Origin of the sequence: Streptomyces sp. 378, from assembly GCF_030124145.1 — a bacterium.
In the GTDB taxonomy this organism is placed as follows: domain Bacteria; phylum Actinomycetota; class Actinomycetes; order Streptomycetales; family Streptomycetaceae; genus Streptomyces.
In genome coordinates, this window is record NZ_JASKMS010000014.1 from 113,272 (window position 1) to 170,942 (window position 57,671).

Sequence of the window (57,671 nt, forward strand, 5' to 3'; positions counted from 1 at the left end):
TGCCGGAGCCTGCGTACGCTGCGCTGTCTCACCCGCAGCCGGGGGCCGCACCCGTGGTGGGCGACAGTGCACCGGCGGCGGTCCCGCCGTGCATGGCGACCATGGACGTCGTTCCGGACGGCGACCGGATGTCCGTGACGATGTGGGGCGAACTGGATCTGGGCAGCCGTCGGCTGCTGCCCGAGCTCTACGACATGCTCACCCTGTCGGGCAGCGGCATCGACCTGCGTCTGGACGCGGTCGGGTTCTGCGACTGCTCCGGCCTCAAGGCGCTGCTGGACCTGCGCGCACACGCCGTCGACCAGGGCAAGACGGTCACCGTCCGGTCCTGCGGCGTCGCGGTCGAGCGCCTTCTCGGCCTGACGGGCACGCGGGAGCTGTTCGAGGACACCGACCCGCGTGAAGGCGGGGACACCGCCCTGCGGGAAGGCGAGGAGGCCGACCCGCGGGAAGGCGCCGTGCCCGCCACCGCCCCGCCGCAGGAGGACGACCAGGACCTCCGCGCCGAGGTCACCCAGCTGCGCCGCGCCATGCAGACCCGGCCCACCATCGATCTGGCCCGCGGCATCCTGATGGCCTCCTTCGGCCTGAGCCCCGAGGCGGCCTGGAGCGTGCTGGTCAGGACCTCCCAGAACACCAACACCAGGCTCCACAACCTGGCCCAGGACCTGACGGGGACCGTGCGCGGCACCCCCCTGCCCGAGCAGGTGCAGCGGCAACTGGCCGCCGCGGTCGCCGGCACGGGCCGCCGGGGCGAGGAAGCGGCGGGCACTACGGGCCGGGCCGCCGAGGACGCGGACTGACGACACCCCGCCCCGCGCCCCGACCGCACCCGCACCCGCACCCGCACCCGCACCCGCACCCGCACTGAGGCATCATGGGCAGGCCACGGTCGGCCATCACCGGCTTTCACCAGGCCCGCACTTTATAAAGCCCCTTTCCTAACCCCTTGTCGAAAGTCCCGGCAGCCCATAGCCTTGCGCCGCGCCGGTGCCGACGTCCGACCCGGCCGGCCGGTCTGGGAAGGAATGGGGCACCCGGTGAAGCGCACCTCACGTGACATCCGCACCGCGAACCGCTACGAGGTGCTGCGCCAGATCATCGCCGAGTCACCCACCTCCCGGCAGGAACTGGCAGCGGCCACAGGCCTGAGCCTCGCGACGGTCGCCACCCTCGTCGGCGAACTGCTCGACCTCCGCATGATCATCGAGGTCGGCTTCGAGGACTCGGCGGGCGGGCGCCCCCGCGGCCTGGTCGCGGTCAACACCTCGGGCGGCGCGCTGATCGGCGTCGACATCGCCGAGACGTACGTCCATGTCGAGCTGTTCGACCTGGGCCTGAACGTCCTGGCCCGCGCCGAGGAGGATGTCCCGCCCAGTGAGAGCCTGCCCGAGCAGGTGGTCGGGCACGTGGCCACCGCCGTCGGCTCGGTGGTCACCCAGGCCGGCATCGAGGGCGCCCGGGTGCTCGGGGTCGGCGTGAGCGTGCCCGGGCAGGTGGACCGCGCGACCGGCATCTCGGAGTACGCGCCCAACTGGGACTGGCACGACGTACCGCTCCTCGAACTGCTCACCGAGCACATCGCCTACCCGCTGTACCTGGACAACCCGCTGCGCGCCAGCGCGGTCGCCGAGCTGTGGTTCGGAGCCGCGCGCGGGCGCGGGAACGCCGTGGTGGTCAACCTCGGCACCGGCGTCGGCGCCGGGCTCGTCCTCGGCGGCGGGCTGCACCGCGGCGTCAGCAACAGCGCCGGCGAGTGGGGCCACACCACGATGGTGCTGGACGGACGCCTGTGCCGCTGTGGCGACCACGGCTGTGTGGAGGCGTACGTCGGCGCACGCGGCATCATGCTGAACCTGTGCGAACTGAGCCCCGGCAGCCCGCTGTTGCACCCCGATGACCAGACGGCCACCATCGACGCCCTGGCCCGCGGGGTCGCGGCGGGCGATCCCGTGGCGCGCCAGGTCGTGCACGACACCGCCCGCTATCTGGGCGCCGGTGTCGCGGACCTGGTCAACCTGTTCAACCCCGAGGTCGTCGTGTTGAGCAGCTGGGTGGCGCGCACCCTGGGCGAGCCGCTGCTGCACGAGGTGCGCGAGGCCGTGACCCGGCACGCGCTGCCACGGCCGCTGGCCGCCACCCGGGTCGTTCTCTCCCCGATCCCCACCGACCCGGTGTGCCTCGGCGCGGCGACGTTCGCGCTGGAGGGCGCACTGCAGGCCGTCGGGCAGCGGAACGGCACACGCACCGCCCCCGCGAGGAGACGCACCACCGTCCCACCGCCGTAGGGGTGGAACCAACTCCTCCACTCCCTCCGGGTGTTCGAAATCGCGAACCGGACACAACGCTTCGTGCAGACTTCGTCCAACCCCTTGCCGAAGGCTTAACCGAAGCTCTAGCGTCCCGCACCGCACCTCCCTTTGAGCCATCTGGTGCGAGCCCCCGGGCCGTGACATCAGGCAGTGAGCCGCAGAGCCGCAGCCGCACTCGAGACAAGGACGTCAGCATGTCGGCATCGAGCAACATGAACTGGGACCGCCGCAACGTACTGCGGGCCGCGATGGGCCTGGCCGCCGCGGGCGGACTGGCCGCGTGCGGCAGCAACACCGGACGGGGCGGCGGGTCCGGGTCCGGCAAGAACCTCGTGCAGTACTTCCACGCGTACGGTGAGGCCGGAACCGAGCAGGCCATCAAGAGGTACGCGAAGGCCTACGACAAGGCCAACGTGACCACACAGTGGATCACCAGCGCCGACTTCGAGAGCAAGCTCTTCGCGACACTGCTCACCGACAACGCGCCCGACCTGTTCGAGTTCCATCCGCAGATCCAGATGGTCAAGAGCGGGCAGGTGGCGGATCTGACCGACCTCATCGAGCCGGTCAAGGACGACTTCAATCCGGCGGACATCAAGTCGCACACGGTGGACGGGAAGATATACGGCGTCCGCATGATCGACGACCCGCAGTTCTTCTTCTACCGCAAGTCGATGCTGGAGAAGGCGGGCGTCGACGTGCCGACCACGCTCGACGAGCTGATGGAGGCCGCCGCCAAGCTGACCACCGGCAAGGTCAAGGGCCTGTACATGGGCAACGACCTGCACAGCGTCAACGACACGCTGATCTGGTCGGCCGGCGCCCAGCACCTCGACGAGAAGAACCAGATCGCCTACCACACTGACGGCGTGATCGAGGGCCTGAAGAAGATGCGCAAGCTGTTCACCAGCGGCGACCTTCTGCTCGGCGCACCGACCGAGTCCTGGGACCCCTCCTCGTTCAACCAGGGCCTGTGCGCCATCCAGTTCTGCGGCATGTGGGCGATGCCGGCGATCCAGGACGCGCTCGGCGACGACTGGGGGGTCTTCCCCTTCCCGAAGGTCACGGACTCCGGCAAGCAGTCGGTCTACAACGGCGGCTGGTCGATGTTCGTCAACGCCAAGGGCAAGAACGTCGAGGCGGCCAAGGAGTACGTGAAGTGGCTGTGGATCGACCAGAAGCAGTACCAGGAGGACTGGGCCACCTCCTACGGCTTCCACATTCCGCCGCGTAACTCGATCGCGGAGTCCGCCGACAAGCTCAAGTCGGGCAACGCCGCCGAGGGCGTCAGGCTCTTCAACGAGTTCGGGCACTTCGACAACATCGGCTGGACCCAGGCCATGCGCACCTCGTTCGAGGACGTCTTCGCCAACTGCGTCCGCAAGAACATGGACCCGGAGGCCGCCCTCGACAAGTGCGACGCCGCCGTCAACCGCGAGCTCAAGAAGCTGTTCGGATAGACCGCGGGACGGACCACGACATGTCGACGACCAAGACGCGCGACCTCGCGCGCCCTGCCGCGGTGAAGGCCTCACCGGCCAAGCCGCGGCGGGGTCTGCGGGGCAGCCCCACCTTCAACTTCTGGATCTTCACCGGGCCGTTCCTCATCGGCCTGGGGATCTTCGTCTACGCCCCGATCCTGTGGAGCCTCTGGCTCAGCTTCTTCGAGGCACGCTTCACCGTCACGCCCGACAAGTTCGTCGGCTTCGACAACTACGTGTACATGCTGACGAACGACGACTTCGTCGGCTCACTCGTCACGTTCACCGTCTTCGCCGCGTTCATCGTGCCCACCACCTGGGCGCTCTCCCTGAGCCTGGCCCTGCTGGTGAACCGGCTGCGCTTCATGCGGGCGTTCTTCAGGTCCGTCTTCTTCCTGCCGACCGCGTGCAGCTACGTGGCCGCCTCGCTGATCTGGAAGATGTCCATCTTCAGCGGAGTCCGCTTCGGCCTGATGAACACGGTCCTGAGCTGGTTCGGGATCGAGAACATCGCCTGGCTGGCCGACCCCAACCCGCCCTGGTACTGGCTGGTCATCGTCACCGCGCGGCTGTGGTTGCAGTCCGGCTTCTTCATGATCCTCTTCATCGCGGCGCTGCAGAACATCCCGGACGAGCTGTACGAGGCCGCCGCCATCGACGGCGCCAAGCCGGGCTGGCAGACCTTCCGGTACATCACGCTGCCGCAGCTGCGCGCCACCTCCACCGCGGTGGTCCTGCTGCTGCTCATCGCCGCCTACCAGGCCTTCGACGAGTTCTTCAACCTGCTGTCCAAGACCACCTGGGGTCGTCCGCCCCTCGTCGAGCTGTACTACAAGGCCCTGGGCGAGAGCCAGGACTACGGCGCCGGCAGCGCGGGCGCGGTCATCCTGACCGTGTTGATCTGTGCCGTGACCCTGCTCCAGGGCAAGTTCATGGGCTTCGGAAGGGGGGAGGAGTCCAAGTGACCACCACAGTGCCCGAGGTGCGGAAGTCCGCGCCGCCGTCAGGCAAGCCCCGCCGCGACAGGCGCGGTGGCGGCGTGATGAGCTCCACCGGCCTCTACATAGCCACCGGGATCGCCGCCCTCCTCTTCCTGATCCCCTTCTACCTGATCATCCGCAACGCCCTCTCCACCGATGCCGAGATCACCGGAGAGAACTGGAAGTTCTTCCCCACGGACATCCAGTGGGGCAACGTCAGTGAACTGTTCACCGACGAAACGGTGCCCTTCGCGCAGTCCCTGTGGAACTCCGCGATCGTGGCCACCCTGCACACCGTCGGTGTCCTGCTGGTGTGCTCCCTCGCGGGTTACGGCCTGGCCCGCATCCCGTACAAACACGCCAACAAGGTCTTCTACGCCGTCCTGGGCACCCTGATGGTCCCGACGGCGGTCACCTTCGTTCCGAGCTTCGTCCTGGTGTCGTCGCTCGGCTGGGTGGACACCTACCGGGGTCTCATCATCCCGGGCCTGTTCAGTGGTTTCACCTGCTTCCTGTTCCGGCAGTACTTCCTGGGGTTCCCCAAGGAGCTGGAGGAGGCGGCGCGCGTGGACGGGCTGGGATACTGGGGTGCCTACTGGCGCATCGTGGTGCCCAACTCGCTGAACTTCTTCGCGGCGATGGCGACCATCACCTTCATCAACGGCTGGAACGCCTTCCTGTGGCCCCTGGTCATCGGCCAGGACCCGGGTTCGTGGACCGTCCAGGTCGCGCTCTCCAACTACATGACCAACCAGACCGTCGTCTTCCACCTGATCTTCATGGCCACGGCCTTTTCCATCCTGCCCCTGGTGTTCGTCTTCCTCTTCCTCCAGCGCTGGCTGGTGCAGGGGATCGCACAGACCGGCATCAAGGGCTGAGCTAGGAGACCGATGTCTTTCCGCACGACCCCATCCGTCGACTACGTCGAGGACGTCTCCCCGGGCACCGGGGCCCTGCCGCCCCGCGCCTGGTACGCGTCCTCGGACGCGCGGTCCCTGTCCCTGAACGGCAGCTGGCGCTTCCGGCTGTCCGCGACGATCGACGCCGAGGACGACTCGTTCGCCGAGGAGGGCTACGACGCCGGGAACTGGGCCGAGGTCACGGTCCCCGGGCACTGGGTCCTCCAGGGCGACGGGGCGTTCGGCTCCCCGATCTACACCAACCACCTCTACCCCTTCCCGGTGGACCCGCCGTACGTCCCGACGGAGAACCCGACCGGTGACCATCTGCGCGTCTTCGACCTGCCGTCCGACTGGCCGTCGGACGGCGGGGCGGTGCTGCGCTTCGACGGTGTCGAGTCCTGCGCCCGCGTCTGGCTGAACGGCACGGAGCTCGGCGAGTTCAAGGGCTCCCGGCTGCCGCACGAGTTCGCGGTCGGCGAGCTGCTGAAGCCGGGCGCCAACGTGCTGGCCGTGCGCGTGCACCAGTGGTCGGCCGGGTCGTACCTGGAGGACCAGGACCAGTGGTGGCTGCCGGGCATCTTCCGTGACGTGACGCTGCTGCACCGCCCGTCCGGCGGCGTGGGCGACTTCTTCGTGCACGCCTCCTACGACCACACCACCGGCGAGGGCACCCTGCGCGTCGACTCCGACGTCGACGGCCGGGTGAGCGTGCCGGCCCTGGACATCGATGTCGCCACCGGCGAGCCGGTGACGGTGGCCGTGCAGCCGTGGACCGCCGAGACGCCGAAGCTCTACGACGGTGTGCTGGCCACGGGCGGGGAGCGGGTACCGCTGCGGATCGGTTTCCGCACGGTCGTCCTGGAGGACGGGCTCGTCAAGGTCAACGGCAAGGCCGTCCTGTTCAAGGGCGTCAACCGGCACGAGTGGCACCCCGAGCACGGGCGCGCGCTCGACCTGGAGACCATGCGCGAGGACGTGCTGCTGATGAAGCGGCACAACCTCAACGCCGTGCGCACCTCCCACTACCCGCCGCACCCGGCCTTCCTGGACCTGTGCGACGAGTACGGCCTGTGGGTCATCGACGAGTGCGACCTGGAGACCCACGGCTTCACCGAGCAGGACTGGCGGGACAACCCGGTCGACGACGACCGCTGGACCCCGGCCCTGCTGGACCGCGCGGCGCGCATGGTCGAGCGGGACAAGAACCACCCGTCGGTCGTGTTCTGGTCGCTGGGCAACGAGGCCGGCACCGGCCGCGGGCTCACCGCCATGGCCGAGTGGATCCGTGACCGCGACCCCGAGCGGCTCGTGCACTACGAGGGCGACTGGAACTGCCGCGACACGGACGTGTACTCGCGGATGTACGCCTCCCACGACGAGGTCGAGAAGATCGGGCAGCGGCTCGACGGCGGCACCCACAAGCGCCGTGAGCTCCCCTTCATCCAGTGCGAGTACGGGCACGCCATGGGCAACGGCCCGGGCGGGCTCGCCGACTACCAGGAGCTGTTCGAGAAGTACGAGCGGCTCCAGGGCGGGTTCATCTGGGAGTGGATCGACCACGGCGTCAAGCACCCCGAGCTGGGCTACGCCTACGGCGGTGACTTCGGCGAGGAGCTGCACGACGGCAACTTCGTCTGCGACGGGCTGGTCTTCCCGGACCGGACCCCGTCGCCGGGTCTCGTCGAGTACAAGAAGGTGATCGAGCCCGTCCACATCGAGGGCGACGGCGCGAACGGCACCGTGCGGGTCACCAACAAGCACGACTTCGCCGACCTGTCCGCGCTGGCCTTCGAATGGTCGTGCCAGGTGGACGGCGAGACCGTCGAGTCGGGTTCGCTCGGGGTGCCGGCGCTGGCACCGGGCGAGAGTGCCGAGGTGAAGCTGCCGGAGCCGCCCATGGACGGCCGGGGCGGCGAACGCCAGTGGACGGTGCGGGCGCTGCTCGCGGACGACACGTCCTGGGCCCCGAAGGGCCACGTCGTGGCCTGGGGTCAGTTCGCGGTGGGGGCACGGCCGCTGCCGTCCTTCCCCGCGACCGACCGGCCGGTGCTCGACGAGCACCGGATCACGCTCGGCCCGGCCCGGTTCGACGCCCGCACCGGGGCGCTCCTCTCGGTCGACGGGGTGGAGGTCGCCGCGGCGCCGCGGCTGGACGTGTGGCGGGCGCCGACCGACAACGACGACGGTGCCGAGTGGCAGACCGACACCCGCTACGGGATGCTGTGGCGCACGCTCGGCCTGCACCGCATGCGGCACCGCCTGGTCTCGGTCGAGGCCGGCGACGACGCGCTGACCGTCCGGACCCGGGTGGCGCCCGCCGCCCGCGAGGTGGGCCTGGACACGGTGTACCGCTGGACGTCCGACGGCGAGCGGCTGCGGCTGTCCGTGTCCGTGACGCCGCAGGGCGACTGGACGGTGCCGCTGCCCCGGCTCGGTGTGCGCTTCGGGCTGGCGGAAGCGGACCGGGTGGAGTGGTTCGGCGGCGGTCCCGGCGAGGCGTACCCGGACACCCGGAAGGCGTCCATGGTGGGCCGCTGGCAGTCGACGGTGGACGGGCTGCAGACGCCGTACGTGCGTCCGCAGGAGAACGGCGCCCGTGCCGACGTGCGCTGGGTGGAGCTCGGAGGCCTGCGGATCGAGGGCGACCCGGAGTTCTGGTTCACCGCGCGGCGCTGGACGACCGAGCAACTCGACGCCGCCCGGCACCGCAGCGATCTCACGGCCGGCGACACGGTGTGGGTCAACCTCGACCACGGGCTGCACGGCATCGGTTCGCAGTCCTGCGGCCCGGGTCCGCTGCCGCAGTACTTCCTGAGGGCGCAGCCGGTGGAGTTCTCGTTCGTCCTCTCGACCGTCGGGTAGGCAGCCGATTAATCGATTGACCGACTGATCGACATTCCGACAGGGTCGGGGTGTCCTCCACGGCCGGTCGGCCCTCGCGCCGACCGGCCGTCGCTGTGTTCACCACTTGGGAGTTGGTGGGTCAGTTGAGTGTCGCCATCGAGGTCCGCGGGTTGTCCCGTACCTTCCACACCACCGTCCGCCGCCCCGGCTTCACGGGCGCCGTCCGTTCCCTCGTCAACCCGGAGCGGGTGGCCAAGCACGCCGTCCGCGACATCACCTTCGACGTGGCGGCGGGCGAACTCCTCGCCCTGCTCGGCCCGAACGGCGCCGGCAAGTCCACCACCATCAAGATCCTCACCGGGATCCTCACGCCCACGACTCGACCGGAGTCCCGTACTGGCTCGCGGCGGCCTCACCGCTGCTCGGGCTGCTGGCGTATCTGGCGGCGCGCGGGCTGTGGAAGTGGAGCCTGCGGCATTACAGCGGGATCAACGGCTGACGGTCCGGCCCGGCCCGACCTGTGGATGGGGGTGAACAGGGCGGCCACGGCGAGCAGGACGCAGGTCGCTCCGGCGGCCAGGGCGACCGGTGCCGTGCCCTGTTCCTCCGCGGCCCAGGTGAGCACGGCGGCACCGATCGGCGCCGCCGCGTAGTGAAGGGTCCAGAACGCGGAGGTGACCCGGCCCAGGAGGTGTTCCGGAGTGACCTCCTGGCGGAGCGACAGCGAGCAGGTGCCTCCCATGGCGGCACAGGCGAGGAAGGCGGCACTCAGGGCCGCGACGGCCGGCACGTCACGCGCCCAGCCGAGCCCGGCGAACGCCACACCGCAGCCCGCGACCGAGCCGGTCCACGTCGGCCCGAAGCCGAGGCGGCGACGGATCCCGGCCACGAGCAGGGCACCGGTGATGGTGCCGAGCGCGCCGACGGCCATGACGGTGCCCACGGTGCCGTCGTCGTGCCCGAGGTCGTGCTCGAGGTGGTAGATGACCAGGTCGTGGATGCCGAGGGTGCGGCAGGGCGATCAGTGCGAAGGAGTCACCGAGCACGGAGAGGGTCTGAGCGGCCCAGAAGATGCCGAAGTCGCGTTGCCGCCACAGCGGACGCGTACCGCGTGAACCGTCGTCGGCCGTCTCCGTGGGCCTGCCGTGTCCGTCCTCGCGCCGTGCCGCCCCGTGCGTCATGCCGCCTCCCCCGCCCCGCGTCCCCGGCAGCCTTACGGCTGTGCCCGGCGGCCGGGGCGCTCACACCCGCGTTCCCGTGTCGCGGCAGGAGCCGTGCCGCGTTGTGCAACGGGGAGTACCTGCGGTGGGAGCTGGAGCGGCAGCCGCTGGGGGACCCCCGGTGGGACGCGCATCGGCTTCTGCCGGTCCTGCGGCGCATCCTGGTTGACGGGGACCCGCCCACGCAGCGTGCCCTCTTCGCCGGGATCGGCGAGGCGGCGCGTGGGGTCGGGCACGGCGAGGTCCTCGACTCCTGGGGCGGGGATCTGGGCCTGCTGCGTCCCTTCTGACACGAGGGTGTTCCCCACTGTTCGCGCGGCTCCCCTTGCGCACCACGGGTGTTGCCCTCGAACCTGAGCATCGTTCAGCTCCTCCCCTTCGCCTCTCCGACCGGAGACACCCCCCATGAAGAGACTGATCGGCACCGCCGTGGCCGCCGCCCTGGCCGTCACGAGCCTGACGACCACCGCCGTGACACCCGCCGCCGCCGCGGACTCCGGCTCCTTCAACGTCCTCACCTACAACGTCGCGGGCCTCCCCGAGGGCCTGAGCTCCGGCAGCCCGGAGAAGAACACTCCGCTGATCTCCCCCCGGCTCGGGGCGTACGACCTCGTCAACGTGCAGGAGGACTTCAACTATCACGCCGCCCTGTACGCGGGCGACAACCATGCCCACCGCACCGCGACCAGTGGCGGCGTCCCCTTCGGAGACGGCCTCAACACCCTCTCGGACATGCCCTTCGAGGACTTCCAGCGGGTGAAGTGGAACAAGTGCACCGGCACCAACTGCCTCACGCCGAAGGGCTTCTCCCTGGCGCGGGTACGGCTCGCCGAGGGTGCCTTCCTGGACCTCTACAACGTGCACACGAACGCGGACGCCACCGACGACGCGCTCGCCGCCCGTCGCGCCAACGTCGAGCAACTGTCCGCCTTCATCCGGGCGAACTCGTCCGGCAACGCGGTGATCGTCATGGGCGACACCAACACGCGTTACACGCGCGCCGGCGACAACATCCGCACCCTCGTGACCGAGAACGGCCTGACCGACGCATGGGTCCAGCGGGTGAAGGGCGGGACGGCCCCGGCGCAGGGCAGTGACCCGCTCGTCTGCCCCACCACAGCACCCCCGAACGACTGCGAGGTCGTGGACAAGGTCCTCTACCGCGGCAGTCGGCTGCTGAACCTGGACGCGACCCGCTACAGCAACGCGTGGGCGTCCTTCCTGGACCCGTCCGGCGGCAACCTCTCCGACCACTTCCCGCACGCGGTCGACTTCTCCTACACCCTCAACTCGTCGCTGCGCGCGAGCGACTTCTTCGGCGGCCCGCACGGCACGGCCTTCAACGACGCGGACGACCTACCGCCGACTCCCTCTCCCCGCACCCTGACGCTGCGCGGCAGCGCCCGACTGGACGCCGTGTCCCTCACCCACGACGGCGGCACGACCCTCACCCACGGCGGCACGGGCGGCACCGCGACCTCCCTGACCCTGGCCGCCGGTGAGCACCTGACCTCGGTCAGGCTGACGCAAGGCCGGAAGGACGGCCGTACGCGCCTGTTCTCGGCGGCCTTCACGACGGACCGGAACCGCACCCTGTCCGCCGGCACGGCCACGTCCGACGCGAAGACCTTCACCGCTCCCTCCGGCTGGCAGATCGTGGGCTTCACCGGCCGCTCGGGCGCCGAGCTCGACAAGCTGGGGATGGTGTACGCGCCGATCCGCTGAGCGGCCCGGCCGGCACCGCGGGGCCGGGTGTGGTCCCGGCCCAGCGACGGCGTCCCTCGGCGGCTACGACCTTCCACAGCCACTGCGCCCTGGAGTCCACGGGAGCCTTCGGCGCGTCCCGCGATGTACAGGCCTCGTGGGACAGGGCGCTCCACGCCCTGCACACACCGCTCCGGAACTGGCCCCGCGCGAAGGGGACATCCGAGGGCTGAACCGGCCCGCCCCGAGGACACGGCCGGCGTCAGGGCCGAGGCCTGCTCGCCGGGCACCGGCCCGTGGAGCGTGACCGCTCGGCGGTCACCCACCGATCAGCCGCGTCAACAGGCTCCAGGTCGGTACACCCGGCGGGCGGTGAAGGCCGCCACGGCGTCGTAGGAAGGCGTCGCACCCGTCGGTGTCCGGCCGGCTCGCAGGTCCGCCATCGCCTCCAGGGCCGCGCCCAGCGCCCGCCGGTACAGCAGCGAACCGAGGCTGACGCGGTGTACGCCCGCGTCGGCGAGGTGCGCGACGGACGGGCCGCCGGGCGAGTAGAGGACGTTGAGGGGCACGTCCAGGTGGCGCACCAGCGCCTCGATCGCCCGCAGGTCGGTGAGGCCGGGGACGAACACCCCGTCCGCGCCCGCCTGCCGGTAGGTGTCCAGGCGCGCGAGGGTGCCGTCGCCGTCGCCCAGCCAGTGGGTGTCGGTGCGGGCGTTGACGAACAGGCCGGGAGCGGCCTGCTTGACCGCCTCGATCTTCGCCGCGTGCCGGGCGGCCGGTCCGAGCCCGTCCTCCAGGTTGATGCCGACCGCCCCGACCGCGTACAGCTCCCGAGCGAACTCCCCCACCTCGTCCGGATCGTCGCTGAATCCGCCCTCCGCGTCGACGGACAGCAGGAACGGTCCGGACCCCAGGGCCACGGCGAGCCGCAGCGTCTCCTCGCGGGTGGCCGCCGCCCCGTCGGGCAGTCCCGCGGCCGCGGCGACGCCCAGGCTCGTCGTCCCGATGGCCGGGTGGCCCTGCTCCGCGAGGGCCCGGGCGGACGCGTGATCCCAGGCGTTGGGCAGGAGCAGGGGCTGCCCGGCGTGGTGGAGGGCGGCGAAGGCGGTCACGGACCGGCTGGACGGCGTCTGCCGCGGATCTGCGCTCATGCCGCCATGCTGGGCCCGGCTCGCTTCGGTGCGGACCGAACCATGGCGGCCGTGGGCGAACCCGGCCGGTCATGACGTCAGTCGACGGTCACACCGGCCCCGTCCAGCCGGACCCGCACCCGGGGCCCCTCGCTCCAGTGGGCCGTGAACTCCGCGCCGGAAGCGGTCACGGTGACCGTTTCCGCCAGCGGGGCCGCATCCGTCTCGGCGGTGAGCCGGGCCAGAGCGACGAACAGGGTGGAGTCCCCGGTCGTGACGCCGGTGAGGTCCTCGTCGAGGCCGGCCGCGGGCAGCAGTTCCGCCCGGACACCGTCCGGTGCGCTCCAGCCGGTCACACGGACCCGCGTCCCCGGCTCCGCGCCCACCACCAGATGCGCGCGCACCTCCACCGCCCCGCGCGCCAGCACCACACTCGTCACCCGGGCTCCCCCGCCCGCCGCGTGCCGGGACGCCACCCAGCCGTCGCCCACGCCGAGCGGTTCGATGCCGGTGCGGCCCGGGTCCCCGGCGACCAGGACGCTGTTGTCGTACGAGTCGGCGGGCGTCGTCACGGTGGAGTACGCGAGCCGCGTGTAGTACGGGTCGTAGCGGACGTCCTCGCTGCCGTGGTTGTGGAGGCGGACCACGCCGTCGGAACGGGTCGCCTGGAGCAGCCAGTTGGGCGGACCGACGGGGGTGACGAAGTCCGCGCGCTCGGCGGCGGCGGGTTCCTCCGGTGCCGTCCACACCTCGTGGTCCGGGGGCAGCAGCAGGCCGAGGAAGCCCTTGCTCGCCCAGTACGGGGAGGCCGGGCCCGAGTAGCCCTGCAGGACGGACTCGTCGGGGCCGTGCCAGCCGAGGGAGAGCAGGCCCCGGTCGTCCACCGCGCCCCGGTCGAGGAAGTAGCGCAGTGCTCCCGAGGCCAGGCGCCGGGTCTCCCCCGGCGGCAGAGGCGTACGGCCGGTCAGCGCGCCGAGCCACAGCGGTGCCGTCGTCGCGAAGCGGTAGGTCAGCGAGCGGCCCTGGTGCATCGGGGCTCCGTCGCCGCCGAACAAGCGGGCGTAGTCGGAGAGGTGGCGTTCCAGACGCGCCCCGTACAGGTCCAGCAGGCGCTCGTCGTCCTCCAGCCAGGCGTGCAGCACCGGGTAGAGGTGCATCGCCCAGCCGTTGTAGTAGTCGTACTTGCGGCCGTCGCCGTCGGTGTACCAGCCGTCCCCCACGTACCACTGCTCGATACGCTCCAGGCCGCGGTCGATCGCCGCGCGGGACGCGTCCGGCTCGTGGTCGATCTCGGCCAGGAAGCCGCCCACCGTGACCGGGAACAGCTCCCAGTTGCAGGGCCACGCCTCGGCGGTGAGCGCGTCGCCGAGCCAGGCGGCGGCCCGCTGCCGCACGCCGTCGTCCAGCCGGTCCCACAGCAGGTCCCGCGTCAGACGGAGGGCCAGGGCGATCGAAGCCGCCTCCACCAGGGGCTGGCTGCGGTCCTCGATGCGGGGCCAGACGCCCGAGACGCCGGCAGCCAGCCCGTCGGCGTAGCGCTCCAGGGCCTTGTCGTCGCGGCGAAAGGCGGCCAGCAGCAGCGTGCGGGCATAGCCCTCCAGGCCGTCGGAGAGGCGGCCCGACCAGCTGGTCCGGTCGCCGGGCAGGTGGTAGAGCGCGCGGTCCTCGCTCGCGTACGGCTCGACGGCGGTGAGCAGGGAGTCGGCCGCCGCCTCCCAGTGGGCGCGGGTGTATCCGGTGAACGGGGATGTCGTGCGGTCGGCGGGAGGCAGCTGCATCGCGTCTCTTTCGTGCTCATACAGGTCGGAACAGGTTGGGCCTGGAGCGCCCCGGTTCCGGTCGGGGCGCCCCAGGGGTTCATCCCACCCGCACCTTGCCCTTCGGCACCAGATGCCGGGTGACGAGTTCGTCGCGGACGAGGCCCGCGTAGGCCGTCGCCCCGCGCACGGAGGTGTGCGTGTTGTCCCGCGCCTCGTTGGTGAGGTACAGCGCCTTGGAGCCTTCCACGCCGAGGGACTCCACCAGCGTCTTGGTCTTGGCCGTGAGGTCGATCAGCGGGACGCCGCGCGCCGCGGCGACCGAGCGGATGACGGCCGGGTGGTCGACACCGAGGCCGTTGACCAGGAGCGCGGTTCCGTTGTTCAGCGTGCCGTCGGAGTTGAACCAGCGCCGCACGATGGGAGTGACAAGGACCGGCTGTCCGCCCCGTTCCCGGACGCCCGCGACCAGGGTCTCCAGGTTGGCCCGGTAGGTGGCCTCATCCGTGGTCTTGTCGTTGTGCGCGAGCTGGACCAGGACCAGATCGCCGGGGCGGATCAGGGGCCGTACGGTGGCCCACAGCTTCGGGTTCCCCAGATACGAGACCGTACTCTCCCCGGAATCGGCGTAGTTGGCGACGGACACGCCCTTGCGGAGGTACTGGGGCAGTTGCTGGCCCCAGCCGGAGTAGGGGTCGCCGGGCTGGTCGCAGACGGTGGAGTCGCCGACCAGGAAGATCTGGCGCGCGTGCCGGGCGGGTGTGACCTTGATGCCGGCGAGGGCGGGGGCGGCACCGCCGATCCGCAGGTCGAGGCCGGGGGTCCCCTCGGGGCCGGTGGGCTCGCCCTCGGGGGTGCGGACGTTCACGGTGAAGCTGTGGGTGACGCGCTCGCCGGCCGGGGCGGCCGTCTCGGGGAGAAGGGCGCGGCGGGTCTCGCCACTGACGCTCGTGCTGGACGCGGCCTTCCCGCCGAGCGTGACCCGGACGTCGTACGTGCCGGGCGGGACGTCGAAGTGGCAGGCGTCGGCGGTGCAGTGGGCGAGGCCCCGGCTCCCGCCTGCCTCGCCCGCGTGGGCGGGTACGGCCGACAGGGCGGTGCCCAGCGTCACGGCCGCCAGCACGGCGATGTTGAAACGTCTCACTCGCAGCTCCTCCGTCACGGCGACAAGGCCTGGCGGCTGAACGTATCGCTTGCGGCAAGCGCTTTCTAGACCTCCGGGCGTTTTCGCAAGGATGCTCCCTCCAGAAGAACGAAAGCCCTTTCGCGAAATCGATTCAACTGTCACTCTCGCTCACACCCTCCGCCTCACACCCCCCAACACCCCCCCACACCCCCACCCCACATCCACCTCCCGAAGGAGGCACCCCCCATGTCCGGACCCGCGAAGAGACCGGTCGGCCGCCGCGCCTTCGTCCTCGGCGCCACCACCGCCGCCGGCGCGGCCCTCACCGGCACGGCCCAGGCGGCCGGCTTCGGCTGGGCCGACGACGGCTCGGCGTACGTCATCGACACCGGCGCCCGATTGGTGTTCAAGGTCAGCAAGTCCACCGGCGACCTCACCTCCCTGGTCTACCGGGGCACGGAGTACCAGGGCTACGGCGGCATGAACTCGCACATCGAGTCCGGCCTCGGCGCCTCCACCGTGAGCATCAGGCAGTCCGGCCCGACGATCCTGGTCTCCGTCACGCATGGCACGCTGCGGCACTACTACGCGGCCCGCAGCGGCGAGAACAACGTCTACCTGTGGACCGACAAGGCCGACACGTCCGTGTCCGCGACCCGGTTCATCGTGCGCGTGAAGAAGGGCGCGTTCCTCAACGACGAACCCGACTCCTACACCTACGCGCCCACCGCCATCGAAGCCTCGGACGTCTTCCGGAAGTCCGACGGCCAGACCCGCTCCAAGCACTACTCCAAGCTGCGCGTCATGGACTACGACCACATCGGCTGGTCCGCCGGCGGCGTCGGCCTGTGGATGATCCGCAGCAACCACGAGAAGGCCTCCGGCGGCCCCTTCTACCGCTCCCTGCTCCGCCACCAGAGCGCGGACGGCGGCGGCCTCTACGAGATCCTCTACTACGGGCAGAACCAGACCGAGAACCAGCGCTTTGGCCTGCAGGGCCCGTACGTCATCGCCTTCACGGACGGCGGGGCGCCCTCCTCGGCACTGTTCCCGGGCACGCTCACCACGCCGTGGGCCGACTCGCTCGGCATCCCGGGGTACGTGCCGGCGAGCGGCCGGGGCAAGGTGGCGGGGGTCGGGATCTCCGGGCGGGACACGGCGTACCCGTACACGGTGGGGCTGGCCAACGCGGCGGCTCAGTACTGGGGTGCGGCGCGTTCCTCGGACGGCTTCTTCACCGTCCCGGGTGTGCTGCCGGGCACGTACACGCTGACCGTCTTCAAGGGCGAACTGGCGGTGTACACCACGTCGGTGAGCGTGTCGGCGGGCGGCACGACCACCCTGAACACGATCGCGATCCCGTCCTCCAACGACCCGTCGAACGCGAGCGCGATCTGGCGGATCGGCGACTGGAACGGCACGCCGGGCGGGTTCAAGAACGCGGACCTGATGACGTACGCGCATCCGTCCGACGTCCGGGCCGCGTCCTGGACGGGGAACGTCGTCATCGGCAACGGCGAGACGGCGGCCTTCCCCTGCTACCTCTGGAAGGACGTCAACAGCGGCATCCTGGTGTACTTCCGGCTGACCGCCGCCCAGGCCGCCGCCGCGCACACCCTGCGGATCGGGGTGACGACGGCGTACGCCAACGGCCGCCCGCGGGTGACGGTCAACGACGCCTGGACGTCCGCCGTCCCCTCCCCGCCCACCCAGCCGAACACCCGGTCGCTGACCAACGGTTCGTACCGCGGCAACAACCACACGTTCACGTACAGCGTCCCGGCGTCCGCCTGGAAGACGGACACGAGTCAGTACAACGTGCTCCGGATCGACGTGGTGAGCGGGTCGGGGGCGACCGGTTTCCTCAGCGCGGGGACGGCGATCGACGCGATCGACCTGCTGGCCTGAGGGCACTCGGGGCCGTCATGTCCCGCGCGTCCACTGCTGGTTGGTGCCGCCGTTGCACGTGTACGTGATGAGCGCGGCACCGTTGGCGGTGGACGCGCCGTTCACGTCGAGGCACTCCCCGGTCGCGCGGGACTTGACGTTCACGTACGAGCCGGTGGTGGTCAGCGACCACTGCTGGTTCGTCGCGGAGGCGTCGCAGTTCTCCTGCGTGACCGTGCTCGCGTTCTCCCGCAGGCACAGGGAGCTGTTCCTGACCATCAGCTGGTAGGAGCCGCCGCCGACGGACTTGAACCAGTACTTCTGGTTGGCGCCGCCGTTGCAGTCGTACTGCTTGAGCTGAGCGCCCGCCCGGAGCGACTGGCTGGTCACGTCCACGCACTTGGAGGAGTGGCGGGCGATGAGGGTGTGGTACGTGGCGTTCACGCCGGAGACGGTCCCGGCGGCCGTGTCGATGGTGACCTCCGGCGACCAGGACATGGACATCGTGGTCGAGTTGGAGAAGGTCAGCGGCAGCCAGACGTAGCGCGAGTCGTTGACGGTCCCGCCGAAGGAGTTGCCCCAGCGGTCACCCATGTAGAGGTACGAGGTGCCCGAACTGCCCTGTACCGGAAGGACGTAGGCGGTCTGCGAACCGTACGTCGTCGAGTCGCCGACGTTCTTCATGGCCGACCAGGGGCCGGCGATGCTGGTGGCCGTGGCGTACTGCTGCTGGTTGGGGTTCCAGCCCGTGGCGCCCGAGGTCAGCATGAAGTAGACGCCGCCCCGCTTGAACAGCGCAGGGGCCTCGCGGTGGCCGCCGGGCCAGGGGTTGGCGACCAGGCTCGCGATGCCCGTGTAGTCGGCGGTGAGGCGGTAGATCTGCAGGTCGTAGTTCTCCCGGGCGGCGGAGATCATGTAGCCGGCGCCGTCGGTGTCGACGAAGACCGTGATGTCACGGGACATGTGCCGGTCGAGCGGCCGGAAGCTGCCCTTCCAGGTGTAGTTCCCGTCGACGGTGTCGGAGACGGCGACGGCCGCGCGGGCCTCGCTGTAGTCGGTGCCGTTCTCCTTGTGCATCCACATCACGAACTTGCCGGTGGAGGCGTTGTACATGACCTTCGGCCGCTCGATGTTGGCGGTCGCGAGTTCCGGGTCGCTGGCCTCGGTCAGGACGTGGTTGCGGAACTCCCAGTTCTTCAGGTCGGTCGAGCGGTAGGCGTCGACGTACCGGAAGGTGTTGTCGGCGTTGCGGTGTTCGCCGAACCAGTAGTAGTAGGTGCCGACCTTGAGGACGCCGCCGCCGTGCGCGTGGACGGGGTTGCCGGAGGTGTCCGTGAACTGGGTTCCGTTGGTGATGGTCTGGGGCGCGGCCTGGGCGGGCCCGCCGGTGGCGAGGGCGCCGAACAGCCCGAGGCACAGGGCGAGGAGGGCGGCGTGGGCACGTCTCATGTCAGTCGCTCACCTTCACCGTGTCGGCGACCGGGACGCCGAAGTCGGGGGTGCCGTCGCGCTTCCAGCCGAGTTTCTGGACGCGGGTGTGGCGGTTGGGGTCGTTCAGCGGGTCGCCGTCGATCTCCTTGTACTGCCGGGCGTGGTAGACGAGGACGTCGGTGCGCCCGTCCTCGGCGACCGTGAAGCAGTTGTGGCCGGGGCCGTACTGCTTGGTCGTGTCGTTGCTGGTGAAGACCGGGGTCGGCGACTTGGTCCAGCTCACGGGGTCCAGGAGGTGGCTGTCGGCGTCGGCGGTCAGCAGGCCCACGCAGTAGTTGAAGTCGGTGGCGCTGGCCGAGTACGTCATGAAGAGGCGGCCGTTGCGCTTGAGGACGTACGGGCCCTCGTTGACCTTGAAGCCGATGCACTCCCAGTCGTACTCCGGGGTGGACAGCCGCACCTGCGGGCCCTTCAGGGTCCACGGGTTCGCCATCTCGGACAGGAAGATGCCGGTGTTGTTGTCCATTCCGGGCTCGTGCTGCGCCCAGGCCAGGTAGCGCTTGCCGCGGTGGGTGAAGGTGGTGGCGTCCAGGGAGAAGGTCTCCCAGGCCGTCTTGACCTGGCCCCGCTCCACCCAGGTGCCCTTGAAGGGGTTGGGGTGGGCGTTCTCCAGCACCCATATGCGGATCGCCCAGACGTCCTCGGCGGGCGCGGAGGCGAAGTAGATGTACCACTTGCCGCCGATGCGGTGCAGTTCGGGCGCCCAGATGTGGGCGCCCATGGGGCCGGTGGCGTGGGCCCGCCAGATGACGGACTCGTCCGCCGTGCCGAGGCCGTTCAGGGTGCGGGAGCGGCGCAGGATGATGCGGTCGTACTCGGGGGCGGTGGCGGTGAAGTAGTAGAAGCCGTCCTTGTGCCGGTGGATGTGCGGGTCGGCACGGTTGCGGACGAGGGGGTTGACGACGGGCGCCGGCTTCGGGTGCCCGCCGGGGGCCTCGGCAGCGGTTTCCGTCCGGGGTGCCGCCCCGGCGACGCCGGGGAGGGCGGGGACGGCGGCCAGGGCACCGGCTGCTGCGGCGCCCTTCAACAACAGTCTGCGGCTGGGGGGTTCGGGCAGAGCGTGGTCGCGGTCGCGGCTCATGCGCAGGGGGCCTGCCTCTCACTGGGGACACACGGCGTTGCCATTCCAACGACATCTGAAATTTCGAACACCATCTGTCATTACGAACGCCGAAAACGTAAGGGGGCGGCACGAGGAGGTCAACGGGTCTGACGGGACGAACACATCGCGCGCGTTGCGGAAGCGGCAGCCGCCGAATCGTTCGTCGTCGGCGGGGACATGGCCCGTCTCCGGTCATGTGCGCGGCCTCACTCGCACCGCGGCGGCGTCCGCGGGCGTCCTCGCGGCGGTCGCTTCCCTGGTCACCGCTCCCGGCGGTCGCCGCTCCCCCGGCGGTGGCCGCCGTCGCCCGGGACGTCACGGCCGAGGTGCGGTCGCCCGGTCGTCGGGGAGGCTCGTCAAGTCCGTCGAACCGGTGCTCGCCGTACGGACCGTCCGCCACGGCGACCCTGTTCGGTCGGTCCGGGTTCCGGCGTCACAGCTCGGACTCGCCCCACACCGTGACGTCCACCTCGTCCCCCACCGCCACTCTGCCGGGCCGCAGTACCGCGTACTTCGTGCCGAAGGCGACGCCGCCCTGGGCGGCGCGGCGGTAGCCGGCGAGAGTGCGGAGGGGTTCGGGGCCCGCCCGGGTGCCGGCCCGCTGGTCGACCAGGGTGACCGCGCAGCGGATGGCGAGTTTGGCGTAGCCGAGTTCCGTGGTGCCGATGCGCAGGCGGTGGGCCCGGTCCTCCGTGTGGGGGTCGTCCCAGCCGTCGATGACGAGGTTGGGGCGGAAACGGTCGTGAGGAAGGGGGCGGGCACCGCGGTCGGCGAGCTTGGTGGCGAGGAGGTCCAGGGTGGCGCGGGAGATGACGTGCAGGGCGCAACTGTCGGCGTAGCCGGAGGTGCCCGGTGTCAGGCCGTCGGTCACCCGGCTGTGTTCCGGCGGGACCCGCACCAGACGGCTTCGGGCGCCGAGCCGCGCCGAGAGCCAGTCCGCCGCCTCGTCGCCCTGGTCGATGCCCTGGTAGGCGGTTCCGAACAGGTCCACCTTCCGCCGGGTGCCGGAGGTGTCCACTCGGAGGTGGAGGGACTCGGCCCCGGGCGCGGTGAGTGTGAGGTGGCCGCCGTCGGGGGCGATCAGGGGGCGGATGACGGCCAGCAGCGGATCCCTGCGCTGCGTCCGGTACACGCCCTCCTCGCTGACCACCATGAAGCTGCGGTCGTGCGCCGGTCCGGCCGGCGTCAGCAGCGCCTCGGACACCGACGTCCCGGCGCAGCCCTTGACGGGGTAGTACGACAACTCGACGACTCGGGCCATGACCTTCGGTCCCCCTCCGTGCTTCAGCGGCCGCTGGGGGCTTCGGGAAAGCCGAGCCGGGGGGCCAGCAGCCGGGCCTCGGCGGCCCGCTCGGCCAGGAACTCCAGGGCCAGGCCCCGTTCCCGGTAGCGGAGTTCGGCCGGGACGGCGCCCTCGCCGCCGTGGGCCACGCGCTCCTCGTCCGCCCGCGCCGGCATCAGGGCCGTGAGCCGGTCGTACTTCACCGCGGAGGCGCACACCCCGAGTCGTACGAGCTGTTCGTCGCCCCGCCAGCCGCTGCGGCGCAGGCCGTGCACGTAGGCGTCGTAGGCCGCCTTGGCCAGGCCCGGCAGGTCGGCGGCGGGCACGAACAGGTCGAAGACGCAGTCGGGCAGGTACGTGCCGAGGTCCTCCCCGAGGGCGCCGTCGCCGGTGAACGCCCAGTCGAACAGGACACTGGTGCCGGGGCCGTCGGAGCGGAGGTTCGCCGGCCGCTGGTCGAGGTGGGAGAGGGCGCGGGGCAGCGACTCCATGACCGTGAGGAACCACGCGCGGTCGTGGTGGAGGCGGGCCAGGTCCTCACGCAGGCCGGGCGGGAAGTGCCGCCGGATCAGGGGGTGTTGCCACGCCTCGTCGTCGAGCGGGGCCTGGCCGGTCGTCTTCCCCGAGATGTGGTCCCGCAGGAAGCCCCGCGACAGCCAGGGGGCGTCCTCCCCCGCGCCGACCGCGCCCTGCGCGGCACCCAGGCGGTGTGCGTGGTCGACGTGGCGGGTGAGGGACCAGGCGGTCGCCGGTTCGCCCGGCACGTCCTCCAGCCACAACGCCACGTCACCGTCCGGGCGTTCGGCGCACTCCAGCAGCCGGGGCGCGCGGATGCCCTGCCGCTGCCAGACCTGGGCGAGGCCGGACCGGTAGACGTACGCCTCGCGGCGCCAGAAGTTCCGGTGGCGCGGGTCGTTGGACGCCGACCAGGCGACGCCGGTCTCCTTCGTCCGCGTCAGCACCTTCAGGACGGCCGAGCGGTCGCCGCCCGTGACCCGCCACACCCCGGCCGTGACGCCGTTGCCGGGGTCGTGCGGGAGCGGCTCGAACACCGCCTGGTCCGCCGGGACTCCCAGGACCTCACGTACTTCGGCATGCGCTGCAGCGACCTCGGGCATCCCCCGATGCTATGCCGACACCTCCGCCGTGTCCTTGCGCCCCCGCAGCCACACGTACACCGGGATACCGGCGAAGAGGAACAGCACGCCCTGGTAGACGGCGGCGTACCCGGCTCCGGCGATCAGCCAGAACGAGAAGCCGAAGGAGAGGGCCGCGACCGTGAGGTCCCGGACGAGGCCCGCCGGGCGGACGCGGTCGCGCGTGCCGCGGGCCAGCCAGTACAGCTGGGCCGCCGCCGACAGCAGGTACGGCACACAGCCGGTGAACGTGGTGATCAGCACGAGGACGCGGAAGGTGGTGTCCGGGCCGGCCGTGTAGTTGAGGGCGATGAGCAGCGAACCGAGGATCACACAGGCCCACACGCCGAAACCGGGGACGCCGCCCTTGCCCAGCCGCGCGAAGGGAGCGGGGAACAGACCGTCGCGGGCGGCGGCGTAGGGCATCTGCGCGGCCATGAGGATCCAGCCGTTGAGGCAGCCGGTGATGGAGGCGACGGCGACCAGGGCGATGGCGGTACCGCCCCAGCCGCCCCCGGCGATCGCATCGACCGCGTCGGCGAAGGGGGCGCCCGACTCGACGAGCCGGTCGTGCGGGACCAGGCCGAAGACGGCGACCGTGCCGAGGACGTAGACGAGGGCGGACGCCAGGGTGCCGAGGACGCTCGCCCGGCCGACCGTGCGCTCGGGGTCACGGACCTCGCCGGCGCTGACCGCGGCCGACTCGACCCCGAGGAAGCTGTAGAGCAGCAGCGCCGCGGATGCGGCCAGCGCGCCGGAGACGCTCTGGCCGGAGGCGTTGAACGGGCCGAAGTTGTCCGCGTCGACGAAGAACAGGCCGATGGTGGCGAGCAGGAGCAGCGGTACGAACTTCAGGACCGTGGAGACGACCTGCACCGTGCCGACCCAGCGCGTGCCCGCGAAGTTCGCCGCGGCCGGCAGCCAGAGGGCGGCCAGGGCGACGACGGCCTGGAGGGCGTGGTTGCCGTGCAGGGGTATCAGGACCTCGACGTAGCCGACGACCGCGACGGCCAGGGCGGCGATGCTGACCCAGCACATCGTCCAGTACGACCAGGCCGACAGGAACCCGGCGAACTCGCCGAAGGCGTCCCGCGGGTAGACGTAGAGCCCGCCGGTGACCGGGCTGCGCCGGGCCAGCCTGCCGAAGAGCAGCGCGAGCAGGACGGCTCCGACCGAGAGCACGAGGAAGGCGAGCAGGCTGACCGTGCCGTAGGGGGCGACGGTGGCGGGCAGGGCGAAGATGCCGCCGCCGATGATGTTGCCCATGACGAGGGCCGTGGCGGCGGCGAGGCCGAAGGTGCGGCGGGGAGCCGGGGCCGCGGCGGCGGCGGTGGCCGGCTCGGGGGATCCGGGACCGGCGGGTCCGGCGGCCTCGGCGGGGCGGGGGACGGTCATGGGGGTTCCTGTACGAGCGGAGGGGGAGGGCCGTGATCGTAACCCGCCGTCCCACATGCTGGTCGACCTGTTCATACACTGGACACACTCGGCTGGGGTCCGCCGCCGGTTCTCGACTACCGTCGTCGGCATGACCAGCACCCTCACCCTCGCCGAAGCGCTCGCCGCCGGGACGGTCGTCCTGGACGGCGGCATGTCCAACCAGCTCGAGTCGGCCGGGCACGACCTGAGCGACGAACTGTGGTCGGCGCGGCTGCTCGCCGAACAGCCGGAGGCGGTGACCGAGGCGCACCTCGCCTACTTCCGGGCGGGTGCGGACGTCGCGATCACCGCCAGTTACCAGGCCACGTTCGAGGGGTTCGCCAAGCGTGGGATCAGCCATGACCGGGGGGCCGAACTCATGGCGCTGAGCGTGGAGTCGGCCCGGGAAGCGGCCCGGCGGGCGCGCGTCTCGCGGCCGTTGTGGGTGGCGGCCTCGGCCGGTCCGTACGGGGCGATGCTCGCGGACGGCTCGGAGTACCGGGGGCGCTACGGGCTGAGTGTGGACGAGTTGGAGCGTTTCCACCGGCCGCGCCTGGAGGTGCTGGCCGCGGCCGGGCCCGACGTGCTCGCGCTCGAGACGGTCCCGGACGCCGACGAGGCCGCGGCCCTGCTGCGGGCGGTGCGCGGGCTCGGGGTGCCGGCCTGGCTGACGTATTCCGTCGCCGGTGGCCGCACGCGGGCCGGGCAGCCGCTGGAGGAGGCCTTCGCCCTGGCGGCCGAGGCGGACGAGGTGATCGCGGTCGGGGTGAACTGCTGCGCTCCGCAGGACGTGGACGGCGCGGCCGCGACGGCGGCGCGGGTCACCGGCAAGCCGGTCGTCGTCTACCCCAACAGCGGCGAGACCTGGGACGCCGAGGCCCGCGCCTGGACCGGCCGTCCCACCTTCACCGTCGGCCAGCTGAAGGGCTGGCAGCAGGCGGGGGCGCGGATGATCGGCGGCTGCTGCCGGGTGGGCCCTGAGGGCATCTCGGGCATCGCGGGGGCACTGGGGGCCAAGTAGGCCGGCAGTCGGCCCATGCCCCTCCTCTCGGTCTCCCTCCGCTGCTAGCCTCCGACTTGGGAACCGGTTGCTACGGCATTACCGCAGTTCCCGAGGGGGTGGGCGCGGACCGGCGCCCGGGAAGGACGAGGCAGGCATGACGAGGAAGAGCGGGGACGCGAGCCGTAGCACCATCCGGGACGTGGCGGCGCGCGCGGGGGTCTCCGCGTCGACGGTGTCCCGGGTGCTGGGCGGCGCGTATCCGGTGAGCGCGGCGACGCGCGGGCGGGTGATGCGGGCGGTCCGCGAGCTGGACTACGTGGCCGACGCCCGGGCGAAGGCGATCGCCGGGGTCGGCACGCCCACCCTCGCCTTCGTCCTGGAGGACATCACCGGCCCGTCGTTCGCGCTCATGGCGCACGGCGTGGAGCGCGAGGCGACCCGGCTCGGCCACCTCTGTCTGGTGTGCAGCACGGAGGGCGACGTCCGGCACGAGCTGGAGTTCGTCGAGATGATGCGCGCCCAGCGGGCCGCCGCCGTGATCCTGGTCGGCGGCACGGCCGACACCCCCGAGTACCGTGAACGCACCCACCGGATGGCCGACTCCCTCGCCTCGGCCGGTTCCCGGCTGGTCCTGTGCGGCCGGCCGCCGCTGGACCCGGGCGCCCCGGTGACGGTCATCGAGTACGACAACGAGGGCGGCGCCCACACCCTGGTCGCCCACGTGCTCGCGCAGGGCCACCGCCGGGTGCTGTTCCTCGGCGGCCGGGCGGACCACACCACGGCCCTGGGCCGCGAACGCGGCTACCTCGCCGCGCACCGGGCCCGGGGGCTAACCCCCGACCCGGCCCTGATCCTGCACGGCGACTTCACCCGCGACGCCGGTCACCGCCTGATGCGGCAAGCGCTCAAGGACGGACTGGAGTTCACGGCGGTGGTGGCCGCCACGGACATGGTCGCGGCGGGTGCCCTCACCGCCCTGCACGAGGCGGGCCTGAAGGTGCCGGACGACGTCTCCCTCGCCGGATACGACGACATCCCCTTCGCCCGTGACCTGCACCCCGCCCTGACGACGGTCCACGTCCCCTACGAGGAACTCGGCCGCCTCGCCGTCCGCACGGCTCTGGAGCACACCCCGGGCGCCCCGGACGAACACCTGCTGCTGGGCACGCACGTGGTGGTGAGGGACTCGGTGGCCGCGCCCCAGCCCCGCTAGGGGGTGTCCGCTGCGACACCGGGTGGTCGCTTGGTCGACAGGGCGGCCGGGACGGCGCAGGATTCGGTACGTGCCCGACCCTTCGCCCGTCCCGCTGCCCATCGGCTACCGGTGCCGCCCGGCAACCGCTGACGATGTCGCCGCGATCCACGGCCTGGTCGCCGGCTGCGAGCGGGCGCTGCACGGCGGGGCCGCCACCGGAGCCGACAGCATCGCCGCCGATCTGGCCCGGCCGGAACTGGACCCGCGGTCCGACACACTGCTCGTGCAGGACGACGCGGGCGTACCGGTCGGCTGGGGCTGGGTGCACGGCGGGCGTCGCAGCGCGATCGATGTGCATCCCGACCACCGCGGCAGGGGGCTGGGCAGCTCCCTGCTCGCCTGGGCCGAGGCGCGTGCCCGGCAGACAGGCAGTGCGCGGCTGGTCCAGTCGCTGCCCGACGGCGACACGGCGGCCGTCCGGCTGCTGCGCTCCCGCGGATACGCGCCCTTCGTCACCGAGTGGCTGCTGGAGATCGCGATGCCCACCGAACCCGCGGTGCCCGAACCGCCGCCGGGCATCACCGTGCGGCCGTTCCGTCCCGGTGACGAGCGGGCCGCGTACCAGCTCACCGAGGACGCCTTCGGCGCATGGCAGAAGCGGCGGAAGCCCTACGAGGAATGGGCTCGTCTGACCGTGGAGCGCGCCGCGTTCGCACCGGCCCTGTCCCCCGTGGCGTTCGCGGCCGGCCACATGGTCGGCGCGGTGCTGGCGCTGGACGTCCCGGGTTCCGGCGAGGGATACATCGACCGTGTCGCGGTCCGGCGGGACCACCGCGGCCGCGGCATCGCCCGCGTGCTCCTGCGGGAATCGTTCCGCGCGTTCCACCGGCACGGCCGGCGAACCTGCGTCCTGTGGACGCACTCGGCCACCGATGCCCTGTCGGTGTACCGGCGGCTGGGCATGACGGTGCGCCGCAGCTCCACGGTCTACGGCAGAGCGCTCGACGGCGCGACATGACCGGGGCGCTCCCGCGCCGCCGCGCTCCGGGGCTCAACCGTGCCGCCGAAGGGCCCCGGACCGGCGGAGCCTGCGTACGGCCGACCGCAGCTCCGCAACGCGCGCGGGCGAGCCGCCGGCCGGGACCGCCACGGGAGCGGACTCCGCAGGAGGAGGCGTGACGGCGTCGATCGCCCAGAGGGCGAGTCGCGGGGGCCGTAGGCCGTGTGGGCCGGCCCGTCCCCGGCGTCCGGCGCGCTGTCGCCGAACACCCGCACCGGATGCCTGTCGTCCCAGGGCTCCCAGCCCGGGTCGCCGTCCGTGGCGAAGCGCACCCAGGCCGCGTGCATGGCGTCCGCCAGCTCCTGCGGCGCGCCCTCCCCGGCCGGTTTCCGGGACTCTTCGGCCTCACCGGTGTCGAAGACGAAGCCCAGTTCCAGCGCGTGGCAGGCGCCGAGGCCGGGGAGGTTCGAGGGCCAGGCGAACTCGTAGAGGTACGACGGTTCCGCGCGGGCGTCGGCCAGGTGGTGCAGGGGGAGGCGCAGCAGGTGGTCGGTGACGAGCTGGCCGACGAGTTCCGCCGTACCGGCGTCGGGGTGCAGGGCACGGTAGCCGCGCGGTACCTCGCCGCCGCAGTGGCAGCGGGCCATGGCGCCAGCGAGGGCGACCGCGCCGAGGCGGTCGACGCGCTCCAGCAGGCCGCCCGGCACCAGCCACAGCCGGTACTCGTCGCGGGTCCAGCCCATCAGCAGCTCGACGCCCGGGGCGGCGCCGCCGTCCGTGAGGCCTCCAGGGGGTCGCGCGGGACGACGTCGCCGTCGACGACGAGCCCGAAGGCGGGTCCGCCGACCACCGGGCTGCTCAGTCTCCCCACTTCGGCCTGGGTGCGCAGCAGCAGGTCGCGGTCGACGGCGGCGAAGGCCTCGGCGGTGGCGCGGATCTTCAGCTGGGCGGCCATACGGCGCACCATCCGCCGTACCCTGGCCCGCTCGGACGCCTCGGGCGGCCCGCTCTGCAGGACGGCCCGGCGCACCAGCCCCTGGGTCCGCGGGGCGGCGATGAGGGCGCCGACGCTGATGGCCCCGGCGGACTGGCCGGCGAGGGTGATGCGGCCGGGGTCGCCGCCGAAGGCCTCGATGGACTCGTGCACCCAGGTCAGGGCGGCGATCTGGTCGCGCAGGCCGGGGTTCGGCGGCGTGTCCGGGAACAGTCCGTAGCCCTCGACGCCCAGCCGGTAGTTGATGGGTAAACAGACCACGCCGTCGCGGGCGAAGAGTGGCCGTCGTAGACGGGTACGGCGCAGGAGCCCCGGGTCAGGGCGCGCCGTGCAGCCAGACGAGAACGGGCAGGCGGGCCGCGGGGTCGGGCTGGTGGGTCCGGACGTTGAGGTTGAGGCAGTCGTCACCGGGCACGACCGGGTCGGACAGGTAGTGGGCGAAGGCGTCGGAGTACGGCGGTTTCGGCGGGGTGGGGCCGAAGGAGCCGGCGTCGCGGACACCGTCCCAGGGCGGCGGGGGCAGAGCCGGCGGAAGCGGTGGGGGCCGAAGGGAGGGGCAGCGTACGGGATGCCGCGGAAGACCGCGCCCCCGCACTCGTACCGGCCCCGCAGGGCACCGTGGGGCGTGCGCACCACGGGGTCCGCCTGGTCTGCCGTCATACGTCCACCAGCCCCCTCACCGCGCTCGTGCACCGTGAAGATCAGAGCAGCTCGTTGTGGCCCGGTATTCCGGCGCACGAGCGGGTGTGAGGGCTGTTCGGGTTACTTCGCGTACATCAGCGTGCCGAAGCCGAGCTGGTCGAATCCGCCGCTGGTGGTGCCGTAGTCACCCCCTCCGCCCTCGGGGGCGACGGACATGCACATCTGGGAGATGTACTTGTCGTCGAGGAGCAGCCGCCTGCCGTAGTGGTAGTGGAGCATCGCCCACACGGGGCGGGCCTGGCCGCGGGACGCGGCGCCGGGCACGGTCTGCGACTGCTGGGCGCAGTTCTGGCCGGTGCCCCAGGTGTACGTGGTGAACGGCACGTTCATGTTCAGGTTGTACTTGGCGACGTACTGGGCGGCCTTCATGAAGCGGCGGCCGTCGTAGGAGTAGAGGTCGTCGCCCTGGTTCCAGGCCATCTCGCAGAGCGCGCCCATCTGGCCCATACCCATGACCGTGTGGCCCTGGTCGCGGCCGGACTCCTGCCACTGGCCGAGGTCGTAGCCCTCGACGTTGCTGTACAGGAACGGGACGGCGTGCTGGATGGAACCGTTTCCCGCGCCGGACTTGAAGTACGTGACGGCCTGGTCGTACTTGGCGGCGTTGTCGGTGAGGATCCCGATGGCCAGGACCGAGGCCATGTTGCACAGGTCCCAGTTGGCCCAGTAGTTGGTGACGCAGGCGTCGTTGTGGCCGGTGAGGAACTGGTTGTTGAGCGGATAGAAGACCCTGACCATCATGTCCTGGGCGGCGGCGAGGTCGAACGCCGGGTAGTCCCGCATGAGTTCGCAGGCGTTCGCGAACTGCCAGCCGTAGATGCCCGCGGCGAGGAATCGGTCGGCGTTGCCGGTGACCGTGGTCAGGGTGCGTGACCAGGCGTTGAGGATGTTCGCCGCGCACTTGGCGTTGGCCTCGGTGCCGCCGACCTTCCAGCGCAGCGCGTTCTGGTAGGCGGCCGCGATGTCGTTGTAGAGCAGCGAGTAGTTCTCTCCGGTACCGCCGCGGATGACGGTCGCGGTGGCCCGGGGTGCCCAGGTCGACTGGGAGCGGGAGTTGGCGGTCAGTCCGTTCCAGCCGGACAGCCAGGGGTCGTCGCCCGCGGCGACCCTGACCTTGGCGCGGTTGATGTCGCCGGCGTTGTGGAGCATGCCGGGGTGGGTGAAGGCGGCGGGGGCGGCGTCGGCCGTGGCGGCGGTGGCTCCGGCGCCGAGGGCGAGGGCCGCGGTGAGGCCGCCGGCGGCCTTGAGCAGACCGCGGCGGCTCACCTGGCCGCCCTCGGGGTGTGTGTGGGGGGAAGTGCGGCTCATGTGGGGTTCTCCGATCCGTGGAGTACTACAGGGGGGTGATTCTCACCTCGTCGAACTCGGCGGTGCTGCGGGCCAGGGGGTCGCGGGAGCAGACCACGAGGCCCACGTAGTAGGGGGCGTCACCAAAGCCGGGGATGTCCCCCTCGGCGAGGGGGGTGAAGGTGGCGCCGGCGTCGGCCGAGGCGGATGCGGTGAAGTGCGTACCGGTGCGCTTCAGCCGCAGCAGGCAGGGGGCGGTGACCGCCGCGTTGCCCGTGAAGGTGGACCTTCCGGCGACGGTCGGGCGCAGCATCAGCTGGGCGCTCGTGCCGCCGGTGACGATCGTCCCGGCCGCCTGGTCGAACGGCGACAGGGACTTGGCCATGAGCAGGCCGACCCGGTCGCCGGTGGCTCCGGCGCGGGAGACCAGGCGGACGGTGACCTCGCAGTCGCCGCTGGCGGGCCGTCGAACGAACTGGCCCGTCATGCCCTGGTTGTTGACGGTGAGGTCGGTCCCGGCACCCCGCACCACGAAGGTCCCGTCCTCGTGGGCGGTGCTGCCGGGCGTCCGGACGGCGACCACGCCGAGGGTGCCGTAGGCGCGGTCGTCGAGGATGACGTCGCCCAGGTCGCCGTGGGTCCAGGGCGCGGGTGGCGGGGTGCCGACCGTGAGGGTGAGCGTGCCGGTGGCGTCTGCGGCGGCGTTGCCCGCGGTGGTGGTGACGGTGAACTCACCGGTCCTTGTGGGGGCTCCGGAGATCAGGCCGGTGTGCTTGTCGAGGCGCAGGCCGTCAGGGAGCCCCTTCGCGGTGAAGCGGACGGGCTCGTGCGTGGCGCGCAGCAGGTGGGTGAAGGGGGCGCCCTTGTTCGCGAACGCCACGGTGGACGAGGTGAGTCGTGGCGCGCTCGGCGTCGGCATGGCCGCCTCCGCCGGCTCCGACAGCGGGCCGCGTCCGGCGCGGTTCGTCTTGGCCACCGCGTAGTGGTACGTCGTGCCGGGCCTGCCGGTCGCGTCGGCGTACCGGATGCGGGTGCCGAAGCCCACGGCGCCGATGCCGGAAGCGAGGCTCTCGAACGGGCCCTTGGCGGAGGTGGAGCGCAGCACCTGGTAGCGGGCCGACAGGTCCGGGTCGGTCCAGGTCAGCTCGACGGCGTCGGCGCCCTGGACGGCCCGCAGGTCGCCCGCGGCCCGGGCCGGGCGTGGCACGGACCAGATCTCGCCGCCCGTGCGGGAGGTGACGCCGACGTTGTCGAAGGCGCCGGTGCCGGTCTCGGCGAAGTCCTCGTCGACCCCGAGGCAGGAGGTGAGGGTGAGACCGACGTAGGCCGTCTTGCCCAAGTCGACCTCGCTGGAGCCGACTTCGGTCCAGTGGGTGCCGTCCGGGGAGATGGCGCCGGTGCAGCGGTCGCCCCGGCGGGTCACCCGGACCCAGTAGGGCATGCGCAGCCGGTAGCCGTCGCCCGCGCCCTCGACGTACGGGGCCTGAAGTGGGGTCGCCGACTCGGGGAGGTCGCCGAGGGAGGAGATCGGGAAGGCGGCGCTGGTGGTGATGGTCTGCTGCTGGGACGGTGGTACGGGCGTGCTGCCGGTGCCCTTGACCGCGGCCCCCGCCTTCGCCCGTACGGACCACACGCCGCTCCAGGTGTGCAGCGGCAGGCCCTGGATCAGCATGGCGGCATGCGCCGCGTCCGCGTCCAGGCCTGCGCGAACGGTGACGCCGATCTTTGAATACTGGGAGCTGAGGGGATACACGATCCGGGCGGTGATCGTGCCGTCGCCGCGCAGCGGCAGGTACGCCAGGCGGTGGGTGTCGGCGGTGCCGGACGCCTCCAGCACGAACCGCTCGCCGTCGAAGACGGCCGAGCCGGGAATCCTCACGTCCCCGACGTCCCGCGTCTCCCAGGGGTCGGGCAGCCCGGGGACCGCCGCCGCCCAGGCCGAACGGGCGCTGGTGCCCAGGGAGTTGGTGGCGGTGATCCGGTAGTAGGAGGGCCTGCCCGCGCGGGCGTCACGGTCGGTGTACGCCGGTTTGTCGAGGCCGCTCGCGATCGTCCCGTACGGTCCGTCGGCACCGGTCGCCCGCAGGACCGTGTACGACTCGGCCCACGCCGACGGCACCCACGCCACGGTGACGGACTTGTGGCCGCCCACCGCCGTGACACCGGCCGGAGCCGTGGGCCTGGCCGGGGACGGGGCCTTCGTGCCCGCGAAGGTGAGGGTGCCCCAGCTCGGCAGGTCGTCGTTGCTGCCCTCGACGACGCGGGCACCGCCCGTGCCGCGGAAGACGGCCGCCTTGGTGTAGGGGGCGTCGAGGCCCCGGACACCGGCGTAGTGCGCGTAGGCCATCTCGTAGATCGGAGGCAGGTTTCCGCGCCCGACGGCGGAGACGGACTTCTTGACGTACTTGCCGGTGCGGTCCAGGTCGGGGACGAAGGGCACGTCGCCGCCGAGGTTGTAGCGGGCGGCGTACTCCACGTTCTTCAGCAGCCGGTAGTCGTCGAAGGCGTACAGGTCGACGCCCTGGTTCCAGGCGACCTGCGCGGCGTCCGCGAGCAGGCCGACGGCGAGCTGCTCGTGGCCCTGGTCGCGCCCGGACTCCTGGCCCTGTCCCGCGTCCGTGACGATGCGGTGCGGGACGCTGCCGTTGCCCGCCCCGGCGGCGGCGAACCTGAGTGCGTCCTCGAAGAGGGTGGGCTCCTCGCAGAACACGCCGATGGCGAGGATCGACTGGACGGACGTCAGGTCCCAGTTGCCGTTGGCGTAGAGCATGTAGCCGGAGATCGCCGGATACCAGACGCGCAGGAAGGACTCCTCGCAGCGCGCGATGTCCTCCTTCGCCCAGCCGTCGTAGCCGGTGTGCCGCAGCAGTTCGGCGGCATTGACGAACTTGAAGACCTGGAGGCCCGCGCCGAGCGGCCCGTCGGCGCCGGTGACGGCCGTCAGGGACGCCGACCAGGCGTTGAGGATGTCGCGGGACTTGTCGGCGTAGGCACGCTCGCCCGTGACGCACCACATCAGCGCGGTCTGGTAGGCGGCGGCCGAGTCGGCGACGGCCTGGTTCTGGAAGTTGGTGGGGCCGCGACCCCAGGAGGTGATCTGGCCGGTGTTCTGGATGGTGTAGGTGGCCTTCGAGCGGGCGTGCGCCGCGAGCGCGAGGTAGCCGTCGTAGACCGGGGATTCCTTGGCGGCGACGGCGGCCTTCATACGCGCTATGGCGTCGGCGCTGTGCAGCAGCCCGGGGTGCGTGAAGGCGCGGAGCCCGGTGGTGCCGTCCTGGCCGGCCGCGCGGGCGCTGCCGGGCGCGAGCAGTCCGCCCGCGCCCGCCACCAGCAGCAGGGCCGCCGTGCCGCCGAGGAAGTTCCGGCGGCTCGGAGCAGATGTGGTCATGACGCGGCCGCCTCGGCGGTGGTGAGGAACTTGAGGTTCGTCACGTGCTCGTTGACGAACATGGGCACGCCGTCCGAGGCCAGGTACCACGTCGGCTTGCCCGTGCTGTCGGCGATCACCCTGCCGTTGACTCGGAGGTTCTCGAAGGTGACGTCCTTGATCGCGTGCTCCGCGTCGAGGCCGGCGATGATCGAGAGGTCGGCGTTCTTGCCGTTGTAGCTGAGGTCCTTGATGTAGACGGACTCGATGCCGCGGCCTGCCGACGTGTTGTACTTCGGGTTGTACTCGACCCGCATGTGGATGAGCTGGCCCCAGCGGAAGTCCTCCACGCGGATGTCGTCGAACCTGACGTCCCGGACGAGGTTGCTGTCACCGACCATGAAGGCGATGGCGCCCTGGTAGGTCACCTGCGGCTCGCGGTGGTCGAGGATGTCGATGTTCTCGTAGCGCAGGTTCTCCAGCATCTCGGGGGTGTCGGAATTTCCGTGCACGCCGATGTTGATCGGGTGGGCGACGTCGGCCCAGAGGGAGCAGTTCTTGACGGTGATGTTGCGGGTGTCGCCGTAGAAGTCCCAGCGGTGGGTGTAGAGGGCGACGCAGTCGTCGGAGGTGCGCAGGAAGCAGCCGTCGACCGTGACGTTCTCGGAGCAGTAGAGCTGGATGCCGTCACCCCAGCCCTGGTGGCTGAAGGCGCGCAGATTCCTGATGGTGAGGTTGTTGGACTCGGCGACTCTGATGTTCTCGTACCGGGGGTTGAGGATCGTGACGCCGTCGATCGTGACGTTGTCGCACTTGCGGACGAAGACCGCGCCACCGGTCGTGTCGTAGACCACGCCGCGGCCGATCAGCCGGCAGTTCTCCACGCCCTCGAAGATCACGCTGGACATGAGGACGGCGCCCGGGGCCAGGTAGACGGTAGTGCCGGTGGGCACCTTCAGGGTTCGGTCGGGGTGAGTGTGCAGACCGGGCCCGAAGTACATGACCTTCTTGTCGCCCTCGGTGGGCACGTTCTGCTCGAGCGGGTTCGCGAACAGGTGCAGGCAGTCGAAGATCTTGTCGTCGACCTGGACGACCAGGTTGCGGGGCCGGTCCAGTGTGAAGCGCGCGGTGCTGCCGAGCACCTCGGGCTTGATGCCGTACGAGTCCGGGCGGATGCGGACCTTCTCGCCGCCGCCCGGGTGGTACGTGACCTCGACCTCGACGGTGCCGGAGAAGTCGAAGGCGGCCCAGGAGGAGCTCTGGGCCTTGTTGCTGCCGGTGTTCGCGTCGATCAGTGCGAGCTTGGCAAGGTAGACGCCGAGCTTCTGCCAGGTGCCTCCGAGTGGCCGGACCTTGACGGTGAAGGAGTTGTTGACAGGCACCTTCGGAAGGGTCGGGTGGATGACCACTCGGTCGCCGGTGGTGCCGTTCTCCTCCGCCGCAGCGGCCTGTGTGGTGCCCGCGATGCCGCCGGCCAAGCCGGCGGCAGCGATGACACCGGCGGCCTGGAGGGTGGTTCGGCGTGACAGAGGCGTGTTCATGCGTAACTCCTTGCAAAAAGTTCGGTAAGAGGGGTTACTTCAGGCCGGTCGTGGACATCCCGGCGACGAAACCGCGCTGGGCGATCAGGAAGATCAGCAGGATCGGCACGACGTACATCACGGAGGCCGCGGCCTGGAGGTTGGTGATCGGCGAGCCGGCCTGGGTGACGTAGGTGGACATGATGGCCACGGCGAGTGTGGTGCGGTCGGTGGAGAGCAGCAGCTGCGGGGCGATGTAGTCGCCCCAGGTCCAGGTGAAGGCGATGATGAAGCTCGCGGACAGCACCGGCCAGGACTGCGGCAGGAAGATGCGCCAGAAGATCATGCCGTAGCCGCAGCCGTCGACGATCGCGGCCTCCTCCAGCTCACGGGGCAGGCCGGCGAAGAACTGGCGGAAGAGGAAGACCAGATACGGGGCCGCGGCCAGCCCCCAGAGCACCCACGGCCAGTACGTGTCGACCATGCCGAGCTTCGCGAAGATCAGGTAGGTCGGCAGCAGAGTGATCATCTGGGGCAGCATCATCGAGCCGAGCAGGATGCCGAACAGCCACTTCTTTCCGGGCGCGTCGAGGCGGGCGAAGCCGAAGCCGACCCAGGCGGAGCTGAGGGTGACGAGTGTGGCGTAGAGGAGGGCGATGATCAGGGAGTTGCGGGCGTAGCCGAGGAAGTCGACGAGGTTGAAGGCGTCGGCGAAGTTGTGCCACTCGAAGTGGGTGGGCAGCCAGTGCACGGGGGCTGCGGCCGTCTCCGCGGAGGTCTTCAGGCCGGTGAGCAACAGCCAGCCGAAGGGCCCGAGGAGCAGTCCGGTGATGACGACGAGGACCGTGTAGAGGACGAGGCGGCTGACGCGGACCTTGACGCGGGCAGGCGACTTGGGGGGAAGACTGGCGGCGGTCACTTCTTCGCCTCCGGGTCGACGTTGTAGAACACCATGCCGGACGCGAACTTGAAGATGATTCCGGTCACGATGAGGATCAGGACGAAGAGCACCCACAGCAGCGCGGAGGCGTAGCCGTAGCGGCCGAGCGCGAAGTACTGGGCGAACACGTGCATCATGTAGAGGTAGTTGGACTGCGGGACGGTCGTGACGCTGCCCGTGGTGCCGATCGGGGCCAGCAGCAGCGGCATGATGGTCTGCACGGACGCGATCACCCCGGTCACCGTCTGGAAGAGCAGCACGGGGGACAGCAGCGGTACGGTGATGCTGCGGAAGGTGCGCCAGGCGCTCGCTCCGTCGATGCGGGCGGCCTCGTGCAGTTCACGCGGGACGTCCTGGAGCCCGGCCAGCGAGATGATCATGATGTTTCCGGCGGTCCAGAGCACGGTCATCAGCAGGACGTAGCGGGCATAGGGGTCGGCCATCCAGCCCACGGCGTCGAAGCCGAAGAGGGTCAGGACGCCGTTGGCGGCACCGGAGTTCTGGTCGAAGAGCGTCTTGAAGGCGATACCGGCGCCCACCGGGGGCACCACGGCCGGCAGATAGAGCAGGGTGCGGAACAGGCCCCGCGCCTTCAGGGGCCGGTTGACCAGCACGGCCAGGCCGAGTCCGGAGATGATGGACAGCGGTACCGAGGTCAACGCGAACAGCCCCGCGCGCCCCAGGGAGTCCCAGGTCGTGGGGTCCGAGAAGAGCTCGCTGTAGTTGCCGAGCCCGACGTACGTCCAGTGCGGCGAGATGCCGTCGTACGTGGTGAAGCTCAGCCACAGCGCGTACGCCATCGGCACGATGGTCAGCAGCAGGAAGCCGATGATCCACGGCGAGGTGAACATGTAGAACGCGCGGTGTCGGCGCGCTGTCATGGAGACCCGCGGCCGGCCTGCCTGCCGGGCGTCACGGGCGGTCACCGTCGAGCGGGTCCGCTGTGCGGCCGAGTTGAGCTGATCGACGGTCATGCCACCTGCTCCTTACCGCGCTTGATCTGCTCGTTGATGACCGAGTTCAGGCGCCTGGCGAGGGCGTCGACGGACATCTCGCCCTTCATCGCGGCCGGGGCGATCTGGTTGAACAGGGCGTCGAAGGAGTCGCCGGTGATGTAGGGGCTGAAGGCGACCACCGAGAAGTGCTTCAACTCGTTCTCCTGCACCTTCAGCACCCGCTTCTGGTACTCCGTCCGGGCCGGCATCAGCGGACGCAGGGACTTCAGGGTGGGAATGCCCCAGCCGCCGGCGGCGCGCGCCTTGGCCGGCGCCTCGCCGAAGAACCACTCGAAGACCCGCCACGCGGCGTCCTTGTTCTTCGCCTTGCGCGGCATCCACAGGCCGGTGCCGCCCTGACAGGGGCTGAGCCGGGGACCGCCCGCGAACTTCGGGGCGGGGGCGAGTCGGGAGACCTCGGCCAGCTTCTCGTCGGTGTTGATCATGCCGCCCATCCAGTAGCCGGAGTTCGACATGGCCATGCGCCCGGCCTGGTAGGTGGGCCCGTCCCAGCCGTTGGGGTCGAGCAGGATGAGGCTCGGCCCGACCTTGGCCTTGCAGAAGTCGATGTACCAGGTCAGCGCCTTGCGCGCCTCGGGGGTGGTGAAGTCGACGCGGGAGAAGTCGTCATCGAAGAGGCTGCCGCCGGCGGACGCCGTCAATCCGGTCAGGAGCGCGGCCCGGGTGAGCCCGCTGTAGGTGCCGCCGAAGACGGTCGTCTGGCCGTTCTTGCGCCGCACCAGGCGCCTGGCGTTCTCGAGCCACTCCTCGAACGTGATCGGCTCGAGCTCCGCCGGGTAGTCGACCCCGGCCTTGTCGAAGGACGCGGTGTTGTACCAGTACATCGAGTCCTGGGAGAAGTCCTTCGCCATGCCGTAACGGGGACCCTTGCCCTGGGTCTTCCCGTCGAACCGCCACAGATCGTTGACCGGGTCCAGGTCGTCGAGCTTGAGAACGCCGCTCTTGGCGAAGTAGGGGTCCAGCTCCTCCATCACGTCGCGGGCCGCGAAGTACGCCGTGTCCGTGGCGCCGACGGCACGCACCAGGTCGGGTGGGTTGCCGGCGGTGAGCATGGCGATCAGTTTGGTGATGTCCTGCTGCACCGTCTTGATCGTGATCCCGGTGTCCTTCTGGCACTGCCTGATGAGTTCCGGCGCGATGTCCTCGGGCTTGACCATCAGGGTGACGCTGTCGCCCGAGCCACCGCTCACGCTGTCGGACACCTGCAGGGCGCAACCGCTCAGGGCTGCCGCGCCGGACACGGCGCCGCCCGCGGAGAGGCTGAGGAATCGGCGGCGGCTCAGGGAAGCACCAGCACGTGGGTGCATGAACGCACCACCTCCTGCTCTTGCTGTTCGAGATACCGGTCAGATGACGGAAGGCCGACCGGAGAGCGTCACTTTGGCAACCGGTTGTTGTACGTGGGCAGAGCTTCATCCCGCCCGCATGGTGCGTCAAGAGCCTGAGCGGATTTTCGAAAAGACTGTGAGGAGGGAACCGGTTGCCGTACGGCCTCTTGTCGCTGCGTAGCGCCGACGACGGACCGCCCGAGGCTGACCTCCCTCCACCGAAACAGCAGTAATCGATTTCCGGAATCAGTCGCACTGCTGGGTCATGACGTAGGGGTGGCGCTGAACCGAACCCTGCAAAGCTCGCCCCGGCCGGGCGATTGACCACCGCTTCCCTGCGGATCTACGGTAGAAGACGCTTTCTGAAACTGTTTCCATCCCTCTGCTCCAGGAGAGTCATGCCCAGCCCTCAGCTGCCGCGGGCCGTGTTCGCGATGGACCCGGTGCACCTCCCGCTGCTCTTCCCTCCGCCGCTGATGGAGCGGCTGAGGCGCACGGCCGACATCGATCCCGGGCTGGTGGTGCGTGACTTCGCCGATCCGGCCGGCGCCGACGCACTGGCCTCCGCCGAGGTGCTGATCACCGGCTGGGGCTGCCCCCATCTGGACGCCGGTGCCCTCGCGGCGGCCCCGAAGCTCGACGCCGTGCTGCACGCGGCCGGCTCCGTCCGCTCCCTGGTCGGCGAGGCCCTGTGGGAACGCGGGGTCAAGGTGTCCAGCGCGGTGACGGGCAACGCCCTGCCGGTCGCGGAGTACACGCTCGCGATGATCCTGCTGCTCGGCAAGGACGCCTTCGACCATCGCGAGCGTTTCCGCCGGACCCACGCCTACCCGGGCCCGGCCGAGACCTCGACGACCGGCAACCTCGGCCGTCGGGTCGGTGTCATCGGCGCCTCCCGCGTGGGCCGCCGACTGCTGGAACTGCTGCGGCCCTTCGACCTCACCGTCCTGCTGCACGACCCGTACGTGAGCCCCGCCGAGGCCGCCGCCCTCGGTGCCGAGTCGCTGTCGCTGGAGGACCTGCTCCGGCACAGCGACATCGTGAGCGTGCACGCCCCCGACATCCCCGCGACCCAGCACATGCTCGACCGCGACCGGCTCGCGCTGATGCGGGACGGCGGCGTGCTCGTCAACACCGCCCGCGGCGCGCTGGTCGACCACGAGGCACTCACCGACGAGCTGGTCTCCGGCCGGCTGAACGCGGTGCTGGACGTCACCGACCCGGAGCCGCTGCCCGCCGGATCGCCGCTGTACCACCTGCCCAACGTGTTCCTCACCCCGCACATCGCCGGCTCCCTCGGCAACGAACTGGAGCGTCTCGGCCGCATCGTCGTCGAGGAACTGGAGCGCCTGGCGGCAGGCGTACCGCCGCTCCACGAGGTGCGGCACGCGGATCTGGCACGGGTGGCGTGACGCCGGGACGGCGTGAGGCCCGTTGTCCACAGGCCCTCGATGACGTTGTCCGCCCGTTGCCCACAGACCCTCCAGCCTGGAGGAACGATGGGATACCGTTTCCGCACGGTGGCCTCGGCGGCAGGCTCGGTCTGCTCGGTCGGGCCGGTCTGCTCGGTCGGGCCGGAATGTCCGGGCTGGGAGAGTCGGAGACCTCGGGGCCGCGAGGACCGGTTCGCAGCAGGACCGGACCCGACCGCACGGCGCGACCGCGTCTTGTGGCCGGGCCGGGCGGCAACGGACCGGGACGGGGCGGGCCGAAGCGCGGCCGGACCGAGGCGCGGCGGACCGTGGCACGACGGACCGACGTACCACGGGCCGACGCACCGAGCCCGCGGCACCACGGCCGACGCACCAAGGCCCGGGGGCCAGCGCCCCGGCCACCGGCCGCGACACCCCGGCCCCGCCACCGGCCGGACACCGCAACACCCCGGGCCGCCACTGGCCGGACCGCAACACCCTGGCCACCACCGGCCGGACCGCGACAACCGGACCACAACGGACCGGGTCACCACCATGAAGGAGCCGCAAGGGTGAGTCAGCGCAAGGCGACGAGTGACGCCGGCCGGGCGACCATCCGTGATGTCGCGGAGCGCGCGGGCGTCTCCGTGGCCAGCGTCTCGCGGGTGCTGTCCGGGAACTACCCGGTGTCGGAGGAGCTGCGCCGCCGGGTGATGAAGGTGGTCCGGGACCTGGACTACGTCACCAACGCCCATGCCCGTTCGCTCGCCGGCGGCGGCACACCGACGGTGGCGATCCTCATCAACAACATCACCGGCGCCGCCTTCGCCCACGTGGCGAAGGGCGTCGAGGGCGCCGCCACCCTGCGCGGCTGGCTCTCCCTGGTCGGCACGACCGGTGACGACCCCGAGCGGGAACTCGCGCTGGTGAACCTCATGCGCCAGCAGGGCGTAGCCGCCGTGATCCTGCTCGGTGGCGCCTACGACTACGACGAGTACCAGCTGCGCATGGCCCGCTTCGCCCGTTCCCTGGACGCGGCGGGCTCGCACCTGGTTCTGGTGGGCCGGCCCCCGCTGGAGGGCGACGTCCCGGCGACGACCGTCGACTACGACAACGAGGGCGGTGCCTACGCGATGGCCAGCCACCTGCTCTCGGCCGGCCACCGCCGCGTCCTCGTCCTGCCCGGCCACGCCGAACTGACCACCGCTCAGGCCCGGTCGCGGGGCGCCCAGCGGGCCTTCGAGGCGTACGGGGTGCCGTTCGATCCGGGGCTGGTGCGGCACGGCCGGTACGACTACGAGCACGGGTACGAGGCCGTCGAGACGGCGCTGCACGAGACGCCGGACTTCACCGCGGTGCTGGCCGGGACGGACGTGGTCGCCGCGGGTGCCATGCAGGCACTGCGCGCGGCGGGCCTGCGGGTGCCCGAGGACGTCTCGATCGTCGGCTACGACGACATCCCGCTCGCCTCACAGCTCACGCCCCAACTCACCACCGTGCACGTGCCGTACGAGGAGATGGGCCGGGTCGCGCTGCGGGCGGTGGCCGACCGGCGCGAGGGCGGCGCGGGCCGCCGCAAGAGCGCCGACGGCGACCATCTGGTGCTGGGCACCCATGTCGTCGTCCGTAACTCGGTCCAGCCGCCTCCACGGCGCGGATAGCCACCTGCCCACACATCGGATGGCCACCTGCCCCGCGTGGTGGGCACACCCGTCCAGGGCGGCCCACCGCCGCCGCAGCCACAGTCACCACTGAGAGCGTTACGTAACCGGTTTCTCCATCCTTTACGGCCTGCTCCAGGGCCTGCCGCCATGCTCCCCCAGCCTCGGCACCGAGTATCCGAAAACCCCCCTGACCTGCGCCCATGTGGCGCAGGACGGGAAACACCTCCGGTGCACCCAGCCCTAACCGCCCGGCCCACCCGCCGTAACAAATTCCCGCGCACCTCTTGCTATGAGCGGACACATCCGCCTACCGTCCCAGCAACCGCTTACTACAGCTTCCGCTTGGCCGAACCCCCCGCAACCGCGAGCCGACGTTTTCCGGCCGCCGTTCCTGGCCGGCACCCCCGAGCCGCCGCCGTCCTCTCGTTCTGAGAAACGCCCTATTCCGAAGGATCACGGTCAGATGAACTTCACGAGCCCCCGGAGAAGGTTCGCCTCCGCCGCTGTCGCGGGTATCGCGCTGACAGGTCTGCTCTCCGCCTGCGGCGGATCCGGCTCGGATGACGACGCCGCGTCGAAGTCCGGCCCGGTCACGCTCCCCTTCTGGGGCTGGGCCAACGGCCAGGAGGCGGTCGTCAAGGCGTTCAACGCCTCGCACAAGGACGTCCAGCTGAAGTACACCAAGGTCACCGACCAGCTGACCATGCAGAAGCAGCTGACCAACGCGGTCAAGGCCGGCAACGCCCCCTGCCTGGTGCAGAACACCGCCGAGTACGTGACGAGCTGGGTCTCTCAGGACGCGCTCGCCGACATCACGCGGTACGTCGAGGGCGAGAAGAGCAAGTTCAACACCGGTGCCTGGGTGAGCGCGCAGGTGCAGGGCAAGCTCTACGGAGTGCCCACCAGTTCGGCGCCCCAGTTCACGATCTACCGCACGGACATCTTCAAGAAGTACGGGCTCGAGCCCCCGGCGACCTGGGACGACTTCATCGCCGCGGGCAAGGTCCTGAAGAAGCACAACATCAAGATCACCAACTACGCCGGTGAGGACCCGAGCACCCTGGAGGTGCTCGCGATGCAGGCGGGGGCGCACTGGTATGCCATCGACGGCAACGCCTGGAAGGTGGACTTCCAGGACGAGGGCACCCTGAAGGCCGCGAAGGTGATCCAGGAGATCATCGACAACGACCTGAACGCCAAGCTGTCCTTCGCCGACTACGCGGCCGTGCAGCGCAGCTACGACTCCGGCGCCACCGCGACCCGGCAGATCTCCACCTGGCAGATGGCCGGCATGGTGCAGAACTTCACCAAGTCCTTCGGCGACTGGGCCCTGGCCCCCTGGCCGGCGTACCAGGGTGAGGCGGCCAAGACACCGGCCGGTACGAACCTGACCGGCAGCGTGACCCTGGTGACCAAGCAGTGCAAGGACCAGGAGCAGGCGGCCCGGGCGGCGCTGTGGATGTCGACGAACCAGGACGCGGTCAAGACGATGGCGAGCCCGGAGACCGGCAACGGCGTGATGCCCGCGCTGGCCGACAGCGATTCCTACGTCGGTGAGTCGATCTCGCGGAAGCTGCTCGGCAAGAACTACGACCCGGCGAAGAAGGTCGTCACGGACAGCCTGGGCACCGTCACCACCGACTGGACCTACGGGCCCAACTGGACCGCGATGTTCACCGAGCTCCAGGCGGGCTGGGCCAAGGTCGTCAACAAGGAGCAGAAGGTCACCGACCTGCTCGCGCACATGCAGGAGTGGACGGTCAAGGACCTGAAGTCCCGCGGTATCAGCGTCAAGGGCTGAGGCATTCGATGATTCGCTCCATGCGCTGGAAGGGTGCCGCGTTCACGGTGCCCTTCCAGCTCGGCTTCCTCTTTCTGTATCTGCTCCCGATCGGCTACGCGGTCTACGAATCGCTGTTCACGGAGAAGCAGTCCGGGCTGGGTCTCGGCGGGGCGACGACGGAGTTCGTCGGGCTCGACAACTACACCCAGGGGCTGACGGACTCGGCGTTCATGACCTCCATCTTGCGGGTGGTGCTCTTCGCCTGTGTCCAGATCCCGGTGATGCTGGTGATCAGCCTGTTGCTGGCGCTGTTCCTGGACGCGCTCACGTCCCGGGTGACGAGCAGGTTCCGGATCGTGCTGCTGGTGCCGTACATGATTCCCGGCGTGGTGGCGGCGATCGTGTGGGTCAACCTCTACAGCCCGGATGTCGGCCCGCTCACCGCGATCGGCAAGACGCTCGGTTTCGACTGGAACTTCTTCGCGCCGTCGATGGTGTGGCCGTCCATCGGCAATCTGCTGACCTGGCACGGCATCGGCTACAACATGGTGATCATCTACTCGGCGCTGCAGGGCGTGCCCCGCGAGTTGTTCGAGGCGGCCCGGCTGGACGGTGCCTCGGAGCTGCGGATCGCGCGCAACATCAAGATCCCGTTCGTGCGCGGGGCGCTGGTGCTGACGGGTCTGCTGTCGATCATCCAGATGCTGCAGATCTTCAATGAGCCGGCGCTGTTCCGGAACATCACCCCGCAGACGGTCAGCGACAGCTTCACCCCGATCATGATCATCTACAACCAGGCGTTCAACGCGGGCGACTACAACTACGCGGCCGCCCTGTCGGTGCTGCTCGCCCTGATCCTGGGCATCGCCTCCTTCCTCTTCTACCGGCTCACCTCGAAGGAGGCGGACTGATGACGCTGACCGAGCAGGCCACCGAGCGGCCCGAGGTCCGCGGCGTCCGGCGTCTGTCCCAGCCGGACCCGGCCTCCCGCGGGCGCGGCGGTCAGCGTTTCCTCCTGGTCGGGCTGGTGCTGGCCAGTGCCTACAGCCTGTTCCCGGTGTGGTGGCTGATCGTCGCCGCGACGAAGGACCGCACGGCGCTGTACCAGAGCAACGGCCTGTGGTTCTCGGGGTGGCACCTGTGGGACAACCTGCATCAGGTGTTCACGTACCAGGACGGGATCTTCCTGCGGTGGACGGCCAACTCGTTCCTGTACGCGGGCGTCGGCTCCCTCGGCGGCACGCTGATCGCGCTCGCAACCGGTTACGGACTGGCCCGCTTCGACTTCCCCGGGCGTAACGCGATCTTCGCGTGTGTCGTGGGCTCGTTCCTGATCCCGATCGCGCTGCTGACCCTGCCGCTGTATCTGCTGTTCTCCGCGATCGGCATGGTGGACACGCCATGGGCGATGCTGATCCCCTGCCTGATCAACCCGTTCAGCGTGTACCTGGCCAAGGTGTACACGGAGGCGACGATCCCCTACGAGCTGCTGGAGGCGGCCCGGATCGACGGCGCCGGCGAGCTGCGGATCTTCTTCAGCATCGTGCTGCGGATGATGACGACGGGCGGGGCGACGGTGTTCCTGCTCGCCTTCGTGAACACCTGGAACGCCTTCTTCCTGCCGCTGACGGTGCTGCGCGGCAAGGAGAACTGGACGCTCAACCTCGGCCTCTACAACTGGACCGGCACGCGCCTGGAGTCCGGCATCGACCTGACGGGCCTGGTACTGACCGGAGCGCTGCTGTCCATCGTCCCGATGGCGATCATGATGGTCGCGATGCGCCGCTACTGGCGCACGGGCGTGACCCTCGGCGCCCTCAAGTGATCCCCCTTCGCCGTTTCCCCTGACTCCTGGGGGCCGCAGGTGACCCTGACTCCCCGCGGCCCTCAGGTGACCGACGCTCCGGGAGCCCCCGCGTGACCGTCCTGCACAACCCCGTCCTCCGCGGCTTCGCCCCCGACCCGTCGCTGGTCCGGGTCGGCGAGTGGTACTACGTGGCGACCAGCTCCTTCGAGTGGTTCCCTACGATCCCGGTCCACCGCTCCCGGGACCTGTCCCACTGGGAGTACGCGGGTCACGTCCAAGGGGCGGCCCCCGGGAACTCGCTGGCCGGTGTGCCCGACTCGGGCGGCGTCTGGGCGCCGTCGCTGAGCTGGGACGGGGAACGGTTCTGGGTGACGTACACCGTCGTGCGCTCGGTCGGCACGCCGTACTTCGACCTCGACACGTACATCTCGACGGCCACCCGCGTCGGCGGCGAGTGGAGCGCTCCGCGCCGGGTCGCGAGCCACGGCTTCGACCCGGCCCTGTTCCACGAGGACGGCCGGCTGTGGCTGCTGAACCTGCAGAACGACCACCGGCCGGGGGGTGACCGGTTCGCGGGGATCGTCGTGACGGAGCTGGACCGGGACACGCTGGAACCGGTCGGCGACGCGCACCTGCTGCTCCAGCACGACCGGCTGATCGAGGGGCCGAAGCTGCTGCGGCGCGACGGCTGGTACTACCTGGTGCTCGCGGAGGGCGGCACGGGCTGGGAGCACGGGGTGCGGGTGGCTCGGAGCAAGGAGCTGACAGGGCCGTACGAACTCGACGCACGGCCCCTGCTGACCACCCGGGACGATCCGGACGCGCCGTTGCAGAAGGCCGGGCACGGCGAGCTGGTCGAGACGCCGGACGGGCAGTGGCTGCTGAGCCATCTGACGGCCCGTCCGCTGCACACCCCGCAGGGCCGCCGCTGCCCGCTCGGCCGGGAGACCGCGATCCAGGCGGTCACCTGGGACGCCGGGGGCTGGCCCCGGCTGCGGCAGGGAGGCTGGCATCCCGCGGTCGAGGTCGACGTACCGACGCGGCCGCACCCGCTGCCACCGGCCGCGGCGGCGGAGGACCTGTCCTGGCCGTGGAGCACCCTGCGCGAGCCGCCGGACCCGTCCTGGGCCGACACCACGGCTCGGCCCGGGTGGATCCGGTTGCGCGGCCGGCACGGGCCGGAGTCCCGGTGGGCGGCCGGACTGCTGGCCCAGCGCGTCACCGAGCACCGAGCGGAGGCCCAAGTCACCGTGGAGGCAAGGCCGGTCACCTTCACCCAGGCGGCCGGGCTGGTGCTCTGGTACAACCCCGAGGCGTATCTCGCCCTGGACCTGACGTGGGCGGAGCCGGAGGGCGAGCCGCAGCGCGGACAGCAGTGGGGAAGCACCGCGGACGGCCGTACGGTGCTCAGCCTCGTCGAACGCGACGAGGACGGCGTGCGGCAGGTCGCTGTCGTCGGCGTGCCGGAGCACGGGCCGGTCACGCTGGGGGTGACGGTCGAGGGGGCCGACGCGCGCTTCTGGTACGTACGCGACGGGGTGCGCACGGCGGTCGGTCCGGCGCTGGACTTCGGCCGGCTGTCCGACGACCACGGCTCCCGGCTGCGGTTCACGGGGGCGATGGCGGGGATCCACGCCCGGGACCTCGTGGACGCGGCGTTCACGGCGGACTTCACCGGGTTTCGGCTGACCTGCGCACCCGGCTGACGGTGTCGTTCGGGGTTTCGAAAGTTTTGCCCGGCGCGTGGCAAAGAATTCAGTTATCTTCCCGCCGTCCTGCGCCGCACCTACAGTAGGAAGCGCTTTCTGCCCGGCCGGACCTCGTGACCGCCGTGTGCAGTGCTGGTCGAAACTTTCCACGGCCCACGGGCGGGCCGGAGAGGTGGGTTCCCGATGGTCCGTACGGCGAGTGCGAGCGTGACGGCCGGTCCGACGCTGGCGGTCGTGGCGCGCGAGGCGGGGGTGTCGGTGCCGACCGCGTCGAAGGTGGTCAACGGCCGCGAGGACGTGGCACCCGAGACCCGCCGCCGTGTGACCGAGGCGCTGGACCGGCTCGGGTACGTGCGCAGACCCCGCTTCGACGCGGCGAAGCCGCCCCGGCTGATCGATCTGGTCGTGCACTCGCTGGAGAGCTCCTGGTCGGGCGCGGTGCTGCACGGTGCGGAGGAGGCGGCGCACGACGCGGGCCTGGAGGTCGTGGTGTCGGCGGCGCTGATCCGCTCCCGGGTCGGCCGCCCGGAGCGCGGCTGGCTGGACAAGCTGATCGCCCGGGGCTCCTCCGGGGTCCTGTTCAACCTGGCCGAGCTCAGCGACTCGCAGTACGCGTGGCTGGAGCAGCACCGCATCCCGTTCGTGATGCTCGACCCGGTGCAGGAACCGCCGGAGGGCGTGGTCTCGGTGGGGGCGGCGAACTGGCGGGGCGGTCTGACCGCCACGGAGCATCTGCTGTCGCTGGGGCACGAGCGGGTGGCCGTCATCGCCGGTCCCCGCCGCACGATGTGCAGCAGCGCCCGGGTCGCCGGGTACCGCTCGGCGCTCGCGTCGGCCGGGGTCCGGCACCGCCCCGACTACGTCCGGCACGCCGGTTTCGACGAGCGGGTCGCCCACCGCCGCATGCTGGAGCTCCTCGACCTGCCCGAGCCGCCGACCGCCGTCTTCGTCTGCTCGGACCGGATGGCGCTGGGTGTCTACGCGGCCCTGGCCGACAGGGGGTTGAGGGTTCCGGACGACATCAGCGTGGTCGGCTTCGACGACCTGCCCGAGGCCCGCTGGGCCTCCCCCGCCCTGACCACCGTCCGCCAGCCGCTGTCCGAGATGGCCGCGACGGCCCTGCGGTCGCTGCTGCGTCTGATGGACGGCCATCATCCGGAGTCCACACGCACGGAGCTGTCGACGCGTCTGGTGGAAAGGGCGAGCACGGCGGCGCCGCGCGCATAGGAGGTGCCGGGGCCTCAGTGGCGTCGACCTCGAGGTCCCCGAGGGTGCGCAGGGCGGCGATGCCCCCGGGAGGGAGTCGTCCCGGTGGCCGGTGGCGCGGGTGTGGACGAGCAGTCGTGGTGCCGTGACATCCGAACGCAGGTGATCCGAGGCCGCCGGGCGGGCCGGTTCGGCGACCGAAATTTTCGGGCCCGGCGCCGCCCGGCCCGGCCGGACCGGGGTGTCCGATTCGTTCAAGACCGGGCTGCGCGGGTCTGCCTACGGTGACTCCATGACCGCACGATTCGATGCCATCGGCCTGGTCGTCTCCGACATGGCCGCCTCCGTCACGTTCTACCGCCGGCTCGGGTTCGCCTTCCCGGACGGCGCCGAGGAACAGCCGCACGCCGAGGCCGGACTGCCCGGCGGGCTGCGGCTGATGTTCGACACCGAGGAGACGGTCCGCTCCTTCCTGCCCGAGTGGCGGCCGCCCGCCCCGGGGGGCCGGACCTCACTGGCTCTGCGGTGCGACGGGCCGCGCGAGGTGGACGCCCTCTACGAGGAGCTGGTCGGCTCCGGGTGCCACGGCGAGCTCAAGCCGTGGGACGCCTTCTGGGGCCAGCGGTACGCCGTCGTGCTCGACCCGGACGGCAACGGGGTGGATCTGTTCGCCCCGCTGGCCACCGCGGCCGAGTAGCTCCCCCAGCGGCAGGCCGGACAACTCCCTCACGTCACGCGCCAGATGGGCCTGGTCGGCGTAACCGGCCCGGGTGGCCGTCTCCGCGAAGGGCACACCGCTCCGGGCCATCGCCAGGGCGCGGTTCAGCCGCAGGACGCGGGCCAGGGTCTTGGGTCCGTAGCCGAAGGCGGACAGCGAGCGGCGGTGCAGCCGGCGGGCGCCGACGCCCAGTGCGTCGGCGGTGGCGGCGACCGAACGGCCCGCGTCGAGGGCGGTGACGATCTGCCGGAGCAGCGGGTCCGGGGGTTCGGTACCGGCCGCCTGGCGCAGTGCCAGGTCCTCCAGGCCGCTCGCCGGGTCGCGGGCCGCGTTCACACGGTCGGCCAGTCGCCGCACCCGCGCGGCCGGCCACAGGTCGGCGAGCTCGACGCGCCGGTCACGCAGCTCGTGCGCCGGCACGCCCAGGAGCGCCGGGGCCGTGCCCGGGTAGAAACGGACCCCGGCCCAGGGGCCGGCCGCACTGTCCGGAAGGTGGGCGCGGGTGTCGGGCCCGGCGACCAGCAGCCGCCCGTCGTGCCACAGCAGATCCATGCACCCGTCGGGCAGGACCCGCCCCGCTCCGGGCGGGGACGGGGTGTTGGTCCACACGACCGCCCCCGGCAGCCGCGACGTCCGCTCCGCGTACACGGGGCCAGGCTACGCCGCGACACGGGGGCCGGCGCGGGGTCCTGTGCCTCGCTCCGCTGCCTCGCGCGCTCGATCGCGCGATCGGCGCCTCCTACTGCCATGCGCCCCCGATGATGCGCCACGACGGCACCTCCGGGCCCGGCGCGCTACGCCACCCGCCCCCGGTACTCCACCGGACTCACCCCGTACACCCGCTTGAACGCCGTCGACAGGGCGAAAGCGCTGCCGTAGCCCACCTCGCGGGCGACCGCGTCGAGGGTGTCGGTGGAGTCGCGCAGACGGTCGGCGGCCAGGGCCAGGCGCCGGCCGGTGAGGTAGGACATCGGGGGTTCGCCCACCAGGCCGGTGAAACGGCGGGCCAGCGCGGCACGGGACACCCCGGCCTTCGCTGCGAGCGCGGCGACGGTCCAGGGGTGGGCCGGGTTGTCCTGGAGCAGGCGCAGCACGCCGCCGACGACCGGGTCGGCGAGGGCCCGGTACCAGGCCGGTGCCTCCGCCTCGGGGCGTGCGAACCAGGCCCGCAGCGCGGCGATGACCAGCAGGTCGAGCAGCCGGTCCAGGACGACCTCCTGGCCGGGTTCGTCCCGGACGATCTCCTCGGTGAGGTACGGCATGAGGGGGCAGTCCCACACCTCGGGCGTGAGGGCGAGCAGGGGCGGCAGGGCGTCCAGCAGCCGCCCGCTGATCTCGCCCTGCAGGGGGTAGGTGCCGATCAGCATGACGGTGGCCCCGTCGAGCCGGTCGCCCCAGGTGCGGACGCCCAGGTCCATGGAGCCGTTGAGGGGCCGTCCGTCGGGGTGGCGGCACTCCTGGTGCGGCAGGATCACCGCCTGCGGTGCCGTGTCGGGGGCGTCGGCGCAGGTGTACGGGTCGGGGCCGCGGGCGATGGCGAGGTCCCCGGCGCCGAGCCGCGTGCACGCGCCCCGGTCGGGCACGATCCAGGCCTCGCCGCGGACGACGAGCATCACGGTGAGCGGGGCCCGGTCCTCCACGCGCACCGCCCACGGCGGGTCGAAACAGGCCCTGATCATGAACGCGCCCCGCGCGCGGGGGCCCTCCAGGAGACCTGCGAGGGGGTCCCCCCGCCAGAGGGTGTTCGAGCGTGGCGGCGCGTCCATGGGGCCAGCGTAGACGCGGGCGTATGGGAATGAGCCGTTCAGCCATGGTTCCGTGCGGTGTACGGCAGTTGACTCGACGGCATGACGAACACGGCGGACAACACGGCACGGATCCCGAGGGAGATGACGGTGGTGGTGACGGGCGCCTCGGGGCGTACCGGCAGCCGGGTGGCGCGGGCCGCGGCGGCGGCCGGGCTCATGGTGCGGGCGGCGTCGCGCACGACCGGCTTCGACTGGTGGGACGGCTCGACCTGGGCGGACGCCCTGCGCGGCGCCGACGCGGCCTACCTCGTCCACCCCTCGGACGTCGGCGCTCCGGGTGCCGCCGAGGTGGTCGGCAACCTCGCGCGGGAGGCGGTCGGCCTCGGGGTGCGGCGGCTGGTGCTGCTGTCCGCGCGCGGCGAGGACCAGGCCCTGCCCACCGAGGAGGCGCTGCACGCGTCGGGGGCGGACTGGACGGTCGTACGGGCCGCGTGGTTCGCGCAGAACTTCAGCGAGGGTCCGCTGGTGGCGGAGCTGCGGGAGCGCGGGGAGCTGGTGTTCCCGGCCGACGAGGTGCGCGAGCCGTTCCTCGACGTGCGGGACATCGCGGACGTGGTGGTGACCGCGCTGACGGCCGGAGACCGGTATACGGGGCGCACCCTCACGCTCTCGGGGTCCCGGTTGCTGACCTTCGGGGAGGCGGTGGCGGAGATCGCGGGGGCGACGGGGCGTCCGCTGACGTACCGGGCCGTCTCGGCACGGGAGTACGGGGAGGCGCTGGTGGGGTTCGGTGTGCCGCCGGAGGAGGTGGCGGGGATGACGGAGATCTTCGGCACCCTCCTCGACGGCCGCAACGCCCGCCTCTCCGGCGGGGTGCGGGAGGTCCTGGGCCGCGATCCCCGGGACTTCGGCGATTTCGTGCGCGAGGAGGCCGCGGCCGGGACCTGGAGGCCCTGAGACCGGCGTCCGTCACCGCTCCTCGGGCGGCCGTCCCTCCCCGTTGATCTGGGTGGTCTTCACCTGGGCGTTCTTCACCTGGGTGTTCTTCACGTGGGTGCTCTTCACATGGGTGCGCAGCCGGGACGACACGTCCTCCGGGGGCAGGAAGCGGGACCAGCGTTCCGGGAACTCGGAGGGCATGTCGGGATCGGCGTCGCCCGCGGCGGTGGCGCGTGCGACGTACTCGGCGACCTGGGCCTGCCGCAGCCGTTCGTTGGCCTCGCGGGCCGCGGCGGTGGCGGCGGCCGGCCAGACCCGGTCGATGGCGGCGTTGACGGCGGCCCCGACGAGCACGGCGAACGCGGACACACCGATCCACAGCAGCACGGCGACGGGCGCGGCGAGGGAGCCGTAGATCGTGGGGCCCTCCACCGTGCTGGACAGGTAGATCCGCAGCAGGAAGCTGCCGAGCACCCACATGCCGAGGGCGACCAGCGCGCCGGGCACGTCCTCGATCCACGGGGAGCGGACCGGGACGGACACGTGGTACAGCGTCGTCAGGAAGGCGATCGACAGGAGGATCACCACCGGCCAGTACAGGACCTGCACGAGCGTCGTCGACCACGGCACGACCCGCACCACCGCATCCGGCCCGGCCACCATCAGCGGCAGCGCGACCGAACCGATGAGCAGGGCCACGATGAACAGCAGGAACGCCAACAGGCGGGTCTTGACGATGCCCCGGACACCGTCGAGGCCGTACATCACGGTGATGGTGTCGATGAAGACGTTCACCGCGCGGGAGCCCGACCAGAGGGCGAACAGGAAGCCGATGGAGATGACGTCGGGCCGGCCGCCCTTCATCACGTCGTGCAGGATCGGCTGGGCGATCTCGCGCACGCCCCGGTCGGACAGGACCGTGCGGGAGGCCTCCAGGAGGCTGGTCTGGAGGCTCTCGATGGTGTCGGCGCCGGTCCAGGCGTCGACGTAGCCGAGCAGCCCGATCATGCTCAGCAGCAGCGGCGGCACCGACAGCAGCGTGAAGAACGCGGCCTCGGCGGCGAGGCCGAGGATGCGGTACTCGATGCAGGAGTTGACGGTGTCCTTGAGCAACAGCCAGGCGGTCTTGCGTTTGGAGACGTTCCGGTACAGGGCCCGCGCCCGGTGGAGGCGCCCGGAGGGCGTGTCGGGGGTGTCACTCGCTGGCTGCACCCCCTAACGGTATCCGTCGCGCCCGGCCCCACTCACCCACAGGCCGGGTCTTCGCGGACCGGCCCGGGTCCGCCGAGTGCCAAGGTGCTACCGCGGGGTACTTTCGCAGCATGGCAGGCAGCACCCACACCGTGACGAACCAGGTCCCGCCGCTGGTCGGCTACGACGTCTTCTCCGCCGACCGGGCCCTGACCGCCGCGGTCGGCCGGCACCTCGACCCGGAGCTGCGCGAGGAGGTCCTCGGCGAGTTGGCGGCACTGGGCCGGACCTCCGGCTCGGCCCAGGTGCAGGAGTGGGGGAGGCTGGCGAACGAGAACCCGCCCCGGCTGCTCACGCACGACCGGTACGGCAACCGTGTCGACGAGGTCGAGTTCCACCCCTCCTGGCACCGGCTGCTCGGCAAGGGCGTCTCGGCCGGTCTGACGGCGGCGTGGGACCGGCCGGCCGGGCATCTGCGGCGGGCCGCCGCCTTCCTGGTGTGGACGCAGGTCGAGGCCGGCAACGGCTGCCCGCTGTCCATGACGCACGCGGCGGTGCCCGCCCTGCGCCATGACCCGGACCTGGCCGCCGAGTGGGAACCGCGGCTGACGTCCATGATCTACGAACGTGAGCTGCGGCCCGCCCACCTCAAGGCCGGGGCGCTGTTCGGGATGGGCATGACGGAGAAGCAGGGCGGCAGCGACGTCCGGGCGAACACCACGTCGGCCCGGCCGCTCGCCGAGGACGGGACGTACCAGCTGACCGGGCACAAGTGGTTCTGCTCGGCGCCCATGTCCGACGGTTTCCTGGTACTGGCGCAGGCGCCGGGCGGGCTCACCTGCTTCCTGGTGCCGCGGCTGCTGGCGGACGGCACGCGCAACGTGTTCCTGCTCCAGCGGCTCAAGGACAAGCTCGGCAACCGGTCGAACGCCTCGGCCGAGGTCGAGTTCGACGGGACCTGGGCGCGCCGGGTGAGCGAGGAGGGGCGCGGGGTGCGCACCATCATCGAGATGGTGGCGGCGACCCGGCTCGACTGTGTGCTGGGCTCGGCGGGGCTGATGCGGCAGGCCGTGGCGCAGGCGGTGCACCACTGCACGTACCGCGAGGCGTTCGGCGGGAAGCTCGTCGACAAGCCGCTCATGCGCAACGTCCTGGCCGACCTGGCGCTGGAGTCGGAGGCGGCGACGACCCTGGCGCTGCGGCTCGCGGCGGCCTGCGACGACGGGGGCGAGCAGGAGCGGGCGCTGCTGCGGATCGCCGTGCCGGCCGCCAAGTACTGGGTGACCAAGCGGTGCCCGTCCGTTGCCGTGGAGGCGGCGGAGTGCCTCGGCGGCAACGGGTACGTGGAGGAGTCCGGAATGCCGCGGCTGGTGCGCGAGTCGCCCCTGAACTCCGTCTGGGAGGGCGCGGGCAATGTCCAGGCGCTGGACGTGCTGCGGGCGTTGCAGCGGGAGCCGGGGGCGCTGGACGCGTATCTGCGGGAGGTCGGGCAGGCGCGCGGCGCGGATCACCGCCTCGACGCGGCCATCAAGAACCTGCTGACCGATCTCGCCGACCTGGAGGGCGTGGAGGGGCGGGCGCGGCGGCTGGCGGAGCGGCTCGCGCTGGTGCTCCAGGGCTCGTTGCTGGTCCGTTTCGCGCCACCGCAGGTCGCCGACGCGTTCTGCGCGGGGCGGCTCGGGGGCGACGGGGGCGCGGTCTTCGGGACGCTGCCGCACACGCTGGACCTGGCGTCGGTGGTGGAGCGGGCCCGGCCGGTGTCCTGACCCGGTCCGCCGTCGGGTGGACGGGAGAAACGGGGGTGGTGCCGCGCCGACACGGCACCACCCCCGCCGCACTGGCCCGTTCGAGCCACTGAACGCCGCTCGGGACGGCGCCGCTCAAGTTTCGGACACGGCGGGCCGGGCCACCAGGGTTGCAAGGGGTTGCAACTTGCTGCTGACTGCGTGCGGACCGTGCGCACACCCCTCGGGCAGGCGGCACTATGAGACGGACCGTCGAAAAGCGACTCCGGGGGGCGCACCGCGTATGGACGTCACGCACTTGGCCGCCGTGGACAGCTCGCGCGCGGCCCGGGTCCTCAGCGAGGTCCGCTCCGCCCGGCTGGCCGGGCAACCCGCTCCGGTGGCGCCGCGTCCGGTGATCGAGCGGTCCTGGGAGCGGATGCTGCGCAGCGGCGTCGACCCGGATCACGACGTCCGGGCGGATCCGCTGTCCCGCGAGGAGGTGCAGCGGCGGCGCGAGACGTCGGTGTTGCGCCATGTGCTGCCGGTGCTGCGGGAGGGGCTGCTGGCCGCCGCGGACGTCGCCCACCACATCATGGTGGTGGCCGACGAGGACGGACGGGTGCTGTGGCGCGAGGGCAGCCCGCCGGTGCTGCGCAAGGCCGACGGGCTCGGCTTAGAACTCGGCGCGGACTGGCGTGAGGACGTCGTCGGCACGAACGGTGTGGGCGCCCCGGCGGTGGTGCGCCGGCCGGTGCAGGTGTTCGCGTCCGAGCACTTCGTGCGCTCCCAGGCCGGGTGGACGTGTGCGGGTGCTCCCCTGACGGATCCGCGGGACGGCCGGCTGCTCGGCGTGGTGGACGTGAGCGGGCCGCTGGAGACGATGCATCCGGCCACGCTCGCCTGGGTCGGCTCGGTGGCCAAGTTGGCCGAGGCGCGGCTGCGGGAGATGCACGTGGAGTCGCTGGAGCGGCTGCGGGCGGTGGCGGCGCCGGTGCTGGCCCGGGCCGGCGTCCGTGCCCTGGCCGTCGACCCGGACGGCTGGACCGCCGCGGTCAGCGGCATGCCGTACGTGCGACGCGTGGCCCTGCCCAAGTCGCTGTCCGCGGGCCCGAGATGGCTGCCGGCGCTCGGGCTGTGCTCGGTGGAGCCGCTGGCCGGGGGCTGGCTGCTCTCGGCGGCCGCCGACGAGCCGGTGCCGCACGGCCCGGCCCGGATCGTGCTGGACCTCAGGCAGGCGCGGCACTGGTCGGTGCAGGTGCACGGCGGGGCGGGCTCCTGGACCCGGGAACTGAGCCCCCGGCACGCGGAGTTGCTGTATCTCCTCGCCGTCCACCGCTCGGGCCGCAGCGCCGCGGGCCTGGCCGGGGACATGTTCGGCGACCCGGCCCGCACGGTCACGGTGCGCGCCGAGATGTCGCGGGTGCGGCGGTATCTGGGGGCGTTCCTGGAGCACCGGCCGTACCGGTTCGCGGAGGACGCCGAAGTGGAGGTGCTGCTCCCGGAGGACCCGCGGCATCTGCTGCCGCACTCGACCGCACCGGCGGTGAACAGGCGGCGCGGGTCCGCATCGCCGCCCTGAGGTTCACCGCACGTGCCGTACACACCGTCCCGAGGGTGCATCTTTCGCATATTTGCAGGGTCTTCGTCCCCCGCACCGCTTACCTGCCGTAGCATCCCTCTACGGGCCACCCCACCTGCTCCTCCGTCAACGTACGGATCACCAGGCGCAGTTGGTCCGTCTCGGGAGGACGTTATGAAGCATCGCGGCAGACACCGGCGGCGCAGGCGGGGCAGGGCGCTGCGCGCGACCCTGGCCGGGACGGCCCTCGCGCTCACCGCCGCCGCCACCCTGATCAGCGCTTCACAGGCCACCGTCACCGATGCCCCCGGGGCGCTGAAGCCGGTCGCGTCCGACGACGGCGGGCGGCTGCCGCTGGCCGAGCACCGGGTGCCCGGGCGGTGGCTGGACCGGCTCGCGTCGAAGATGGGCCGGCCCGTGGGTGTCGGCACGGTGCTGGAGGGTGCCGACCTGCCGTTGCGGGACGCGGCCCACTGTCCGGCGGCCGACAAGCACAGCCTGCCGGTGGAGCCGGCGGCCACCCGCGTGTACTGCTTCGGCGGCTCCGACACCCGGGGCTGGCGGGCCGGCGGGGTCACCACCTCCGGCGACGCGGACGACGACGGCCGCTGGGGCGGCAACCGCGTGATCCTCTCCGGCTGGACCCGCGGCGCCGCCGAGGGCGGGTCCCTGGACGGCCCGGCTCCCGGGCAGGGCCTGGCCAAGGTCGCCTTCGTCGACGCGAACGACTCCGCCCGGCTGCGCTACACCTGGGCCCTGCTGGCCGTCCCGGTGGACGGCGGGCGGGACTACCGGGGGCTGGTCTCCCCGCTGTCCGGCATGGTCTGGTACCAGGACAAGCTGCTGGTGACCACCCGCGAGCGCGACCGGGACGCGCTGTACGTGTACGACATGGACCGCATCCAGCGCGCCACCGTCGAGTCCGACGCGGTCGGCCGGGTCCGGGGCGGCTGGGCGGCGCACGGCCACCGGTACGTGCTGCCCGCCGTGGCCTCGTACACCCTGCCCGGCGGCGACGACGTGTCCCGCCCGGCCACCGTCTCCCTGGACCGCAGCACCTCCCCCGACAGTCTGGTCGCGAGCGAGTGGGTGCCCGCGGACGGGGACCGGCGCACCCGGCTGTGGCGCTACGCGCTGAGCCGGGACCCGGCCCGCTCGGGCCTGCTCAGCACGGACTCCTCCGGACGGGCGGCCCCGGTCGAGGCGTACGAGACGAGGACGACCGATGTGCGGGGTGTGCTGGCGTACCGCTCGGGCTGGTATCTGGACCGCGCGGCGGGAAGCCCGGGCGGTCACGGGACGCTGTGGCGCCAGGACGAGGAGGGCGCGCGGGCGACGCGGTGCGGCACGGACGGGACACGGCGCTGCTGGAGCGGCCGGTCGGGTTCCCTGTCCTACTGGGAGGAGACCGGCGAGGTCTGGTCCCAGTCGGGGCGGACGCTGTTCGCGCTGCCGCTGGCGTCGATCGACCGGGCGCTGGGCTGACGGGAGCGGCCCGCTGGGCACGGGGCCGATCGACAGACGAGCGGGTCGGATGATTTTCTGGCCCGCATGACCACCATCGCCGTGACCACCTGGTCCCTGGAGCAGACCTCCCCGACCGACCTGCTGCCGGCCGTCGCGCCGGGCGGGGACGTCCGGGTCGTCCGCTCCGAGGTACCCTCGCCCGAGTTCAGCCGGTTCCTGTACGCGTCGGTGGGCGGCGACATCCTCTGGACGGACCGGCTCGGCTGGTCGTACGAGCGGTGGGTGGAGCACCTGGAGCGGCCCGGCGTGGAGACGTGGGTGGCGTACGACCGGGGCACGCCCGCGGGGTACGTGGAGCTGGAGGCGCAGGACGACGCGGTCGTGGAGATCGTCTACTTCGGGCTGCTGCCCGCCTTCCGGGGCCGGCGCATCGGCGGGCACCTGCTGTCGTACGGCACGGCCCGGGCCTGGGACCTCGCGGACCGCTGGGCCGGGCTGACGCCGACGAAGCGGGTCTGGCTGCACACCTGCAGCAAGGACGGCGAGCACGCGATGGACAACTACCGGCGGCGGGGCTTCAAGCTGTTCGACACCAAGGT

44 protein-coding genes and 6 pseudogenes (1 of these 50 running past the window's edge) are annotated in these 57,671 nt (G+C 71.5%); 28 read left to right on the forward strand and 22 right to left on the reverse strand.

The features are described 5' to 3' along the window. The first annotated feature begins 92 nt into the window (after positions 1-92). From QNO09_RS20350 to QNO09_RS39995, 8 genes and pseudogenes are all read left to right on the forward strand, one after another. Complete coding sequence (locus tag QNO09_RS20350; protein WP_502962325.1) at positions 93-803, forward strand: ANTAR domain-containing protein; 711 nt, start codon at positions 93-95, stop codon at positions 801-803. Positions 804-1,028: 225 nt separating this feature from the next. Beyond that, on the forward strand, positions 1,029-2,288 hold the full coding sequence (locus QNO09_RS20355) for an ROK family transcriptional regulator (protein ID WP_283971639.1): 1,260 nt from the start codon (positions 1,029-1,031) through the stop codon (positions 2,286-2,288). 218 nt (positions 2,289-2,506) lie between these two features. Beyond that, entirely contained in the window at positions 2,507-3,772 is a 1,266-nt protein-coding gene (locus QNO09_RS20360; protein ID WP_283971640.1) for an ABC transporter substrate-binding protein, read from the forward strand. A gap of 20 nt (positions 3,773-3,792) precedes the next feature. Continuing rightward, complete coding sequence (locus QNO09_RS20365) at positions 3,793-4,758, forward strand: carbohydrate ABC transporter permease (RefSeq protein WP_283971641.1); 966 nt, start codon at positions 3,793-3,795, stop codon at positions 4,756-4,758. Beyond that, positions 4,755-5,651, forward strand: a complete 897-nt coding sequence (locus tag QNO09_RS20370; RefSeq protein WP_283971642.1) for a carbohydrate ABC transporter permease — start codon at positions 4,755-4,757, stop codon at positions 5,649-5,651. The genes QNO09_RS20365 and QNO09_RS20370 overlap by 4 nt, the downstream gene beginning before the upstream one ends. Before the next feature lie 12 nt (positions 5,652-5,663). Next, positions 5,664-8,537 carry a glycoside hydrolase family 2 TIM barrel-domain containing protein gene (locus QNO09_RS20375; protein WP_283971643.1) on the forward strand — a complete coding sequence of 958 codons (2,874 nt, stop codon included), beginning with the start codon at positions 5,664-5,666 and terminating at the stop codon, positions 8,535-8,537. A 125-nt stretch (positions 8,538-8,662) separates the two neighbouring features. Next, positions 8,663-8,938: pseudogene (locus QNO09_RS20380) on the forward strand (ATP-binding cassette domain-containing protein); the annotation flags it as partial. Next, positions 8,887-9,018, forward strand: a pseudogene (locus tag QNO09_RS39995) (ABC transporter permease); the annotation flags it as partial. The pseudogenes QNO09_RS20380 and QNO09_RS39995, both read left to right, overlap by 52 nt. A gap of 9 nt (positions 9,019-9,027) precedes the next feature. On the opposite strand, the pseudogene QNO09_RS20385 reads toward QNO09_RS39995, so the two are convergent. Then, a pseudogene (locus QNO09_RS20385) lies at positions 9,028-9,528 on the reverse strand (MFS transporter); the annotation flags it as partial. 273 nt (positions 9,529-9,801) lie between these two features. On the opposite strand from QNO09_RS20385, the gene QNO09_RS20390 reads away from it, so the two are divergent. The 3 genes and pseudogenes from QNO09_RS20390 to QNO09_RS20400 all read left to right on the forward strand — a co-directional run. Continuing rightward, positions 9,802-10,029, forward strand: a complete 228-nt coding sequence (locus QNO09_RS20390; RefSeq protein WP_283971644.1) for a hypothetical protein — start codon at positions 9,802-9,804, stop codon at positions 10,027-10,029. 115 nt (positions 10,030-10,144) lie between these two features. Next, positions 10,145-11,464 (forward strand): jacalin-like lectin, encoded by a 1,320-nt coding sequence (locus QNO09_RS20395; RefSeq protein WP_283971645.1) that lies wholly within the window; start codon positions 10,145-10,147, stop codon positions 11,462-11,464. 65 nt (positions 11,465-11,529) lie between these two features. Then, positions 11,530-11,676, forward strand: a pseudogene (locus QNO09_RS20400) (TetR-like C-terminal domain-containing protein); the annotation flags it as partial. 105 nt (positions 11,677-11,781) lie between these two features. On the opposite strand, the gene QNO09_RS20405 reads toward QNO09_RS20400, so the two are convergent. The 3 genes from QNO09_RS20405 to QNO09_RS20415 form a co-directional block, all read right to left on the reverse strand. Beyond that, the gene (locus tag QNO09_RS20405; protein ID WP_283971646.1) at positions 11,782-12,594 is read right to left on the reverse strand and encodes an isocitrate lyase/PEP mutase family protein; all 813 of its coding nucleotides are present in this window, start codon (positions 12,592-12,594) and stop codon (positions 11,782-11,784) included. Between the two features lie 77 nt (positions 12,595-12,671). Next, positions 12,672-14,351, reverse strand: a complete 1,680-nt coding sequence (locus QNO09_RS20410; RefSeq protein ID WP_283971647.1) for a DUF2264 domain-containing protein — start codon at positions 14,349-14,351, stop codon at positions 12,672-12,674. Between the two features lie 79 nt (positions 14,352-14,430). Next, positions 14,431-15,474, reverse strand: a complete 1,044-nt coding sequence (locus QNO09_RS20415; RefSeq protein WP_283971648.1) for a rhamnogalacturonan acetylesterase — start codon at positions 15,472-15,474, stop codon at positions 14,431-14,433. A 228-nt stretch (positions 15,475-15,702) separates the two neighbouring features. Here QNO09_RS20415 and QNO09_RS20420 point away from each other — a divergent pair, with 228 nt between their 5' ends. Beyond that, positions 15,703-17,364, forward strand: coding sequence for a rhamnogalacturonan lyase B N-terminal domain-containing protein (locus QNO09_RS20420; RefSeq protein ID WP_283971649.1), 1,662 nt, complete (start codon positions 15,703-15,705; stop codon positions 17,362-17,364). A gap of 15 nt (positions 17,365-17,379) precedes the next feature. Here the strand turns inward: QNO09_RS20420 and QNO09_RS20425 are convergent, their stop codons facing one another. The 5 genes from QNO09_RS20425 to QNO09_RS20445 all read right to left on the reverse strand — a co-directional run bounded on the left by QNO09_RS20425 (position 17,380) and on the right by QNO09_RS20445 (position 23,749). Beyond that, positions 17,380-18,792, reverse strand: coding sequence for an RICIN domain-containing protein (locus tag QNO09_RS20425; protein ID WP_283971650.1), 1,413 nt, complete (start codon positions 18,790-18,792; stop codon positions 17,380-17,382). A gap of 1 nt (position 18,793) precedes the next feature. Next, a complete protein-coding gene (locus QNO09_RS20430) occupies positions 18,794-19,915 on the reverse strand; it encodes a glycoside hydrolase family 43 protein (RefSeq protein ID WP_283971651.1) in 1,122 nt (373 codons plus the stop codon). A gap of 454 nt (positions 19,916-20,369) precedes the next feature. Continuing rightward, entirely contained in the window at positions 20,370-21,197 is an 828-nt protein-coding gene (locus QNO09_RS20435) for an MOSC domain-containing protein (RefSeq protein WP_283971652.1), read from the reverse strand. A 23-nt stretch (positions 21,198-21,220) separates the two neighbouring features. After that, complete coding sequence (locus tag QNO09_RS20440) at positions 21,221-22,336, reverse strand: aminoglycoside phosphotransferase (protein WP_283971653.1); 1,116 nt, start codon at positions 22,334-22,336, stop codon at positions 21,221-21,223. A 9-nt stretch (positions 22,337-22,345) separates the two neighbouring features. Continuing rightward, positions 22,346-23,749: an amino acid permease gene (locus QNO09_RS20445; protein WP_283971654.1), complete on the reverse strand. Its 1,404-nt coding sequence runs from the start codon at positions 23,747-23,749 to the stop codon at positions 22,346-22,348. A 130-nt stretch (positions 23,750-23,879) separates the two neighbouring features. Between QNO09_RS20445 and mmuM the strand changes: the two genes are divergently transcribed. From mmuM to QNO09_RS20460, 3 genes are all read left to right on the forward strand, one after another. Beyond that, positions 23,880-24,791, forward strand: a complete 912-nt coding sequence (gene mmuM, locus QNO09_RS20450; RefSeq protein WP_283971655.1) for a homocysteine S-methyltransferase — start codon at positions 23,880-23,882, stop codon at positions 24,789-24,791. A gap of 136 nt (positions 24,792-24,927) precedes the next feature. Further along, on the forward strand, positions 24,928-25,986 hold the full coding sequence (locus QNO09_RS20455) for a LacI family DNA-binding transcriptional regulator (protein WP_283971656.1): 1,059 nt from the start codon (positions 24,928-24,930) through the stop codon (positions 25,984-25,986). Positions 25,987-26,056: 70 nt separating this feature from the next. After that, entirely contained in the window at positions 26,057-26,986 is a 930-nt protein-coding gene (locus tag QNO09_RS20460) for a GNAT family N-acetyltransferase (protein ID WP_283971657.1), read from the forward strand. Here the strand turns inward: QNO09_RS20460 and QNO09_RS40000 are convergent. From QNO09_RS40000 to QNO09_RS20495, 10 genes and pseudogenes are all read right to left on the reverse strand, one after another. Further along, positions 26,956-27,711, reverse strand: coding sequence for a carboxylesterase family protein (locus QNO09_RS40000; protein WP_502962326.1), 756 nt, complete (start codon positions 27,709-27,711; stop codon positions 26,956-26,958). The genes QNO09_RS20460 and QNO09_RS40000 overlap by 31 nt on opposite strands. Beyond that, the gene (locus QNO09_RS40005) at positions 27,711-28,223 is read right to left on the reverse strand and encodes a carboxylesterase family protein (RefSeq protein WP_502962328.1); all 513 of its coding nucleotides are present in this window, start codon (positions 28,221-28,223) and stop codon (positions 27,711-27,713) included. Before QNO09_RS40005 ends, QNO09_RS40000 begins: the two co-directional genes overlap by 1 nt. Before the next feature lie 55 nt (positions 28,224-28,278). Then, positions 28,279-28,377, reverse strand: a complete 99-nt coding sequence (locus QNO09_RS40010) for a hypothetical protein (protein WP_502962329.1) — start codon at positions 28,375-28,377, stop codon at positions 28,279-28,281. A gap of 95 nt (positions 28,378-28,472) precedes the next feature. Continuing rightward, positions 28,473-28,622 (reverse strand): annotated as a pseudogene (locus QNO09_RS40015) (carboxylesterase family protein); the annotation flags it as partial. Positions 28,623-28,724: 102 nt separating this feature from the next. Then, a complete protein-coding gene (locus tag QNO09_RS20470) occupies positions 28,725-29,972 on the reverse strand; it encodes an alginate lyase family protein (RefSeq protein ID WP_283971658.1) in 1,248 nt (415 codons plus the stop codon). Positions 29,973-29,997: 25 nt separating this feature from the next. Continuing rightward, the gene (locus QNO09_RS20475; protein WP_283971659.1) at positions 29,998-33,339 is read right to left on the reverse strand and encodes an alginate lyase family protein; all 3,342 of its coding nucleotides are present in this window, start codon (positions 33,337-33,339) and stop codon (positions 29,998-30,000) included. Further along, entirely contained in the window at positions 33,336-34,859 is a 1,524-nt protein-coding gene (locus QNO09_RS20480; protein WP_283971660.1) for a glycosyl hydrolase family 28 protein, read from the reverse strand. Before QNO09_RS20480 ends, QNO09_RS20475 begins: the two co-directional genes overlap by 4 nt. 34 nt (positions 34,860-34,893) lie before the next feature. Then, positions 34,894-35,757 carry a carbohydrate ABC transporter permease gene (locus tag QNO09_RS20485; protein WP_283971661.1) on the reverse strand — a complete coding sequence of 288 codons (864 nt, stop codon included), beginning with the start codon at positions 35,755-35,757 and terminating at the stop codon, positions 34,894-34,896. Then, on the reverse strand, positions 35,754-36,752 hold the full coding sequence (locus QNO09_RS20490; RefSeq protein ID WP_283971662.1) for a carbohydrate ABC transporter permease: 999 nt from the start codon (positions 36,750-36,752) through the stop codon (positions 35,754-35,756). The genes QNO09_RS20485 and QNO09_RS20490 overlap by 4 nt, the downstream gene beginning before the upstream one ends. Then, positions 36,749-38,101 (reverse strand): extracellular solute-binding protein, encoded by a 1,353-nt coding sequence (locus QNO09_RS20495; protein ID WP_283971663.1) that lies wholly within the window; start codon positions 38,099-38,101, stop codon positions 36,749-36,751. Before QNO09_RS20495 ends, QNO09_RS20490 begins: the two co-directional genes overlap by 4 nt. A gap of 419 nt (positions 38,102-38,520) precedes the next feature. Here QNO09_RS20495 and QNO09_RS20500 point away from each other — a divergent pair, with 419 nt between their 5' ends. The 8 genes from QNO09_RS20500 to QNO09_RS20535 all read left to right on the forward strand — a co-directional run bounded on the left by QNO09_RS20500 (position 38,521) and on the right by QNO09_RS20535 (position 48,400). Further along, on the forward strand, positions 38,521-39,534 hold the full coding sequence (locus tag QNO09_RS20500; protein WP_283971664.1) for a hydroxyacid dehydrogenase: 1,014 nt from the start codon (positions 38,521-38,523) through the stop codon (positions 39,532-39,534). Positions 39,535-40,106: 572 nt separating this feature from the next. Further along, positions 40,107-41,195 carry a LacI family DNA-binding transcriptional regulator gene (locus QNO09_RS20505; protein ID WP_283971665.1) on the forward strand — a complete coding sequence of 363 codons (1,089 nt, stop codon included), beginning with the start codon at positions 40,107-40,109 and terminating at the stop codon, positions 41,193-41,195. Between the two features lie 466 nt (positions 41,196-41,661). Next, positions 41,662-42,999, forward strand: a complete 1,338-nt coding sequence (locus tag QNO09_RS20510; RefSeq protein WP_283971666.1) for an ABC transporter substrate-binding protein — start codon at positions 41,662-41,664, stop codon at positions 42,997-42,999. Positions 43,000-43,007: 8 nt separating this feature from the next. Further along, entirely contained in the window at positions 43,008-43,892 is an 885-nt protein-coding gene (locus QNO09_RS20515) for a carbohydrate ABC transporter permease (protein WP_283971667.1), read from the forward strand. Further along, positions 43,892-44,806, forward strand: a complete 915-nt coding sequence (locus QNO09_RS20520) for a carbohydrate ABC transporter permease (protein ID WP_283971668.1) — start codon at positions 43,892-43,894, stop codon at positions 44,804-44,806. The genes QNO09_RS20515 and QNO09_RS20520 overlap by 1 nt, the downstream gene beginning before the upstream one ends. Before the next feature lie 92 nt (positions 44,807-44,898). Further along, positions 44,899-46,494 carry a glycoside hydrolase family 43 protein gene (locus tag QNO09_RS20525; protein ID WP_283971669.1) on the forward strand — a complete coding sequence of 532 codons (1,596 nt, stop codon included), beginning with the start codon at positions 44,899-44,901 and terminating at the stop codon, positions 46,492-46,494. Between the two features lie 186 nt (positions 46,495-46,680). Beyond that, positions 46,681-47,724, forward strand: a complete 1,044-nt coding sequence (locus QNO09_RS20530; RefSeq protein WP_283971670.1) for a LacI family DNA-binding transcriptional regulator — start codon at positions 46,681-46,683, stop codon at positions 47,722-47,724. Positions 47,725-47,995: 271 nt separating this feature from the next. Beyond that, positions 47,996-48,400 (forward strand): VOC family protein, encoded by a 405-nt coding sequence (locus QNO09_RS20535; RefSeq protein ID WP_283971671.1) that lies wholly within the window; start codon positions 47,996-47,998, stop codon positions 48,398-48,400. On the opposite strand, the pseudogene QNO09_RS20540 reads toward QNO09_RS20535, so the two are convergent. Further along, a pseudogene (locus QNO09_RS20540) lies at positions 48,383-49,069 on the reverse strand (helix-turn-helix domain-containing protein); the annotation flags it as partial. The gene QNO09_RS20535 and the pseudogene QNO09_RS20540 overlap by 18 nt on opposite strands. Before the next feature lie 146 nt (positions 49,070-49,215). Then, on the reverse strand, positions 49,216-50,187 hold the full coding sequence (locus QNO09_RS20545) for an AraC family transcriptional regulator (protein ID WP_283971672.1): 972 nt from the start codon (positions 50,185-50,187) through the stop codon (positions 49,216-49,218). 81 nt (positions 50,188-50,268) lie between these two features. Here QNO09_RS20545 and QNO09_RS20550 point away from each other — a divergent pair, with 81 nt between their 5' ends. Beyond that, positions 50,269-51,126 carry an NmrA family NAD(P)-binding protein gene (locus QNO09_RS20550; protein WP_283971673.1) on the forward strand — a complete coding sequence of 286 codons (858 nt, stop codon included), beginning with the start codon at positions 50,269-50,271 and terminating at the stop codon, positions 51,124-51,126. A 12-nt stretch (positions 51,127-51,138) separates the two neighbouring features. Here the strand turns inward: QNO09_RS20550 and QNO09_RS20555 are convergent, their stop codons facing one another. Further along, positions 51,139-52,320 (reverse strand): YihY/virulence factor BrkB family protein, encoded by a 1,182-nt coding sequence (locus QNO09_RS20555; protein WP_283971674.1) that lies wholly within the window; start codon positions 52,318-52,320, stop codon positions 51,139-51,141. Positions 52,321-52,430: 110 nt separating this feature from the next. On the opposite strand from QNO09_RS20555, the gene QNO09_RS20560 reads away from it, so the two are divergent. From QNO09_RS20560 to QNO09_RS20575, 4 genes are all read left to right on the forward strand, one after another. Further along, positions 52,431-54,065, forward strand: a complete 1,635-nt coding sequence (locus QNO09_RS20560; protein WP_283971675.1) for an acyl-CoA dehydrogenase family protein — start codon at positions 52,431-52,433, stop codon at positions 54,063-54,065. A gap of 262 nt (positions 54,066-54,327) precedes the next feature. Beyond that, positions 54,328-55,605: a GAF domain-containing protein gene (locus QNO09_RS20565; protein ID WP_283971676.1), complete on the forward strand. Its 1,278-nt coding sequence runs from the start codon at positions 54,328-54,330 to the stop codon at positions 55,603-55,605. Between the two features lie 174 nt (positions 55,606-55,779). After that, on the forward strand, positions 55,780-57,090 hold the full coding sequence (locus QNO09_RS20570) for a hypothetical protein (protein ID WP_283971677.1): 1,311 nt from the start codon (positions 55,780-55,782) through the stop codon (positions 57,088-57,090). Positions 57,091-57,156: 66 nt separating this feature from the next. Further along, positions 57,157-57,671, forward strand: partial view of a GNAT family N-acetyltransferase gene (locus QNO09_RS20575; RefSeq protein ID WP_283971678.1) — the 5' portion only. 58 nt of this gene lie beyond the right edge of the window; 515 of the gene's 573 nt are visible here — the first part of the coding sequence; it begins with the start codon at positions 57,157-57,159; the stop codon falls past the right edge of the window.

Coding starts and splice junctions, on each gene's coding strand:
- QNO09_RS20350 (WP_502962325.1), top strand. CDS start 93: ATGGCGACCATGGACGTCGTTCCGGACGGCGACCGGATGTCCGTGACG.
- QNO09_RS20355 (WP_283971639.1), top strand. CDS start 1,029: ATGGGGCACCCGGTGAAGCGCACCTCACGTGACATCCGCACCGCGAAC.
- QNO09_RS20360 (WP_283971640.1), top strand. CDS start 2,507: ATGTCGGCATCGAGCAACATGAACTGGGACCGCCGCAACGTACTGCGG.
- QNO09_RS20365 (WP_283971641.1), top strand. CDS start 3,793: ATGTCGACGACCAAGACGCGCGACCTCGCGCGCCCTGCCGCGGTGAAG.
- QNO09_RS20375 (WP_283971643.1), top strand. CDS start 5,664: ATGTCTTTCCGCACGACCCCATCCGTCGACTACGTCGAGGACGTCTCC.
- QNO09_RS20395 (WP_283971645.1), top strand. CDS start 10,145: ATGAAGAGACTGATCGGCACCGCCGTGGCCGCCGCCCTGGCCGTCACG.
- QNO09_RS20405 (WP_283971646.1), bottom strand. CDS start 12,594: ATGAGCGCAGATCCGCGGCAGACGCCGTCCAGCCGGTCCGTGACCGCC.
- QNO09_RS20410 (WP_283971647.1), bottom strand. CDS start 14,351: ATGCAGCTGCCTCCCGCCGACCGCACGACATCCCCGTTCACCGGATAC.
- QNO09_RS20420 (WP_283971649.1), top strand. CDS start 15,703: ATGTCCGGACCCGCGAAGAGACCGGTCGGCCGCCGCGCCTTCGTCCTC.
- QNO09_RS20425 (WP_283971650.1), bottom strand. CDS start 18,792: ATGAGACGTGCCCACGCCGCCCTCCTCGCCCTGTGCCTCGGGCTGTTC.
- QNO09_RS20430 (WP_283971651.1), bottom strand. CDS start 19,915: ATGAGCCGCGACCGCGACCACGCTCTGCCCGAACCCCCCAGCCGCAGA.
- QNO09_RS20435 (WP_283971652.1), bottom strand. CDS start 21,197: ATGGCCCGAGTCGTCGAGTTGTCGTACTACCCCGTCAAGGGCTGCGCC.
- QNO09_RS20440 (WP_283971653.1), bottom strand. CDS start 22,336: ATGCCCGAGGTCGCTGCAGCGCATGCCGAAGTACGTGAGGTCCTGGGA.
- QNO09_RS20445 (WP_283971654.1), bottom strand. CDS start 23,749: ATGACCGTCCCCCGCCCCGCCGAGGCCGCCGGACCCGCCGGTCCCGGA.
- mmuM (WP_283971655.1), top strand. CDS start 23,880: ATGACCAGCACCCTCACCCTCGCCGAAGCGCTCGCCGCCGGGACGGTC.
- QNO09_RS20455 (WP_283971656.1), top strand. CDS start 24,928: ATGACGAGGAAGAGCGGGGACGCGAGCCGTAGCACCATCCGGGACGTG.
- QNO09_RS40000 (WP_502962326.1), bottom strand. CDS start 27,711: ATGGGCTGGACCCGCGACGAGTACCGGCTGTGGCTGGTGCCGGGCGGC.
- QNO09_RS20470 (WP_283971658.1), bottom strand. CDS start 29,972: ATGAGCCGCACTTCCCCCCACACACACCCCGAGGGCGGCCAGGTGAGC.
- QNO09_RS20475 (WP_283971659.1), bottom strand. CDS start 33,339: ATGACCACATCTGCTCCGAGCCGCCGGAACTTCCTCGGCGGCACGGCG.
- QNO09_RS20480 (WP_283971660.1), bottom strand. CDS start 34,859: ATGAACACGCCTCTGTCACGCCGAACCACCCTCCAGGCCGCCGGTGTC.
- QNO09_RS20490 (WP_283971662.1), bottom strand. CDS start 36,752: ATGACCGTCGATCAGCTCAACTCGGCCGCACAGCGGACCCGCTCGACG.
- QNO09_RS20495 (WP_283971663.1), bottom strand. CDS start 38,101: ATGCACCCACGTGCTGGTGCTTCCCTGAGCCGCCGCCGATTCCTCAGC.
- QNO09_RS20500 (WP_283971664.1), top strand. CDS start 38,521: ATGCCCAGCCCTCAGCTGCCGCGGGCCGTGTTCGCGATGGACCCGGTG.
- QNO09_RS20510 (WP_283971666.1), top strand. CDS start 41,662: ATGAACTTCACGAGCCCCCGGAGAAGGTTCGCCTCCGCCGCTGTCGCG.
- QNO09_RS20515 (WP_283971667.1), top strand. CDS start 43,008: ATGATTCGCTCCATGCGCTGGAAGGGTGCCGCGTTCACGGTGCCCTTC.
- QNO09_RS20520 (WP_283971668.1), top strand. CDS start 43,892: ATGACGCTGACCGAGCAGGCCACCGAGCGGCCCGAGGTCCGCGGCGTC.
- QNO09_RS20530 (WP_283971670.1), top strand. CDS start 46,681: ATGGTCCGTACGGCGAGTGCGAGCGTGACGGCCGGTCCGACGCTGGCG.
- QNO09_RS20535 (WP_283971671.1), top strand. CDS start 47,996: ATGACCGCACGATTCGATGCCATCGGCCTGGTCGTCTCCGACATGGCC.
- QNO09_RS20545 (WP_283971672.1), bottom strand. CDS start 50,187: ATGGACGCGCCGCCACGCTCGAACACCCTCTGGCGGGGGGACCCCCTC.
- QNO09_RS20550 (WP_283971673.1), top strand. CDS start 50,269: ATGACGAACACGGCGGACAACACGGCACGGATCCCGAGGGAGATGACG.
- QNO09_RS20560 (WP_283971675.1), top strand. CDS start 52,431: ATGGCAGGCAGCACCCACACCGTGACGAACCAGGTCCCGCCGCTGGTC.
- QNO09_RS20565 (WP_283971676.1), top strand. CDS start 54,328: ATGGACGTCACGCACTTGGCCGCCGTGGACAGCTCGCGCGCGGCCCGG.
- QNO09_RS20570 (WP_283971677.1), top strand. CDS start 55,780: ATGAAGCATCGCGGCAGACACCGGCGGCGCAGGCGGGGCAGGGCGCTG.